This window comes from Achromobacter sp. JD-1 (assembly GCF_038594925.1).
Taxonomy (GTDB): domain Bacteria; phylum Pseudomonadota; class Gammaproteobacteria; order Burkholderiales; family Burkholderiaceae_B; genus Achromobacter; species Achromobacter spanius_C.
In genome coordinates, this window is the sequence record NZ_JBCGCS010000011.1 from 111,974 (window position 1) to 169,644 (window position 57,671).

The window sequence follows — 57,671 nt, forward strand, 5'->3', positions numbered from 1 at the left end:
CAACAGTTCCACGGCTGGCACCACGCGCGACACCAGGCCCCATTCCAGCGCGGTGGCCGCGCTGATGGCGTCACCGGTGAATGACATTTCGGCGGCGCGCGCCATGCCGATCAGGCGCGGCAGAAACCAGGCGCCGCCGTCCCCCGGAATGATGCCCAGCTTGACGAAGCTTTCGGCAAACGTGGCGGCTTCCGATGCAATACGCACGTCGCACATGCAGGCCAGGTCGCAGCCCGCGCCGATGGCCGGCCCGTTCACGGCCGCAATCGTCGGCACCTCCAGCGCATGCAGCGCCAGCGGCAGGCGTTGTATGCCGTGCCGGTATTCCTGGCGCAGTTCCACGCTGCCCACCTCGGGGCCGATCTGCCGCTGCATCTCGTTGATGTTGCCGCCCGAGGAAAACGCCTTGCCCGCCGCCGTCAGGATCAGCACGCGCACGGCCGGGTCGCGTTCGATGCGCGCGAACACGGCCAGCATCTGGTCCACGATGTCGCTACCGGTAAGTGCGTTGCGCGTGGCCGGGTCGTCCAGCGTCAGCGTGGCCACGCCGTCGGCGTCCAGCTCGAAATGCACGAGTTCCGTCATGTTGTGCTCCTGAAATGAAAGTTCATGAATCGCCTGCGCGCGCAGCGGCGAAAGCACCAGCGTAGGCCCCGCGCCTGGGCATCGTCCAATATTAGTTTTGGGCGTGGTGATACATAGCCGGTATCAAAAACCCTGAAAATAATATTGGACGCCTGTCTGCACGCTCAGTGATAGTGGTTCGATACGCCCGCCTTGGGCATGCCTACCCTTTCGGTTCACCGCCATGATTGATACGCTGGAACTGAGCACCATCCCTTGCGCCGACGAAGCCTTGCGCGCTGAGGTTCGTGGGTTTCTGGCGGACACGCTGGACGGCCTGGAGCCGGACGAACGCGCGCGTTCCTGGATGGGGTTCGACGCCGGCTTCAGCCGCCAGCTGGCCGCGCGCGGGTGGCTCGGCCTGACGTTGCCGCGCGAATACGGCGGCGCCGAGCGCGGCCACTTCGCGCGCTTCGTGCTGTCGGAAGAGCTTTTGGGCGCGGGGGCACCGGTGTCGGCGCACTGGATCGCCGACCGCCAAAGCGCACCCTTGATCCTGAAATACGGCTCGGCCGAGCAACGGGCGTTCTACCTGCCGCGCATCTGCCGCGCCGACGCCTTTTTCTGCATCGGCATGAGCGAACCCGGCGCGGGTTCCGACCTGGCGGGCATCCGCACACGGGCGGACCCTATCAACACGGGACGCGGCGGCTGGCGCTTGAACGGTGGCAAGATCTGGACCACCAACGCGCACCGCTCGCACTACATGATTGCGCTGGTTCGCACGTCGGGCACCGCCGAAGACCGGCATCAGGGCCTGTCGCAGCTGATTGTGGACCTGTCATTGCCCGGCGTGACCGTGAGCCCCATTCAAGACCTGACGGGCGACGCGCATTTTTCGGAAGTGTTCTTCGACAACGTCGAACTCCCCGCCGACGCGCTCATCGGCGCGGAAGGCGGGGGCTGGGCGCAGGTGAACGCGGAACTGGCTTTCGAGCGCAGCGGCCCCGAGCGCCTGTATTCCAGCATTGCGCTGCTGGAATGCTGGTTGACGCATTGCCGCGGCCTGTCGGACAACGCCTCCAACCGCGCCACGCTGGGCGCCATCCTGTCGCAGATGGCGGTGCTGCGCGCGATGTCGCTGGCGGTGGCGGGCAAGCTGGCGGCCGGCGAAAGCCCGGCCACCGAGGCCGCGTTGGTGAAAGACCTGGGCACGGAACTGGAACAGCAGATTCCACGGCTGATCGGCGATGCGCTGGGCCGCCAGCCTGATGTGCCGCCGCCCTTGCCGCTGCTGCGCACGCTGACCTACCTGGAACAGATTGCCCCCACCTTTTCCTTGCGCGGCGGCACGCGCGAAATTCTGCGCGGCATCATCGCGCGCGGCCTTGGCCTTCGATAAGCAACCGGACGACTCACATGGACAACCTGCTTGGCGACGCCGCCGAACGCCTGTTCGCCCAAACCTGCACGCCCGCGCTGGTGCGCGCCGCCGAACAAGGCCAGCCTGTCGACGCCGCCTGGCAGGCCTGCGAGGACGCGGGCTACGCGGACGCGCTGGTGCCGGAATCGCAAGGCGGCGCCGGGCTGACGCTGGCCGACGCCCTGCCCGTGGCGCTGGCGGCGGGCCGCCACCTGTGCCCCTACCCCATCGCGCAGACGATGCTGGCGCGCGCCTGGCTGGCGGCTATGGGGCAGACAGAGCAGGCGCGGCCGGCGGGCGCCATCGCCATCGCGCCTTTTGGCCTGACTATTGATGGCAAACGCATCACGGGCATGAACGTGCCCTGGGTACGCGTGGCCGCCCACGTGCTGGCGCAGATCAACGGGCAGGCATGGCTGCTGCCCGTGGCGGCGGGCTGCATCCACCACAACGGCGTGCATGGATCGCTGGACGGCGAGGCGTCATGGGCGCTGGCGGATGCGCGATGCCTGGGCAGCGGACTCGCGTTGGACGCCCTGGCAGCCGTGGCCTATGCCGGTTTGATGGCCGGCGCGATGGAACGGGTGCTGGACATGACGCTTGCGCACGCCAACACCCGCACGCAGTTCGGACGCGCCATCGGCCGCTTTCAAGCCGTGCAACAGCAAATCAGCGTGATGGCTGAACAGGTGTGGGCGGCTCGCATGGCCGCCCAGTTGGCATTCCAAGGCCGCGACGGGCTGCCGCAATCCATGCTGGCGGCCGTGGGCAAGGCGCGAGCCAGCCAGGCGGCGCCGCTGGTGGCCGACATCGCGCATGCCGTGCATGGCGCCATGGGGATCACGGCGGAATTCGACTTGCAGTTGGCCACGCGCCGCCTGCGCGACTGGCGTCTGGCGGCGGGATCGGAATCCTTCTGGCACGAGCGCATCGGCGCGCATGCGCTGGCAGGCAACGCCAGCGCGCTGGACACGGTGCGCACCACGCTGCAAGGCATGACCTAGGTACCGTTGATACCGAAAGGCTTGTACGGATGACGACGACGATAGCGTCCACGTATCATCGAAGGCCACCGCCGCCTTGGACCGTCCTCATGGATTTCCGTCACCTGCAGCAATTTCTCGTGCTTGCCGACACGCTGAATTTTCACCGCGCGGCGGAAAAGCTGCATATGTCGCAGCCGCCGCTGTCGGTGTCGATCCGCAAGCTGGAAGAGAGCGTGGGCGTGCCGCTGTTCGTGCGCGGCCGCCAAGGCGTGCAACTGACCGAGGCCGGCCTGGCGGCGCTGGACGAAGCGCGCCGCGCCTTGTTCCATGCCGAGCAATTCCGGCTGGCTGCGCGGGCTGGCGCGGCGGGCGAAGGCGGCACGGTGCGCGTGGGCTTCGTGGGGTCCGCCACGCACGCCATCCTGCCGCGCGTGCTGCCGTTATTCCGCCAACGCTATCCGGGTGTGACGGTGGTGCTGCGCGAAGCCACGTCCATCCGCATCATGCAGGACCTGGCTGACGACGCACTGGAAGTCGGCATCGTGCGCGTGCCGGTGGCCATGGGCTCGAACGTGCGGCTTTCGCCCCTGACCACCGAACACTTTGTGCTGGCCGTGCCCAGGGGTCATGCCTTGGCGCGCCGAGGCCGCCTGCGGCTGGCTGACCTGGCCGACGAGGCCTTCATCATGTACACCGCAACCGAAGCCGCGGGCTTGCGCATGGCGGCCATCAATGCTTGCCAGTTGCGCGGCTTCACCCCTCGCATCACGCAAGAGGCGGTGCAGGTGCAAACCCTGTTGAGCCTGGTGGAAAGCGGCTTGGGAGTCGCCTTGGTTCCGGCCGGCGCCCGCCGCCATCCCAGCCCGAATGTGGTCACCAAGACACTGTCCGATTTTCCGGCCGATGCCTCGATCGGCATTTCCCTGGCCTGGAACCCAGCCACCGAGCGCAGCGCCGCGCGCAACCTGCGCGAATTGGCCGGCCACGCCTTCCGCCCCCGGCCAGTCAAATAAGCGCGCCGCGCTTGCGGCAAGGTGGCCGGCAGGCTTAGGATGGAGCATGACCGCGCCGCGGCGCCCTGACCGTTATCCCAGGGCGCAACGCGCGGTTCGCGGTTGAACCTTGTCAGCGATCCGGGAGCACATCGTGAAAACAGTGGCTGAGATTCTCAGGGAAAAGTCAGACCCTTCAGTGGTGACGGTTTCACCGGATTCCTCGGTGTTCGACGCCATCAAGACCATGGCCGAACGCGGCATCGGCGCCGTGGTGGTCGTGGAAGGGGAAACGGTGTTGGGCATGCTCTCCGAGCGCGACTATGCCCGCAAAGTCGTTCTACAGGATCGTTCATCGCGCAGCACCAAAGTGCGCGACATCATGACCGACTCGGTCTATTACGTGGGCCCCGCCGACACGCGGGAACACTGTATGGCCATGATGACCGAACGGCATTTTCGCCATCTGCCTGTCATCGAAAATCAAAAGCTCATCGGCCTGCTGTCCATCGGCGACTTGGTCAAGGACATCATGAGCGAGCAAAAATTCATCATCCACGAGCTGGAACGCTACATCAGCGGCGGCCACGCGTAGGGCAGGCGCTTGGCCGACACGACGCTGGCGGCTAGCCCGCCGCCAGTATCCGCGCCGCCGGCACGATCAGGCCCATGCCGGCCGCCAGCAACAGCACGAACACCATGCGCTTGACGGTCTTCATTGAACCGGCCGTGCTGAAGCGCCGTGCCGCCCAGGTCACGGCGATCACGACGGGCAAGGCATACACGCTGAGCCAGAATGACGAGGCCTCGAATTCGCCCTGCCCCGTCACCAGCGTCAGGCGCACCACGGCATTCAGCGAAAACAGCACCAGCAGGCTGTTGCGGATGGACGCCAAGGGCAGGGGCTGGCGGTACAGGTGATACACCATCGGCGGCCCGGCGCTTGAGAACAAGCCGCCCAACACCCCGGATATGCCACCAAAGAACCAGAAGGACGCTTTGGACGACAGGCGTTCCAACGGCTTGGCGCGCGCCACCAGCAGCACCGCGCAGGCCAGGATCGTGACGCCCAGCAGCAACTGCAACACTACCGTCATTGACCCGCTGATCCAGGTCAACGCGGCAACACCCACGCCCACGCCAACGAAGCTGGCGATCATGGCGGGCCGCATCAGCGCCCAGTTCACTTGCGGCTTGACGCGCGCCAGCGTGACGGCGGCATTCACCAGCGACAACACGCTGACCACATTGGCCACTTCGGCCACCGAAGCCAATTGGAATACGCCGGACAGGCCCAAGAGCACGAGTCCGAAGGCAAAGCCGGTCATGGTCTGGGCATAAGTGGCAAGCGCCACGCAGGCCAGGAACAGCAAGTGATGGGAAATGCTCATGCAAAGGGGCTGGGGTTAGTCGCGGCGATGATATCACCCGGGAATCAGTCTCTTGGGGTGAGGGCCGCGGGCCAAAGGGGCTGCGCCACGGGGCGTGATCGTCAACGGCGGGCACATATTGTCACAACCGGAAGCGCACCCGCACCCCGCGAGCGATGCCCTGCCGCTATCCTTCCCGCCCTGTCCCCCTGTCCGCCTTGCCCCGGCCAACCCCGCACAGAATGACGCCCCACCACACCACGATCAACACGGTCACGCTGACCTGCTCGACTTGCGGCAGCGCGCAATTCACCAAGCTTGCCCCCAACGAATATCGCTGCAACCACTGCCACGCGCTGACGCTGGTGGCGGACGATGTCGCCCAGCGGCTGGAGAAAATCCTGGCGGGCATGCAGCGGCCGGCCCACACAGCCGCGATCAAGCCCCGCGCGTTGGCGGCCATCGCGCTGGTGGTGGCGGCGGCGGTGGCCATCCCGCTGGTGGCGTCGCTGCTGACCTCAAACCGCCCATCGGCGCCCTACCGCGCGCAACCCGCCACGCCACCCATCGACGCCACCAAGGTCAAGCTGACGGACGTGCGCGAAGTGCAGACGCGCGGGCGCAAGCAGTTGGTGATGGTCATGCGCAACGAAACCGGCCGGAAGATCGACCCGCCCCGCGTCACGGCGACCTTCTACCAGGGCGAGCTGACGCTGTCGTCCGCGTCGGCCTCGCCGTCGGCGCGCTCGTTGCAGCCAGGCGAATACGTGCCCGTGCTGATCTCGGTGCCAGACAAGGCCTACACGCGTTACACGCTTGAGGTCGCCACGCCATCGGCCGCGCGCGGCAAGAACAACAAGGTGGCGCCCAGCAAGGTGCAACTGGTGAAAAACGACGGCGCCTACCGTCTGGTGGGCCTGGTGAAAAACGAGGGCGACGCGCAGGCCGGCAGCACGCAGATCACCGTCATGCTTTACGGCGAAGACGGCACGATGATCGGCACCGGCAACGGCTACGCCACGGCCAACCCGCTGGCGCCCGGCGCGCTGACGGCGTTCGACGTGCGCTGTGAAATGCTTGCCGACGGCAAGGTCGCGTCCTACGACTACATGGTGCAAAGTGAAAGCTGATCGTTGCGGCGGGTTGCCGCTGTTGTCCTGGCCGGCCAAGGCCGTATGGGTGCTGATGATGGGGACGGCCGCCCAGGCTTGCGCCAACGCGGAGCCCCCCGATGAGGCCGCTTCCGCCTCCCGCATCGTGCGGGTCAGTCCGGCCGATGTGCGGGTGATCGACCATCTGCGCCTGACCACCGAAGAACTGTTGGACCCCGGCTTTGCGCTGTTCGATAACAACGCGCTGACCCTGTCCACGCCACGCCGCCTGCTCGATGAAATCGACCGCCCGCTGCTGTATGCGGAAGTCGTCAACACCAGCCCGGACTACGTGGCCCTGTCGCCCAAGGCGCAGATCACCGTGTTCGATGGCTCGACTCCGCTGAAGGTACGGCAGGACTGGACGCTGCCCGCCTATCTGTATCCCGGAGAGCGCGTGCCGGTGGCGCTGGTGGGCGGCAACTACGAACGCTATACCGAGGTCAAGACCGACTGGCTACCCGCCAAGCGCGCCGCCCTGCCCGGCCCCCGGCCCAAGCTGGACATCAGCGTGGACAACACCGAGGCTGGCGTCGGCACCGGCACGCTGAATTTCAGCTACCGCTACCGTTACAAGTACGTCACCGTGACGGGCCGCGTGCGCAATGAAGACCAGGCGGAAGTAAACAACGTGCGGGTCTGGGTCAGCCTGTATGACGCCCAGGACAGGCTCAGCGGCGCCACCTTCAAGGAACTGCGCCTGCCCAAGCTGCAACCGGGCGAGAGCGCCCCGTTCGAGGTCGTCGTCAAGCAGCACGGCGGGAATTTTGCACGGGTGGGCGTGGTGTACGACGTCGCGACGCGCTAGCCGGCGTCTGTGCCGGCCTCTGTGCCGGACCTGCCCGGGCCCAGCGTGGCCCCACCCCCGCGTCTGCGCGACGCAACAGCTATCGGCTCAGGTCTTATATAAGATATAAGACATTTGCTAGCGCCTGCTGTTGCCTCTACAATTCCGCCCGACAACCCTTCTTCCAACCCGACTTTTGAGCAGGCCTCACATGCTGGATAACTACCGCCAACACGTTGCCGAACGCGCGGCTCTGGGGATTCCCCCGCTGCCCCTGACGGCTAAACAAACCGCCGAACTGATCGAACTGCTGAAGAACCCGCCTGCTGGCGAAGAGCAGAACCTGGTCGAACTGTTGACTCACCGTGTGCCCGCTGGCGTGGACGATGCCGCCAAGGTCAAGGCGTCCTACCTGGCCGCCGTGGCGCTGGGCAAGGAAGCTTGTGCGCTGATCAGCCGTGCCAAGGCGACGGAACTGCTGGGCACGATGCTCGGCGGCTACAACATTGGCCCGCTGGTCGAACTGCTGGACGATGCGGAAATCGGCACCATCGCCGCCGATGCGCTGAAAAAGACCCTGTTGATGTTCGACGCCTTCCATGACGTGAAGGAAAAGGCCGACAAGGGCAACGCCAACGCCAAGTCCGTGATGCAAAGCTGGGCTGATGCCGAATGGTTCACCAGCCGTCCGGAACTGCCGGAAAGCCTGACCATCACCGTCTTCAAGGTGCCTGGCGAAACCAACACCGACGACCTGTCGCCCGCGCCCGACGCCACCACCCGCCCCGACATCCCGATGCACGCCCTGGCGATGCTGAAGAACAAGCGCGACGGCGCGGCGTTCGAACCGGAAGAAGACGGCAAGCGCGGCCCGGTCAAGTTCATTGAATCGCTGAAAGAAAAGGGCCACCTGGTTGCCTACGTGGGCGACGTGGTCGGTACGGGTTCGTCGCGCAAGTCGGCCACCAACTCGGTGCTGTGGTTCACGGGCGAAGACATCCCCTTCGTGCCGAACAAGCGCTTTGGTGGCGTGTGCCTGGGCAACAAGATTGCCCCGATCTTCTACAACACGATGGAAGACGCCGGCGCGCTGCCGATCGAGCTCGACGTTTCCAAGATGGAAATGGGCGACGTCGTTGAACTGCGCCCCTACGAAGGCAAGGCCCTGAAGAACGGCGAAGTCATCGCTGAATTCGAAGTGAAGTCCGACGTGCTGTTCGACGAAGTGCGCGCCGGTGGCCGCATTCCGCTGATCATCGGCCGTGGCCTGACCAGCAAGGCGCGCGAAGCACTGGGCCTGGCCCCGTCGACGCTGTTCCGCCTGCCCAAAGACCCGGTCGACACCGGCAAGGGTTACACGCTGGCCCAGAAGATGGTTGGCCGCGCCTGCGGTCTGCCAGACGGCAAGGGCATCCGCCCGGGCACCTACTGCGAACCGAAGATGACCTCGGTCGGCAGCCAGGACACCACCGGCCCGATGACCCGCGACGAACTGAAAGACCTGGCTTGCCTGGGCTTCTCGGCTGACCTCGTGATGCAGTCGTTCTGCCACACCGCCGCCTACCCCAAGCCCGTGGACGTCAAGACGCACCACACGCTGCCGGAATTCATCAGCACCCGTGGCGGCGTGTCGCTGCGTCCGGGTGACGGCGTGATCCACTCGTGGCTGAACCGCATGCTGTTGCCCGACACCGTCGGCACCGGCGGCGATTCGCACACGCGCTTCCCCATCGGCATTTCGTTCCCCGCCGGTTCGGGCCTGGTCGCCTTTGCCGCCGCCACCGGCGTGATGCCGCTGGACATGCCGGAATCGGTGCTGGTCCGCTTCAAGGGCAAGCTGCAACCTGGCGTCACCCTGCGCGACCTGGTCAACGCCATCCCGCTGTACGCCATCAAGCAAGGTTTGCTGACGGTTGCCAAGCAAGGCAAGAAGAACATCTTCTCGGGCCGCATCCTGGAAATCGAAGGCCTGCCGGACCTGAAGGTCGAGCAAGCTTTCGAACTGTCGGACGCGTCCGCTGAACGTTCGGCCGCCGGCTGCTCGGTGTTCCTGAACAAGGAACCGATCATTGAATACATCAACAGCAACATCGTGATGTTGAAGTGGATGATCGCCAACGGCTACGAAGACGAACGCACGCTGGGCCGCCGCATCAAGGCCATGGAAGCCTGGCTGGCTGACCCCAAGCTGCTGGAGCCGGACGCCGACGCCGAATACGCCGCCGTCATCGAAATCGACCTGGCCGACGTGCACGAGCCCATCGTGGCCTGCCCGAACGACCCGGACGACGTCAAGACGCTGTCGGAAGTTGCCGGCGCCAAGATCGACGAAGTGTTCATCGGCAGCTGCATGACCAACATCGGCCACTTCCGCGCGGCGTCCAAGCTGCTGGAAGGCAAGCGCGACATCCCGGTCAAGCTGTGGGTGGCCCCGCCCACCAAGATGGACGCCACGCAACTGACCGAAGAAGGCCATTACGGCGTCTTCGGCACCGCCGGCGCCCGCACGGAAATGCCGGGCTGCTCGCTGTGCATGGGTAACCAGGCACAAGTGCGCGAAGGCGCGACCGTCATGTCGACCAGCACCCGCAACTTCCCGAATCGCCTGGGCAAGAACACGAACGTGTACCTGGGTTCGGCGGAACTTGCCGCCATCTGCTCGAAGCTGGGCCGCATCCCGACCAAGGACGAATACATGGCCGACATGGGCGTCATCAACAAGAGCGGCGACCAGATCTATCAGTACCTGAACTTCGACAAGATCGCCGACTACAAAGACGTGGCGGACGTGATCGAGGTCTAAGCCTTGCACGCTGGCCAGGTGTCTTAGCCTGCTTGCAGTAGGAACGACGGCCCCGGAGCAATCCGGGGCCGTTTGCTTTTGGGGCGGGTTTCAGCAGCCGCTCTTAACGCCTGAGCAAGCATCCGAACAGGAAACTTTTCCCACGATACGTTTTCATACAATCGCGGTACTTTGTGACCCTTGCCCCGGCGCAGCAATCCGCGCGCCATGACCCGAAAGAGGAAGCCCGCCAATGACCCGGCTTTTGCTGCCGCCGCTGCTACTGCTGGCGCTTGCCGGTTGCGCCACGGCGCCGCCATCCAACCCCGAGAATATTTGTGCGATCTTCCGTGAAAAGCCGGACTGGCACGACGCCGCCCTGAAGGTGCAGAAGAAATGGGGCGCCCCCGTGCCGGTGCCGATGGCCATGATGTATCAGGAGTCCTCCTACAAACAGGACGCCCTGCCGCCCCGCTATTACTTCCTGGGCATCATCCCCTGGGGCCGCGTCAGTTCCGCCTATGGCTACGCGCAAGCCAAGGACGAAACCTGGGCCGACTACAAGCGCGAAGCCGGAAGCTGGGGCGCCAGCCGCGACGACTTCGCCGACGCGCTGGACTTCATGGGCTGGTACATGAGCAAAAGCCAGCGCATCAACGGTGTATCCAAATGGGACGCCTACGGCCAATACCTGAACTACCACGAAGGCTGGACGGGCTACCGCAACCGCAGCTACGACCGCAAGGCGTGGCTGAAAACGGTTTCGCTGAAGGTCAAGGCACGCGCGGAGAAATTCACGTCGCAGTACAAAAGCTGCGAAGCGGATTTGACGCGCGGGGGGTGGTTTTGGTGAGCGTGTAAGGCGTTAAGCTGGCGTTGATATCTGTTAGAGGAGGCAGGCCCATGAGCAGCCAACCATTCACCAGCGCGTGGGATGCTATTGAAGACACTCCCGGTGACGCTGAGATCATGAAACTGCGCTCGGGATTGATGGTGGCGCTGAAGAACCACATCGCCCGCTCAGATCTGAGCCAACAGCAAGCGGCGCAACTGCTTGGTGTTACGCAGCCGCGCGTGTCGGATCTCATGCGCGGCAAGATCAACCTGTTTGCGTTGGACGCGCTGGTCAATATGGCAACCGCCGCGGGCCTGCATGTGCAGATGACGATTCAGGAAGCAGCGTGATCCGCTGTTGATCTTTCTATCCCAAAGCAAAAATCCCGGCACGAAGCCGGGATTTGCTTTTGGTATGCCGGCCGAAGCCGGCTGCTCGATCAGAAGTCCATGCTTGCCGACAGCAGGAAGGTGCGCGGGCCGCCGAGCACCAGGTAGCCGTTGCCGGGGTAGCCGCCCACCGAAGACCAGTAGTTGCGGTTGGCGATGTTTTCCACACGAGCACGCAGGGTGACCAGATGGCCGCCCACGTCGGTCATGTAGCGCACGCCGGCGTCAAAGCGGGTCCAGCCAGGGACTTTGAGCGTGTTGGCGTCGTCCGCGTAGGACGAACCGGTGTAGACGACGCGGCCGTCTACCGCGAGGCCCTGCACACCTGGGATATCCCATTCCACGCCCATGTTGGCCTGGAAGCGCGGCACGCCGATCACGCGGTTGCCGTCCAGCGAGGCGTTGCCGGTGGAACGTTGCTCGGCATCCAGCCAGGTCAAGCCGCCCAGCACACGCACGCTCTTGATGGGCTCGCCGTAGACGGTCAATTCCGCACCTTGGTGGCGGTCTTTGCCCGACGTGGTCAGCTCGTTGTTGGCGTTGTACAAGGCGCGCGGCTTGTCGGTGGAGAACAGGGCCAAGCCAGCGCCCAGGCCGTCGCCTTCGTACTTGACGCCGATTTCCTTTTGCTTGGACACGTACGGTTGCAGGCTTTGGCCAACGTTAGGCACCGGCTTGCCGTTGGCGTTCGCGGGCGCGGTCGGCCCCGCGACCAGGGCTTCGATGTAGTTTGCGTACAGCGAGACACTGGGCGCCACCTTGAAGACGATACCGGCGGCCGGCGAGTTGCGGCTGGCATCGTAGGCACCGCTTTCATTGCCCGTGTTGTAAGCGTAATCACGCTGCGACAAGCGTTGATGGCGGATGCCCAAGGTCAGCAGCACCTTGTCGTCCAGGAACGACATGGTGTCGCCCAGGGCATAGCTGCTCATCCGCGTGCGGCCTTGCAATGCGGGGTTATCGATATCGTTGCCTCGCAATGCTCCCGCGCTGAAGGCCGGCTTGTCGTAGGAGATCGGGTCATAGATATTCGTCGCAAAGGTGTTGCGGAAATCCATGATGTAGGCATTTTTCTTCTTCAGATCGAAGAAGGATGCCGACGCGACGATCTCGTGGCCGACCGGGCCGGTACGCACTTTGGCGCGCAAGCCGAATTCGCCCGTGTTGACGCTGTCTTCACGGGTGTTGTCGAAGCGGTAGAACGTACCATCACCCGTGCTGCCATTCGTCAACGTCACGTTGCCCAGCGAGTTCGCTTCATCGCTGCGGCGGAAGCCATACGCGGCCCAACCGGTCAGCTTGTCGCTGAAGTCATGCTCGGCGCGCACGGTGCCAAACACATCGCGTTCATTTGAATACGACCACGGTTGCGCGTAGTTGGAGCTTGCGTCCGGCGCGTCGGGCACGGTCGTCACGCCCGCACCCAGCGTCACGTTCGGACGCGCGCGCTTCAACTTGTTTTCCTGCCAACCGATATCCGCCGACAAGCGCGTATCCGCAGACCGCCAATCCAGGCCCAGCGACACCAGGCTGGTGCGCGAATGTTCGTCATCAATGCCCGTGTCGCCACTGCGTTGCGCGGCGTTCAGGCGGATGCCGGTGCTGTCGTCCGGGCCGAAGCGGCGGGCGATGTCGGTGGAAAGCTGGAACTGGCCGCCGCTGGAAACGCCGGTGGTGATGCGCGTCAGCGGCTCGTTCGGGGCGCGCTTGGGCACAAGATTGATCACGCCGCCGATGCCGCCGCCGCCGGGCGTGGCGCCTGTCAGGAAAGCGGTTGCGCCGCGCAGCACTTCCACGCGCTCGAACAGTTCAGTGGCGATGTACTGGCGCGGCAGCAGGCTGTACAGGCCGTTGTAGGCCACGTCGTCCGAACTGAGGATGAAGCCGCGAATGAAGTAAGACTCTTGGAAATTGCCGAAGCCGCGCGCCACGCGCACGCCCGCGTCGTTCTGCAAGACGTCACCCACGCTGCGCGCCTGCTTGTCCTGGATCAGTTCGTTCGTGTAGCTGGTGATGCTGAACGGCGTGCTCAGGTTGTCCAGCGTGCCCAGCACGCCCACGCGGCCGCCCGTGGCCACCTGCCCGCCCGCGAACGCCGGAGCCAGGCCGCCGGCCGATGCGTCGGCGCTGGCCTCTACCTTGATGGCTTGCATCGACACCACCGAGCTGCTGTCCGTGGCGGGTTGCGCTTGGACGGGGGTGGTGGTTTGCGCATGGACGACGCCCATGCATGGCAGCGTCGCGGCCACGCAAGCGAGAGTTCGAATTTTCATATCGGGATCAAGAGAGGAAGGTGAGGCGCGTTGCCACGCAAAAAAACACACAATCCCGATTGGGTCACGCACGGAAAACGGCTTATCAGTGGGCACTACCGCGAAAGCCTGGCATCAGGCCCTGACCGAGCCCGTTCACCAAGGGGTCTTGAGGTCTTGAGTCGCAAATGTTATCAAACCGATAATCATTCTCAATACTTCCCTGTTATTTGCTTAGCTTGACGTTGCCGTCGCGCAACAAACGCCCCTGTTGCCGAAAGGGTCAAGCGGCAAGCGATTTGGCGCCGCCACGCCGACGTGTTCGCGACACCAGCGCGCCTGCGCTGCACGCATGCCCCATCAACACGAAGTGCGCGGGCGCCCTGCCCGCCATCAAGACCAGCACGCCTTCATCTTCACCGGCCAAGGCGGATGCGATCAGGGCCGACCCCGCTTCCAGCACCGCAAAGTCCGGATCGCCGCCTGCTTGCCTGGGCAGTGGCGGCGCGCCAATCCGGCGATGCCTGGCGCGCACGCCCAGCGCGCCGGACACGGCATAGACCCAGGCATTCCAGCCCGGCGCCAGCGGCACCAACTGCGTAGCGCCCGGGCGCAGCCAAGCGTCCAGAATGGCTATGGGCGCTGGAGTAAGCAAGGGCGACTGCCGGCCAGCATGGCTGCCCGCCACCACCCGGATGCGGCCGGCATCCGTCTGTATCACCGGCATTTCCCAGGCACGCAGCAGCGACGGCGTGGCGGGCAAAGACGGTTCCGGCTGGGGATCAGAGACGGAGTCAGCGATGCGCTCAGGCGCCTGGTCAGCCAGGAAGCCGGACAGGTCTAGCACCATGCGCAGGCCATTCAGCCGGGCCCCTTCGCTGTGGCCCCCTTCGCTGTGGTCCGCCCCCTGATGCGCCGTCTCCCGCGCGGCTGGCCAGGCCCGCATGATGCCCGCATCCGCCTGCCCCCAATGCAGGTCGCCCGCGCACAATTCATGGTCATCTCCGTTGCCCCCCAGGCTTTGCATGCCGCCTCGGCTGTCCTCCAGCATCAGCGTCGCCACACACATGCCGGGACGCGGATCGGGCACCGACGGCAGCACGGCTGTCGACGCGGTCATGGCGAAATGGTCCACCCTGATCAACGGGGAAGACACCCGCGACGCGCAGCAGGAAAAATCGGCATGGAAAAACGGACGGGTCGTGCACGAATCTCCGGCTGCTTGCGGCTGGCTGGCAACGACTTGGCTGAGATGAATAGTCAAAAAAACGGCTGCCTGATTGGAATGACGCTTGCGATGCCGAAGCTTATGCGTTCCACCTGGCGGACAGTAGAGACCAATTTCAGGAATATTTGTCCTGGTGTGCAGGACAATCCGCCCCCGCCTCAACCGTTTGCGCACCACCCATGTACCCGCACCTGCATCACCTTGACGATCTGCTGCTGTTCAGCGAAGTGGTGGCAAAAGGTGGTTTCTCGGCCGCCGCGCGCGTGTTGAACATGCAGCGTTCCAAGCTCAGCCGACGCGTGGCCGAGCTGGAGGCGCGCCTGGGCGTCCGGCTGCTTCATCGCAACACCCGGCGCGTGTCGCTGACCCCGATGGGCGAACAGATTTACGTGCACGCCCAGGCCGTGGCCCGCGAAGCCCGCACCGCGTTTGACCTGGCGGCCTCGATGGGCGACACGCCCAGCGGCCTGTTGCGCATCACCGCCCCGGCGCCGCTGGCGGTCACGCTGCTGGGTGATATGGTGGCCCGGTTCTGCCTGGCCCACCCCGGCGTGCGCGTGCTGCTGGACACGCGTGACGAAATCATCGACTTGGTGGGTGAAGGGTATGACCTGGCGTTTCGCGCCATGAGTTCGCCCTTGACCGATTCGCAGTTGATCGGCCGCGAACTGGCGTTGGCGCCTTTGACGCTGGTCGGCGCGCCGGCCCTGGCCCAGGCGGCGCCGCCGCCGCGCCATCCGCGCGACCTGGCCGCGCTGCCGCTTCTGGCGCATGCCACGCAAGACAACCTGCACACCTGGCGCTTTACCGGCCCGGCGGGGGAAACGGCGTCACTTGCGTTTCAGCCGCGTTGCCTGAGCAGCAACATGGCAACGCTGCGTTCCATGGCGCGCACGGGGCTGGGCTTGGCGTTGATACCGCACTACCTGTGCGTCAACATGCTGGCCAAGGGCGAACTGGTCGAGATACTGCCGGGCTGGCGGGCCGCGCCGTCGCGCATCTACGCCCTTATGCCCGCCCGCCGAGGCGAACCCCTGGCCCTGCGCCGCTTTCTGGAAGTGGCGGCGGCCGAGCTGCCGGCCCTGCTGGCGTGACGCGGCCTGCTGGCTGGCATGACGCGGCCGCTCAGTCCAGCTTGATGTGGTTCGCCCGGATCACCTCGCCCCAGCGCTTGCGGTCTTCCTCCACATAGCGTTCGGTCTCGGCCTGATCACGCGGCGCCTGGATCACCAGCCCCAAGGCCTGAAAGCGTTCGCGGAAATCCGGCTGGCGCATCACCTTGGCCACCGCGTCGCGCAGGGCGTTGGCCTCGGCCGCCGGAGTTTCCGCCGGCACCGCAACCCCAAACCACGTGGCCGCCCGAAAACCGGGGAAGCCGCTTTCGGCCACCGTGGGCACGTCGGGCAGCACCGGCAGGCGTTCGGACGTGGTCACCGCCAGGGCCTTGATCTTGCCCTCTTTGATCAGCGGCAGCGACGTGCTGATCACATCCACCATCAACTGCGTATCGTTGGCCATCAGCGAACTGAGCGCGGGCGCGCTGCCGTTGTAGGGAATGTGCGCCACGTCCATGCCGGTGCGCGACTTCAACAGCTCTGTCGCCAGTTGCAGCGGGTTGCCGATGCCGACCGAGGCGTAGTTCAGCTTGCCAGGGCGCGCTTTGGCCACGCTGACGAATTGCGCCAGCGTGGTGGCCGGCACCTCGTTGTTGGCCACCACCACCAGCGGCAGCTCGGCCACCACGGACAGCACGCGGAAGTCGCGCGCCGCGTCGTAGGCGATCTTTTGATAGAGCATGGGGTTCAACACCATGCTGGCGTTGCTGGCCAGGAACAGCGTGTAGCCGTCGGGCTGCGCGCGCGCCACCTGCGTGGCGGCGATCATGGTGTTGGCGCCGGGCTTGTTTTCTACCACGACAGGCTGCGCCAGTTCCCGCGACAGGCGCTCGGCCAGCACGCGCGACAACTGATCGGCCGCGCCGCCCGGCGTGTAGGGCACGACCAGCTTCAACGGCCGGTCGGGAAACGCCGCCACCGCGGGCGGGGCGAAGGCGGCGCAAACCCACATCGCGGCCGCGGCGCGGCCGATCCAACGATTCATCTTCAACATGCTTGTCTCCCGAGTCTTTGGCGACTCTGATTTTTTGACGTCTATCGTGGTGTGCCCGGCATTCGGGCGGTGCTGCGTGGCGGCCAGGCGCTTACACCTTGCGCGCCTGGCCCTCCCAAAACTCGGCGCGCAAGCGGCGCTTGGCGATCTTGCCGTTGTCGTCGCGCGGCAGCGCCGGGCGCAGCAACAATTCGCGCGGCACTTTGTAGCGGGCGATGCGGGTGGACAGCCATTGCGTCAGGTCCTGCACATTGATGTCGGTGTCGGGCGCGGGCTGGATCAGCCCCAGCAAGCGTTCGCCGAATTCCGCGTCCGGCACGCCGAAGACGGCGCAGTCGGCCACGCCCGGGTACTGGGTCAGGTGGTGTTCGATTTCGGCGGGATAGATGTTCACGCCGCCCGAGATCACCAGGTCTGATTCCCGGTCGCACACGAACAGGTAGCCGTCTTCGTCCACGTAGCCCAGGTCGCCCAGGCCGATCAGCCCGTCGCGTTCCACCGCCAGGCGGGCGTCGGGATGGTTGCGGTAGGTGAAGTCGGCGTAGGCGGGCTGCCGCACGTAGATGCGACCGACTTCGCCCGGCGCACAGACGCGGCCGTCGTCGGCATAGACCCGCACTTGCGCTGGCCCGATGGGCCGCCCCGCGCTGCCGGGCTTGGCCAGCGCTTCGTGCGAGTCGATCACGGTCACCATGCCCGCTTCGCTGGACGCATAGGTTTCATGGATGACCGGCCCCAGCCAGTCGATCATCGCGCGCTTGAGTTCGGGCGCGCAGGGAGCGCCGGTCGACGCCACGAAGCGCAACGATGACAGGTCGAACGATGCGCGCGTGGGCGCATCCAGCTTCAACAGGCGCACATACATGATGGGCACGAGATACACGGTGTCGATACGGTGCTGCTGGATCAGGCGCAAGACCTCAAGCGGGTCGAAGCGCGCCGTCAGCACCAGTGTGTCGCACACACGCAAGGCCACTTGCGCGAAGACGCTGGGCGCGCTGTGGTAGATGGGTGCGGGCAGCAGGGCGCGGCAGCCCGGCCGCAGGCCGTAGGCTTGTTCCACCACGGACTCCACCGCCGCCAGATGCTCGGCCAGACGGTCCACCGGAAACGGCTGGCGCACCACACCCTTGGGCCGGCCGGTCGTGCCCGAGGTGTACGCCATGTGGCCGCGCGGGGCGACCAGGGGGCCGTCGTAGCGGGGCTGCGCGTCGCGCCAGGCGTGGTAATCGGCGCCATGGCCACCGCCATCGTCTTCGCTGAGCGGCGCGGCCCTGGCATCGCCCTTTGCCGCGACCCGCAGCGCGGGCAGGCCGGCGGGCAATGCGGCGTGCACCTGGCGCCACAAATCGTCTTCCGCGATCAACACCTTGGCGCCGCTGTCGGCCACCAGGAACGCCACCTCGTCAGCCGTGTAATGCCAGTTGATGGGGCAGTAATAACAACCCAGCCGTTTGCAGGCCTGGATGATTTCCAGATATGGCATGCCGTTGCGCAGCAGCACCGCGATGACGTCGCCTTCGCGCACGCCCATCGCCGCCAGACCCGCCGCGACCTGCTCACCCCGGGCCACCAGCGCATCGCGCGTCAGGCTCAGGTCACCGGCAATGATGCGTGCCGTCATGCCGGCTTCCCCGCGCGTTGCGCTTTGTCTTGCGCGGTGCGCGCTTCGATGGCGGCGCGGGCGGCGGCCCAGTCTTCGTCGGACCAATCGAAGTACTGCTTGAAATAGGCGCCATTGGCCAGGTAATCGCCCCCGTCCAGCGCAATCGTCTGGCCGTTGATCCAATCATTGCCGGGTCCCAACAAAAAGGCAGCCAGTTCGCCGATGTCGTGCCCCGTGCCCAGGCGCCGCATGGGGTTCTGCTGGGTCAGGGCATCCTGGCCGTCGCCATTGGGACGCAGGCGCGCCGCCGCGCCTTCGGTGGGAATAACGCCCGGCGCAATGGCGTTCAGGCGGATGCCATGCCTGCCCCACTCCACCGCCAGCGATTTCGTCATGGCGTCGATGCCCGCCTTGGACATGGCCGAGGGCACCACGAACGGCGACCCCGTCCACACCCAGGTCACCACGATGGACACCACCGCGCCGTGCGTGCCGGACGCAATCCAGCGCTTGCCTACCGCCTGCGTCATGTAGAAGGTGCCGCGAAACACGGTGTCGGCGATGGCGTTGAAACCGCGCGCCGACAATTTTTCGGTGGGGCTGATGAAGTTGCCCGCCGCGTTATTGATCAGGCCGTCCAACCCGCCGTGCGTGGCCCAGATGCCCTCAACCATGGCATCCACCGCATCGGCGTCGCGGATGTCGACGGCATGCGCGTAGGCCTGGCCGCCGTACTTGGCGCGCAGCCCGGCGGCGGCTTCTTCCACCACGGCCTGGCGGCGGCCACACAAATGCACGGTGGCGCCCAGCGAGGCCAGCTGTTCGGCCATGGCCAGGCCCAGCCCCGTGCCGCCTCCCGTAACGAGGATGCGCTGGCCGCGGAACAGGTTCGCGCGGAACATGCTTTGCACCATGATTTGTCTCCTTTGTCTGATCGCAATGCCGGTGTGGGAAGCAGATTATCAACGCACAGATATCGCGACAATCCTTCAGTCTGAGTAAACTCTGTTTCCTCAGAGTCAACAATCCAAAACAGCCATGTCCGCCCTGCCCGCGTTGGACCTGAACCTGATCCAGCTCTTCGTGACCATCGTCGAGGCCGGCACGCTAAGCGAAGCGGCCTTGCGCCAGGGGGTGACGCGGTCGCACGTCAGCCGCAACCTGCAAAAGCTGGAACGCGCGTTCGGCGCCCAGTTGATCCGGCGCACCACCCGCCGCCTGGAACTGACGCAGCAGGGCACGGTGCTGTACGAACATGGGGCGCGCATGGCGCGCGAGGTGGAATCGGCGCGCCATGCCTTGCAGAAGCTGGGCACGGAACCCACCGGGCACGTCCGCCTGTCCCTGCCCACTGGCCTGGGCGAACTGGACGCGCTGCGCCCCCTGCTGGTGCGCTTTGCGCTGGAGCACCCCAGCCTGAGCCTGCGAGTCCTGTTTTCCAACCGCGTCAGCGACCTGATTTCGTCAGAGATCGACGTGGCGCTGCGGGTGATTTCGCAGCCACCGCAAGACTACGTGGCCCGCGAGCTGGGCGACGTGAAATGGCATTTGTGCGCCGCCCCCGGCTATTTGCAGCGCGTCGGCATGCCCGCCCACCCGCGCGATCTGAGCCGGTTCGACTTACTATGCCCGCCTGGCCCCAAGGCGCAGGCAACGCTGCGTTTGACCCGCAAAGGGCAAACCTATGAAACCAAGCTGGCGCCCCGGCTGCAATCCGAGTACTTCCCGTTTCTGGCCCAGGCCGCGCGCGACGGCGCGGGCATCGCCTTGCTGCCCGCCTACATCGTGCAACCCGACCTGGAATCGCAGCGCCTGCGCGACGTGCTGCCCGCGTATCGCCCGGAAGGGCCGGGCGACAAGCTGTTCATCCTGACCTCGCCCACCCCCTATCCGTCCACCGCCCAACGCGCCCTGGTCGACTTCCTGAAACGCGAACTGGAACCGTTGCTGCGCGCCTATCTGGACTGAGCCGGCGCCCCTGTTTTTTGACCGCGCCCGTCGCCACGCCGCTGTAGGACAAGCCTGGTAAAACGACGGGGTCTTGCGGGCTTGGTCCATGTCCGCCAAAGTAGGGGTTTCGCAGTCGCTGAACGGGACCTGACTGGACTTGGGCTTGAACTTTGACGCGCGCCCCAAGTCTTATATAAGATATAAGACATGCGCCCTCGCTCGGGCTTGTGTCCCCTACAATGACAAACGCGCAAAAACGCCAGAAAATGCCGCCTGCGCCTGGGCGATCACAGCCGGGCAAAACCACGGAGTCCATCATGCCGCACAACACCCTAGACACTCTCAAGAATTTCAAGATCGGCAATAAATCCTGTCAGTACTATTCGCTGCCGGCGCTGGGCAAGTCCCTCGGCATCGATGTGCAGCGGCTCCCGGTATCGATCCGCGTCGTGCTGGAATCCGTGCTGCGCAACTGTGATGGCAAGAAGGTCACGGAAGAACACGTCAAGCAGCTCGCCAACTGGCAGGCCAATGCCCGCCGCGAAGACGAAATCCCCTTCGTCGTGGCGCGCGTGGTGCTGCAGGACTTCACCGGCGTGCCGCTGTTGGCCGACATCGCGGCCATGCGTTCGGTGGCCGACAAGATGGGCAAGAGCCCCAAGAGCATTGAACCGCTGGTGCCGGTTGACCTGGTCGTCGACCACTCGGTCATGATCGACTACTTCGGCACCAAGAATGCGCTGGACCTGAACATGAAGCTGGAATTCAAGCGCAACCAAGAGCGCTACCAGTTCATGAAGTGGGGCATGCAGGCCTTTGACACCTTCGGCGTGGTGCCCCCGGGCTTCGGCATTGTCCACCAGGTCAACCTGGAATACCTGGCGCGCGGCGTGCACCAGGACAAAAAGAACAACGTCTATTACCCCGATTCGCTGGTGGGCACCGACAGCCACACCACGATGATCAACGGTATCGGCGTGGTGGGCTGGGGCGTGGGCGGCATCGAAGCCGAAGCCGGCATGCTGGGCCAGCCCGTGTACTTCCTGACGCCCGACGTGGTGGGCGTTGAACTCAAGGGCCAGTTGCGCGGCGGCGTCACCGCCACCGACCTGGTGCTGACCATTACCGAAATGCTGCGCCGTGAAAAAGTGGTGGGCAAATTCGTTGAGTTCTGCGGCGAAGGCACCGCCAGCCTGACCGTGGCCGAACGCGCCACCATCGGCAACATGGCGCCGGAATACGGCGCCACCATGGGCTTCTTCCCGGTTGACGAACGCACCATCGATTACTTCCGTGGCACCGGTCGCACCGAAGACGAAATCGCCGCCTTCGAAGCCTATTTCAAGGCGCAGAAGATGTTCGGCATCCCCGCCGCCCAAGACATCAACTTCACCAAGCTGCTGACGCTGGACCTGTCCACCGTGGCGCCGTCGCTGGCCGGCCCCAAGCGCCCGCAAGACCGCATTGAAATCGGCAACGTCAAGAACACGTTCATCGACCTGTTCTCCAAACCGGTCGCCGAAAACGGCTTCAACCAGCCGGCCGAAAAGCTGAACCAGACCTTCACCACCAGCACCGGCACCAAGATCAAGAACGGCGACATCCTGATTGCCGCCATCACGTCCTGCACCAACACGTCCAACCCCAACGTGTTGCTGGCTGCCGGCCTGTTGGCCAAGAAAGCGGTGGAAGCCGGCTTGAAGGTGCCCAAGCACATCAAGACGTCGCTGGCCCCCGGGTCGCGCGTGGTCACCGACTACCTGACCAAGACGGGCCTCTTGCCCTACCTGGAAAAGCTGGGCTTTGACGTGGCCGCCTACGGCTGCACCACCTGCATCGGCAACGCCGGCGACCTCACGCCCGACCTGAACGAAGCCATCATCGGCAACGACCTGGTCTGCTCGGCAGTCTTGTCCGGCAACCGCAACTTTGAAGCGCGCATCCACCCGAACATCAAGGCCAACTTCCTGGCCTCGCCCCCGCTGGTGGTGGCGTACGCGCTGGCCGGCACCGTCACCCGCGACCTGATGACCGAACCGGTTGGCAAGGGCAAGAACGGCGACGTCTGGCTGGGCGACATCTGGCCCACGTCCGAAGAAGTCGAAGCGCTGATGAAGCACGCGCTGGACCCGAAGGTGTTCGAGGCCAACTACGGCCAGGTCAAGAGCAACCCCGGCAAGCTGTGGGAAAACATCAAGGGCGTGGCCGGCGACACCTACAACTGGCCCGACTCCACCTACATTGCCGAACCGCCCTTCTTCGAAGGCTTCGACATGACGCCGGCCGCGATGCCCACCGTCAAGGGCGCGCGCGCGCTGGGCGTGTTTGGTGATTCGGTCACCACCGACCACATCTCGCCCGCGGGCTCCATCAAGGAAACCTCGCCGGCCGGCAAGTGGCTGAAGGAAAACGGCGTCATGAAGGCCGATTTCAACAGCTACGGCTCGCGTCGCGGCAACCACGAAATCATGATGCGCGGCACCTTCGCCAACGTGCGCATCAAGAATCTGATGATTCCGTCGCTGCCGGACGGCAGCCGTTTTGAAGGCGGCGAGACCCTGTTCCAGCCCACCGGCGAACAGATGTCCATCTACGACGCGGCCATGAAGTACGTGGCGCAGGGCACGCCCACCGTCGTCTTCGGCGGCGAAGAATACGGCACTGGCTCGTCGCGCGACTGGGCGGCCAAGGGCACGCAACTGTTGGGCGTGAAAGCCGTGATCACCCGCAGCTTTGAACGCATCCACCGCAGCAACCTGGTGGGCATGGGCGTGTTGCCGCTGCAGTTCAAGGGCACGGACAGCGTGGAGTCGCTGGGCATCACCGGCGAAGAAACCTACGACATCTCCGGCCTGGAAAACGGCATCAAGCCGATGCAGGACGTGACGCTGACGATCACCCGCAAGGACGGTTCGAAGCAGGACGTGACGGTGCTGCTGCGCATCGATACGCCGATCGAGGTCGACTACTACCAGCACGGCGGCATCCTGCCCTTCGTGCTGCGCCAACTGCTGGCGGCCTGACCCCGCCACTCGCTTGCGCCGCCCTCGCGGTGGCGCAATGCACAAGCCCCGAAGCCTTGCGGCTTCGGGGCTTTTTACTATGCAGGCCGGCTGCGACTCAGTCGTCGAACTGATAGGCGTCCATGGCCAGCGCGCTGTACGAAATCTCGTCGTTCAATCGCGTGGCCGATGCCCCACCCGCGCCCAGCGCCACATACAGCGGCATCAGGTGATCATCATGCGGATGCGCCTGCGATGCCCCCGGCGCCTGCGCCTGCCAGTCCAACAGCGCCGGCAGGTTGTGATCGGCCAGATGGCGCGCATACCAGTCCTGAAACTCGGTCACATACGGCGCCGCCGGCGCATTTTGCGGCATGCGCACATGGCGCAGATTGTGCGTCAACGACCCAGAGCCGATGATCAGGATGCCCTCGTCGCGCAGCGGCGCCAGCGCGCGGCCCAGCGCCAGTTGGCCCGACGCGTCGCGGCCCATGTCCAGCGACAGTTGCACCACCGACACGTCGACATCGGGATACAGGTAACGCAACGGCACCCAGGCGCCATGGTCCAGCGGACGGCGCGGGTCGCGGTCGGCTGCGATGCCCGATTCGGCCAGCAGCGCCTGCACGCGCGCGGCGAGTTCGGGCGACCCGGGCGCGGCGTATTGCAGCGTATAGAGCTCAGGCGGAAAGCCGCCGAAATCGTGCCAGGCCACTTGCTGGTCGCGGGTGGACAGGGCTAGGCCCTCACCCATCCAATGCGGCGACACCACCAGGATGCCGCGGGGCTTGCGGCCCTGGGCCTGGCTCCATGCCGCCAGCACGGGGCCGGTCAGCCCGGGTTCAACGGCCAGCATGGGCGAGCCATGGGAAACGAATAACGTAGGCCAACGCATGGTGCATGCCTCCAGCAATAAAATCGATGCCCAGATTTTCGGATGATTCCGATCAGCAATAAACCCCTGCGACAGGCATGCTCTGTTGCCAATCCAGCATCAATAATGAATGCGTGTACAACTGCCACGCCCGACCGCCCCTGCCCTTGCAAACCATCCCGGCCACGCCGACGCGCGCGGCGGGCGTTAAACTACGTCGTTACACACTTACTGGACGTCCCTCGAAGTTATGGCCCGATCCCGCAGCCAATCCGCTCCCCGCATGACCCGCGACGCCACCCGCCTGGTGGCGCTGTCCCAGGCGCTTAACCGCTCGGGCAGCCGCGTTGAAGACGTGTTCTGGGAGAACCAGCTTGGCGAAGCGATTCCCAAGCTGCTCAAGGCTGGGCAGGACGCCCCGCTGGAAGCGGCCCTGGACCACCTCGCGCAAAGCGACATAGGCGCCTACGAAGTCTTGATCGAACAGGCGGAAACGCTGTCCGAATCCATGAAGATCGAGAAAGACGGCGTCGTGCACGACGTGTTGCTGATCGTCGCGCCGATTGTCGCCTGGACCCGTTACACCATCCCCACCGGCCCCGTTTCCGCCAGCGCCCAGCAGGCACTGCTGGCGCAACTGCACGGCCATGTGCTGTCCAGCCAGGCCCGCACGGCATTGATGCCCATGCTGGTTAGCGTGGACCAGATGCCGCGCACCTTCGGCGAAACCTGGCAGTGGCTGCAACGCCTGGGCTCGCAGGCCCTGGGCGGCGAAGCCACCAAGCCCACGCTGAACACCGAAGTTGAAACGGCCAACATGCTGGCTGACACGCGCTACATCATCGGCGCCGTCGCCGTGCCCGAAAATGCACCCATCTTCCGCTGGCAGGAAAGCCTGGGCGACGCCGACGCCACGCGCGACGCCTGCCAGGAACAATGGGCCGCCCAGGCGCAACCCACGCTGGCCACGCTTTTGCCGGGTTGCGGTTTCGAAGCCCTGCTGCCCGACGCCTACTACGTCAGCAACCGCGAGGCCGACCGCCGTGTGCGCCCCCTGTCGCTGCGCGCCGCCGTCAGTTGGCTGGAAGGCGCGGTCAACCTGGAAGCCTCGCAACTGCGCGCGGTGATCGCGGGCTGCGGCGAAAGCCGCATCGACGAATACCGCATCAGCTTCACGGCGCGCAACAGCAACGACGTGTACTACGGCTGCGTCTGGCCCTTGTATGGTCGCGAGGAAGAACTGCCGTCCGACGAAGGCCAGCCTGACGTGGTCGATGAAATCGCGGCCTTGCTAAAGGAATACGGCGTCACCGAAATGCGCCGCATCCCGGGCGTGCTGCCGGCGGAATATTGCGAAGACTGTGGCGCGCCTTACTTCCCCAACCCGCTGGGCGAACTGGTACACGCCGAATTGCCCGAGGACGCCGAAGCCGCGCCGGCCAAGTTCCACTAAACGCCCATGCAAGCGGATATCTTCTGCCGGGTCGTCGATAACTATGGCGACATCGGCGTGTGCTGGCGGCTGGCCCGCCGGCTATCTCAGGGCTGCGGCTGGGATATCCGCTTGTGGGTGGACGACCTGGCCAGCTTCGCCCGCATCCAACCGGGTATAGCCGAACACGCCGGGCGCCAGCGCTGCGCAGGCGTGGATATCGTGCACTGGACCGACACGCCGGACCCGGCCCTGGGCGCACGCGATGTCGTCATCGAGGCCTTTGCCTGTGATCCCCCCGACGCTTTTCTGCACAGCATGCGCCGCGTGCACCCGGTCTGGATAAATCTGGAATACCTGAGCGCCGAAGCCTGGGTGGAAAGCTGTCACGGCCTGCCCTCGCAGCGGCCTGATGGCTTGGTAAAGCACTTTTTCTTTCCCGGCTTTACCACCGCCACGGGCGGCCTGCTGCGCGAACCAGGCTTGAGTGCGGAACGCGATGCGCTGCAAGCATCGATGGATCTGCAAAACGACTTTTTGCGCGCGCTGGGAGTGGGCGACGCCGTGCTCTCGCGCCGCCGCGACGGCGCACGCACGGTCACCCTGTTCTGCTATCCCTCGGCGCCGGTGCAGGCGTTGGTCAGTGCACTGGCGGCCGATTCCCGGCCCAGCGTGTTGCTGGCGCCCGTGGGCATCGCGCCGGGGCTGGAAGCGGCTTGCGAGGCGCCCGGCGCCCCGCTGCTGGCCCGCCTGCCCTTCGTGGCCCAGCCGGATTTCGACCGCGTGCTGTGGTTGTCGGACCTGAACTTCGTGCGCGGTGAAGACTCGTTCATCCGCGCCGCCTGGGCGGCGCGCCCGCTGGTCTGGCAGATCTACCCGCAAGACCAGAACGTGCATCTGGAAAAGTTGGAGGCATGGCTGGCCCGCTATCCGGCCCCGGAATCCGCACAAGCGCTGATCCGGGCCTGGAACATGCCACAAGACGCGCAAACCCATGCGACGGTCTCCTCGGCGCTGGCGCCGGATGCCTGGCAACACTGGGCCGCCGCCGCGCGCGACTGGGACGCCAAGCAGGCGGCCCAACCCGATCTGGCCGAAAATCTGGCCGACTTTTGCGCAGACTTGGCCAAGAAACGTTAGAATAGAGAGTTTTCTGAGTCGCCCTGAATTTTGTCGGGCCTCAACCTGACGCCTCCCGGGGTGTGCAAAAAGCCGCAAGTACGCAATGCAGGTACGCAATGCAAGTACGCAAAGCAAGTACGCAAGTACAGTACGGCGGCTTTTTGCAAGCACGGCGAGTGCACCCTACCCCCCGGAGTTTTATCGATGAAAACCGCTCAGGAATTGCGAGTCGGCAACGTGGTCATGGTCGGCAAGGATCCCCTCGTGGTCCAGAAAGCCGAATACAACAAGTCTGGCCGTAACGCTGCTGTTGTGAAGCTGAAGTTCAAGAACCTGCTGACCGCCTCGGCCAGCGAATCGGTTTACAAGGCCGACGAAAAGTTCGAAGTCGTTCAACTGGATCGCAAGGAGTGCACCTACTCCTACTTCGGCGACCCGATGTACGTCTTCATGGACGAAGAGTACAACCAGTACGAAATCGAAGCGGAAAGCATGGGCGACGCCCTGAACTACCTGGAAGAAGCGATGCCCGTGGAAGTGGTCTTCTACGACGGCCGCGCCATTTCGGTGGAACTGCCCACGACGATCGTCCGCGAAATCACCTATACCGAACCCGCCGTGCGTGGCGATACGTCGGGCAAGGTGACCAAGCCGGCCAAGATCAACACCGGCTACGAACTGAACGTGCCGCTGTTCTGCGCCATCGGCGACAAGATCGAAATCGACACCCGCACGAACGAATACCGCAGCCGCGTCAACAACTGATCCGGCAGCAGGTACGAAAAAGCCAGGTCCCTGACAACAGGGCCTGGCTTTTTTTATGGTTGCGCTGTCTGGAAATGGGCGCACATGGCGTGCCACCTACCTACTGCAAGCGTTCGTCATCCAGGAAGTCAGGCACCGCCATGACTTCAATGCCGTCCTCGGCCAAGGCCTCGCGCTCTTCGGGCGTAGCGGTGCCGCGGATGGGGCGTTCGTCGGCGTCGCCGTCGTGGATGCGGCGGGCTTCTTCCGCAAAGCGGGGGCCGACGTTTTCGGTGTTGCGCAACAGCGCCCGCACCTGCTTCATGACCACGGCCTGCACGGCCGCCATTTTCTCGGCGTCGGACGCGCCTGCCGGCACGGCGGGCGGCTGAGCCGGTGCATGCAGGTGCGACACGTTCAAGCGTGGCGCCGACAGACGCTTGGTGATGCTGGCCGAGCCGCAAACGGGGCACGTGACCAAGCCACGCGCCTGTTGCGCGTCATAGTCGTCGTGCGATCCGAACCAGCCTTCAAAAATGTGGTTGTGCTCGCACTGAAGGTCAAAAACTTTGAGAGCCATGGTCGTCATATGGGGGCCAGCGGACAGAATACAAGAATCCGCTCGCGGCAAACGCTATCGTCTTGACGGCGTAGGGGCAAGGCGCCGACATCCCAAGAAAAAACGGGCCCGCAGGCCCGTCCTGGCGCGGCCCAGGCAATTACTTGCCGCGCTTGGCGCCGGGGCCGGCGTCGATCTTGGCTTGCTGGGCCTGCAGCGAATCAATCTGGCGCTGCAAGTCACGCAGTTGCTGGCGCACTTCCTTTTGCTGGTCGGCCAGCGCGGTGGTTTCCTGACGCGATTGTTCCTGGCGCGCCGCCACCTGCTGTTCCTGCTGCATGCGCAAGGCACGGTCGGCCTGCAGCGTGCTGAGCTGCGCGCTGCGGCTGGCCAGCAGCTTTTCGGCATGCGCGTATTCGGCTTGCAGCTTGATGCGCTTGATGTCGACTTCGGCCAGCTCGGCCGACTGCGCGGCAAACGCGCGGTAGGTGGATTCGGCCTGCTTTTCGGACACCGTCTTCAGCACGCGCCAAAAGTCCTTTTGCTGGAACAAGGCCACGTAATAAGTCAGGTCTTCGGGCTTGAACAGCAGGCTGGCGCCATACGTGCCGTTATAGGCCGTGCGCAGTTCCGAAACCTGGCGGCTTTGGATGAGATCTTGCAATTCGGCCACCGTGGAAGCCGGTCGCGCGGGCGCGGCCGGGGCGGCGGGCGGGGTTACCGGCTTGGCAGCGGCTTGCGGATCTTCGACCTGCTTGACCGTGGGCCTCGGCGCTTCGGGCTGAGCGCTGGCGCACGCCGCCAAGCCGGACAATGCCGTGCCTAACAGCGCCATGCGTGTGGCGGCACGGATAAATTGGACGTTCATGCCTTCCCCAAAAAAATCGTTGCGGAACTATAGCAATTTATTTCGCTCGCGGCTGATCCGCTTACATTAGCCGCCAGCGGATTGTCGCCCCCTAGGGCCTTCCCCAATTGCGGCAATCAAGATGCCTCGACGACCCCTTCCGCCGTTTCACCCTGGCCACCGCCCAAATGCAGTTTTCGCATCTTTTCCCATAGCACCTTGCGGCTGATGCCCAGCGTGTTGGCGGTGTCCTGGCGGCGCCAGCCGTTGACGTCCAAGGCCGCCAGGATGCGGGCGCGCTCGGCTCGTTCCGCGTCCGTGAACACCGGCGGTTCGCACAGCGTGCTGGGGCCTCCCAAGGCGCCCGCGGCGCGCAGCGGTTCGGCGATCTGGTCAAAAATACGTTCGATGCGGGCCTGGTCCCAGGCCTGGAATTGCCGGCGCATGATGGCCACGCGTTCAGCCACGTTGGACAGCTCGCGCACGTTGCCCGCGTATCGGGTGCGCGCCACACGGTCCAGCAGCCAATCCGGCGGCTCGCCCTCGCCGCCCATGCGTTCGAGCAGCGCGCGAAAAATAGCGATCTTTTCTTCGCCGCCGCGCTGCTCCAGGTTGGGAATGCGCAGTTCGATCACCGCCAGACGGTAATAGAGGTCCGCGCGGAATTCGTCCTGGCCCACCAGCACGCGCAGGTCTTTGTTGGTGGCCGCGACCAGGCGGAAATCCACTGGTATCTCGACCGTCGAGCCCAGCCGCGTCACCGCGCTTTGCTCCAGCACGCGCAGCAGCTTGACCTGCTGATACAGCGGCAGATCGCCGATTTCGTCCAGGAACAGCGTGCCGCCGTTGGCCTGTTCGAAGTAGCCCTTGTGCGCGCCGACCGCGCCGGTGAAGGCGCCCTTGGCGTGGCCAAAGAAATGCGCTTCAAACAGTCCTTCCGGAATGGCGCCGCAGTTGACAGCCACGAAGGGGCCATCGGACCAGGCGGCGCGGTCGTGCAGCAGCCGCGCAATGCGTTCCTTGCCCACGCCGGTTTCACCGTGAATCAACGCGTTGCTGCGGCAATCGGCAAACAGCTCGGCTTCGGCCAGCAGCGCCCGCATGGGCTCGGAAACGGCAATCAGCGGCTGTTCGCGCTTGGGCGCGGATCGGTTGAACTGGTCCAGCGTGCCCAACAGCTCATACAGCAGCTTGCGCAAATCCGCCGAGGTGAAGGACAGCGGCAGCGTATAGGAATATTCAGGCGGGTAATAACGCGGATCGCGTCCGCGCGCCTCGGCCGACACCCAGATCACCGGCATGGCTTGGGCCGACAACCAGTCGTAGCCGCTGAAGCGGTTGTCGCCCATGACCGACACCGATACCAGGGCCACCGCCGGGCGCGTCGGGTCGCGTGGCGGCGGGAAGGCCGTGCCGGCGTCCGCGCGCACCAGCGTCACGTCCATGCCTGCCAGACAGCGTTCCGCGCGGCCGGCAATGTCCGACGTGCCTTCCCAGACGTACACATCGAACTCATCGCGGGTGAATTTCTGTGTCATCGCAGACACCATGCCGGCAAGGAAGGGGCGAAGTTCAAAAGCATCCTCATCAGTACACCAAGCGGGGTTGACCGCAATCGACGGACAGCAGCGATACGTCGGTCTGGCCGACGCTGACGCCCAGCATGTCCAGCAACTGTTGCAGCAGCGCCGACAGGGGCGACAGCACCGGCTGCAACAGATTCACTACGATGGACAACACCCCGCCCACCTGCGAACTGCCGTCCAGCGCCAGCGCCGCCACCGAATTGATGCGGCACTGCCGGATCGCGCTGGGCGTGATCGCCAGCGTGCAGACCAGGTCATTCACGGGCGCCACCAGCAGCGACGTCAGGATATTGCCCACCAGTTGCAGCGTGCCGCCCAATACGCCCGTCAAGCCGCCCGTGGACAGCCGGTTGCCCAACTGATCCAACGCGGCCGAGGACCACTGCATGTCATTGAATACCTGCGTGATGGACTTGCCGGCATTGCTGCCGCCGCCGCCAACCAGGTTGGTGGCAAGCGCCGCGCGCTCCGCCGCGGTCAGCGGCGTTCCGGAACTGAAAAGGTCGCCCAGGATGCCGCCCACCACGGCATCCGCCAGGTTCGAGGCCAAGCCGCCCAGATCGATGGACGTGGCGTTCACCGTCTGCGTGGACGGCGCGCCCGGTGGTTCCGTCAGCGTGACCGACACCGGCGCCGCGGAGTTGAAAACCGGCAAGGTGACCTTGGCGGTCAGGGGCAGAATGCCCAGCACGTTCAACACCTGATGGCGCTGGATGGCGCCAAACGAACCGGGTTCGCAGCTATTGGTCAGCGACACGAAATTCGCGGCGTTCTGATCCGTGTTTGACGTCATGCCCGGAAAGCGTCCCAGGCAGATGTTGGCCGCCGACGCGGTCACCGCGATGGTGGCCTGGTGCTCCGTCAAGGGCGCCTGGCACAGGTTGGTCAGCGTGCCGGTGGATTGCGCCACATCGATGATGATGGGCAGGTCGACCCGCGTGCCCAACGTATTCGCCAGCAAGGGCCCCACCAGCGGAATGTTGCTGGTGTTCACGCGCAGGTAGACGCGTATGCCAGCGCTGGTGGCCTGGGCGCCAATACCGCCGATGGCCAGCGTGGGCGGTTCCACCACGCGCACCCGGGCATCCACGCCCAGCAGCGGCACGCTCAAGCCCAGGTTGATCAGGTTCTCCCCGTTGGCCACGACCAATGCGGTTTCCAACAGGTTCAGCGCGTTCACGTTCGCCGCCAGCGCGCCCGTGGCGTCTCCCCCCACCACCGACAGACCCAGCACACCGCCATCGCCAAACAGCTTCACGGGCAGGTTCAGCGGCATCACCGCCAGCACCGTGTTGATGGCGTCGCTGATCAGGCCGATGTCGGCGGCCGCCGTGCCGCTTTGGTTGACGACCGTCAGCGTGGCTTGCAGCAACTGGCCCAGGGTCAGGTTGTCGAGCGCCGCCAATTCCGCTGGCGTGCCCACGCCGGTAGCCACCGACAGCGGCAAGCCCAGCGCCTGCAGCAGGCCTGACGGCGTGATATTGACGCTGGCCAGGCCCGCCGCGTCCAGCACGTCCAACTGCGCGGGCGAGGCGCCCACGGTGGACAGCAATTGCGACAGCAGCCCGCCGCGTTCCAGGCGCAGCAAGCGCGAACCCACCGTGAATGCCGCCACGGGTTGCGTATTGGTGGCCACGGCGCTGACCGATACGGTCGTGCTCAGCCCCAGGGTGCCGAACAGGCTGGCGAGTTGCTTGCGAATGGTCAGGCGCACGGCGTTGAGCGTCTCCGCGCCGGCAGGGTCGAACACATGCATGCCGCTCGCGTCGGCGCGGGTGGAGTCCCACCGCTTGCACTCCACCGTGATGTCGTCAGCGGCGAAGGTATCAAAAATGTTGGGCAGGTTCGCCAAGGCGGACGTCTTGCCGGCGGCAGCGGCCCGGGTGCAATCCGCTGGCGACCCCATGCCCAGCACCTGTACCGCCGACAGTGCCGCCAGGTCCGCGGCCTTTTGCACTTCGCGTTTCATGTAGTAGCCGTAGCCCAACTGCGCCACGCCCAGCATCGCCACGCCCACCAGCACCGCGAACACGACGGCCACGGCCATGCTGCCGCGCTGGCGGAGCAAGGACACACCACGATGAGGTCTGGCAGGCATGGGTGGGCAATCCTGGATTGCAATGCAATGAAGGCGGATCGGGGTTCAGTTGGTGCTTTTGGTCTCTACGCGCTTTTGCAGATACTCCGGAATCGGGTGCGAAAAACTTTCCAGATAGCGGTTCCAGGCGGCGGTCGAGACCGGCCCCAGCACGGGCAACATGGCGCCGGCGCGGCGGCCGTCCGCCTGCGCGGCCAACAAGCCTCGCGTGACGTCACCGAACGCTTCCTCGGCCGGCGCGGCGGCCTGGGTACTGGTTGATGCGGGCTGCGCGACTTGCGTAGACGTGGCGGCGGTCGCTGCCGGCTGCGGCATTGGCGTCTGCACCTGCTGCACAACGGGCCGCGAGGGCAGTGGCGCCCGCGGCAAGGCCTGAGCTGGCGCCGCAGCGGTCGCGCCGCCAGTCATGCCGCCAGTCAGCGGCGCGTTCGACTGCGCCTGGCTGGCCAACGGCGCCAGGGCCGTCAGCGCAGCGGCCAAGGCGGCGGCCAATGCGATGGATGCGGAATAACGGGAGTCAGACATGGATCTCTTCCTGAATACGGGTTAGCGCACGATGGGCCCATTGCCCAGGCCTTCCATCAACGGACTCATCACTGGCATCACGATGCCGCCGCCACTGGACACGCGGGTTGCCGACGCATCAGCCGCCACGGGCACCGGCATCGGCGCACGCTGGGTGCGGATGTCAGACGCCATGCGCAGCACCTGGTTGCGCGCCTCGTCGCTGAGCCTGGCCTGATCCATCAGCCGTTGCGCCCGCACCGGCTCGCCTTCCACCAGCAGCAGCACGGCCAGATTGGCCAGCACCTTGCCGTTGTCGGGCGCCAGTTCGGCCGCCTGCCCCAAGGGCACGCGCGCACCGGCCGGGTCCCCCGCGCGCAGCCGCGCATAACCCAGGTCGCCCAGAATGCGCGGATCCATCGGCGACAGCTTGGCCGCGCGCGCGAAGTCATCGGCGGCCTGCTCGAACTGGCCGCGAGAGCCGGCGATCAAGCCCAGGCCATGCCAGCCGTCGGCCGCCTGATCGGTGCCCAGCAGCGCGCGATACGCCTGTTCGCTCATCGCCGTCTGGCCGGTCTGGCGCAAGGCTTCCGCACGCAACACCGCCACCCGCGCGTCGTTGCCGAACTTCTGCCGATAGGCGTCGATATACGCCAGGGACGCAAAATACCGCTCTTGGCGCTGCGCCTCGGCAATCAGCGACAACATCATCTCGGGCTCTTTGGGGCGCCCCTTGGCATCGGCCTCTTCTTCCTTCTGCCGCGCCAGCGCCTGTTCCTGCTGTTGCTGCTGGATCAACTGCCAGGCCGACTCCGCGCTATTGGTCTTGCATCCAGCAAGGCCCGCGCCGGCAGCCACCGTCGTCGCCATCAGCGTCCACCGCAACACACGCGCCTTGCTCTTGATTCCGTCAGCCATTACATCCCCCCCATGCGCGACATGCCGCGCAATACCGCGATGAACCCCGCCCCGCCCGTCACGATCAACAGCGCGGGCAGCAAGGTCACGATCATGACCCCCGTCATCTTCACGGTGGTCTTGCCGACCTTTTCCTTCAGTTCCAACCTGCGTTTGTCGCGCAAGCGCTCACCAAAGCGGTTCAAGGGCTCTTGCACGGCGCCGCCATGCTGATCCACTTGCGCAATCAGCCGGCAGATGGCCGACAGGTCGTCGTTGTCGAAGCCCGAGGCCAGCCGCGCCAGCGATTGCTCGCGGCTGCGGCCGCGCACATGCAGTTCAGACGCCAGCCGCAGTTCGTGCGACAGCACCGGCAGCACCTGCGCGAATTCCTTTATCAGCACCTGCATGCTTTGGTCGATGGACAGGCCCACTCCTTGCAGCAAGCGCAGCAGGTCGATCAGCAGCGGCAATTCGTCGCCGGCCATGCGCTTGCGGCGCGCCAGACGCCGGCTGACCACCCATTTGGGCAGCATGTAGCCGATGGCGAAGCCGAAGAACGCGGCGATCAAGCCGCCCATCGGAGAGTCGATCAACTGCTTCTGCTGGTTGAGCAGCACCGCCGCGATGGGCAGCAAGATGGCCAGGCCGAAGCGCGCCACCACAAAGCGCGACCGCGCGGTGCCGGAATTGGCATAGCCCGCCATATCGACCATCTTGCGGTCCTCGGCGGCCAGCAGCGTGTCGGCAAGACGGCCTTCGCTCAAGCGCTTGCCGAACGCATCGGCAGCACGGGTGGCCGATGAAAACCGCCCTTCTCCCGTGTCGGCGGGCATCGTGCCCGCCGCCGCGCCAGGGTTCTGGCGCGTCGCCAGCGCCTGATCGATCACCTGGCGGCTGCGGCTCTGCCCGCGCAGGCGCCGCACCATGCCGATGCCCAGCACCAGCAGCGCCGCGGCCACCAGCAACAAGCCTGCCGCCAGCACGGTTGAGGCCTTCCAGGATTGCAGCATCTCCATCGTCGCCATCCCTTAAATTGACTTGGCCATGCGATACAGCCAATAGCAGCCGCCAATCTGCAACACCACGGCGGTGAGCAGCATCTTGAAGCCCAGCGGGTCTTCCCACAGCCCCATGAAAAGCTTGTTGTTGGCCACGATGATGAAGCCGGCGATGCCCACTGGCAGCAAGGCCAGGATCCAGGCGGACAAGCGCACCTCGGCGGAACTGGCCGTCAATTCGTTGCGGGCCTGGGCCACGTCGCGCATGAACGCGGCCATGCGTTCCAGCACCTGGTCGCTACGGCCGCCGAAGCGCATGGCCAGCGACACCACGGCGGCCACCATGTACAGCTCTTTCAAGCCGTACATGCGCGACACCTGCACCAGCGCCGCGTCCAGTTCCTTGGCCGACCGGCTCAGGCTGGCCGCCGTTTCCACCACTTCCAGCAAGGGCTGGTCAGTGGAGGCCGCCGCCGTCTGGAATGCCGCGCCCATGCTGTTGCCGATGGTGATCAGGCGCACGATGTTGTCCAGGAAGGCGGGCAGTTGCGAGATCATCCGACGCCTGCGTTTGTCGGCGCGCAGCCAGAGCAGGAAGTACGTCAGCACGGCCAGCATGATGAAAGAGACCACGCCGGACAGGGGGCCCAAAAACAACCAGGCCAGCACCGCGCCCGCCGCCACCGGCATGGCGATCCGCAGATAGAAGCCCACGCTTTGACGCACGCCCGCCAGCAGCAGCAGGCGGTCCCAACTGGAAAAACCGCTGCGCAGCGCGCGCCCGCCTTCGGCGAACGGCGCGGCTTCGGTCGCTTCGCGACCCCGCTTGAGCTGGTTGTCCAGGAACGCCGAACTGGCGGCGCGCCGCGCGCCGCTATTGGCGTGGCGCCACAGCAGCACCGCGCCAGAAGCCAGCACCAATGCCAACGCAGCCAGGATCAAAGCGTCTTGCATCAGCGCCTCCGGCTCCAGAATCCACCGCCGCCCCCGTCGTTGTCTCCCGGGGGAGCGTCATGGGTGCGTGCGTCGTTGCGCAGTTTCGCCAGCTTGGGCGTGTGCGGGTGTATGCCCAGCCAGTTCCAACGGTCTTTTTCCTCGCCCTCGGGCGTGGTGAAGGTTTCGTGGCGGTACAGTTCCTGCGTCGAAATGACGTTATCGCCCATGCCGGTGACTTCGGTTACCGACAGCACGCGCCGCTTGCCGTTGGACAGGCGGCCGATCTGCACAATGAAGTCCAGCGCGCTGGCGATCTGCCGGCGCAAGCTGTCTTCGCTACCTTGAAAGCCCGCGAAGCCCGCCAGCATTTCGATGCGGTACAGGCATTCGCGCGCGGAGTTGGCGTGGATGGTGGCCATGGAGCCTTCGTGGCCGGTGTTCATGGCCTGCAGCATGTCCATGACTTCGGCGCCGCGCACTTCGCCCACCACCACCCGATCGGGCCGCATCCGCAGGCTGTTGCGGATCAGTTCGCGGATGCTGACCGCGCCGCTGCCATCAAACCCGCCCTGACGCGATTCCAGCCGCACCACGTGCGGATGGTTCAACGACAGTTCGGCGGTGTCTTCCACCGTCACCACGCGCTCCGTTTCCGGAATGAAAAACGCCAGCGCGTTCAAGAGCGAGGTCTTGCCCGAGCTGGTGCCGCCCGACACCAGCACGTTGCAGCGGTTCTTCACCGCTTCGTGCAGCAGCCGGTAAATATCTTCGTCGAAGGTGCCCAGCGTCAGCAGGTCGGCGGGCTTGAGCGGATCTTGGCGAAACTTGCGGATGGACACCATCGGGCCGTCCACGGCCAGCGGTTCAATCACCACATTCAAGCGGCCGCCGTCGGGCAGGCGCGCGTCCACCATGGGGCTGGACTCGTCCAGCCGCCGGCCGATGGGCGCCAGGATGCGGCGCACGATGCGCAGCACATGCTGGTTGTCGGTGAAGCGCAGCGTCTCGCGCGCCAGCACCCCGCGCCGCGACACGAACACGTTGTCGTAGCCGTTGATCAGAATATCTTCAACGGCCGGGTCGGCCAGCAGGTCTTCCAGGGGCCCAAGGCCCGCCAATTCCTTGGTGAGCGCCTCGGCAATCTGGCGCATCTCGCCTTCGTTGATCGGCACGCGGCGCAAGCGCACGAAGCTGGCGACTTCGATGTCGACGAATTCCTGGATCGCCGAACGGGCCCAACGGCCGAACTCGGCGCCCAGTTCCTCGATACGGGACAGCAGGTGTTCGTATGCCGCCGTCTTGACTTCCTGAAAGCGGTTCGACGAAGCAAAGCCCTTGTCGCCGTCACCGCCGAATTCTATGGTCGCTGTCATGATCATGTCGGATTCCGCCGCCGCCCCGTGAATCTTGCCGTTAACCGACGATCATGCGGCGGTGCACGCCCGGTAGCCAGGTGGCCAACCAGCTTGCCCGCCCGCCGGGAGAGTTCTCTTCCGCGCAGAGTTTTTCCGCCAGGGTCTGCACCGCGCGCACATACACGTCGCGCTCGGCTTCTTCGTGCAGCAGGTGGCCTTGATTCGTGCAGACCATCAGGGCCAGCGTGCGGTCGGGCAAGGTGCCCACCAGTTCCAACTGAAAGCGGTCGGCGATCTGCTGCGCGGTCATGCCATAGCGTTCGTCGTAACGGTTGACGATCAGGCCCAGGCTGCGGCGGTCCACATGCAGTTGCTCAAGCTCTTGCAGCAGGCCGGCCAGCGACACCAGCGCCCCGACGCTTTGGTCGGTCACTATCCAGTTCTGTTGAGACGAACGCGCCAGCCCCGCCACGAACTCCGGGTTCGTGAAGCCGCCCGCATCCGCAACGACCACGCCGAAGTGCTGGCGCATGCGCTCAAACACCAACAGGGAGTCGGACTGCGACACGTCGCGCATCTGGGCAAGGTCGCGCGGCAACGCCAGCACGCTCAGGCCGTTGGCGGTGTGCGCCATCGCCGAACCCAGCAAGGTGGAGTCCAGGCGGCGCAGGTTGCGCGCGGCTTCGGCAAAATCAAAGTCACTGCCGATATTCAGGTAGAGCTGGCAATCGCCCACGGGCCAGCCCAGGTCCATCAAGGCCACGCGGCTGGCCAGCGGCAGCATGGCGCCGCTTTGCTCGGCCGGCTTTGCGGGCTTGGCGCCGTTGGCCGCGCTGCGCGCGGCATGCATCTGCTTCAAGCGGTCTTGCACCATGCCGGCCAGATGCACGGCCAGCGTGCTGGTGCCCACGCCGGGACGCGCGCCCAACAGCAGCACGCTGCGCCGCGACCCATCCATGCGGCCGCCGCCCGACGGCACATCCAACAGACGCAACACCACGTCTTTCACTTCCTCGGGGGCAACGGTGGGGTCGACAAAATCGCTGACGCCGGCCCGCAACGCGGCGATGGCGCCTTCGGGCTGGCTCAGCAAACCCACCGCCACGCGCGGCACGGTGGGCGCAATGCGCGCCAACACGCGCGCCAGCTCCGCCGACTTGAACAACTTGCCCGGTTCGTCTTCGCTTAGCGTGAAGTCCAGAAACACCACCTGCGGTGCAATCTCGGCCAAGCGCCGCGCCAGCTCTTCGATGCCCGGGGTTTCCTGGGTCAACATGCCCATATCCCCCAGCGCCTGTCCAAGCTGCGCGGCTACACCATCACCTTTGGAGCAAAACAGGAACCGCTTGCCGTTTTGCAGGCCAACCCACTCGCTGGCATGTGTCTTCATATTACTCACCGTGAAAAGCCCGGCATTTGCTGCCCGCTTGCCGGGCCCATCAGGTAATAGCCCCAGGCATTGAAAGTTGAATCCGCCGCCTCTTGCCGCCCGCCCGGCAGCGGCAGCGTCACGCCGCGCGCAATCGGGCGCACCAGGCGCGGGGTTACGATGATCACCAGTTCGGTGTCTTCTTGCGAGTAGTCGACGCTGCGGAAGAACGCACCGATGATCGGCAGGTCGCCCAGCATCGGCACTTTGTTGACCATGGCCTTGGTCTGCCGCGACACCAGCCCGCTGATCACGAAGCTTTCGCCGTCGCCCAGTTCAACGGTGGTGTCCGCGCGGCGTGTGCGCAGTGCCGGAATGATCGTGCTGCTGTCCGAACTGGTGTTGATGGCGATGCCGTTGCTGTAGTCCAGTTCACTGGCCTCGGGCGCGACCTTCAACGAAATGCGATCGCGCGACAGCACGGTGGGCGTCACGGTCAGGCCGATACCAAATGGCTTGAAGGTGACCGTGGTGGTGCCCAGGCCGCCCGCTTCCGGAATTGGCAATTCGCCGCCCGCCAGGAAGCTGGCGCTTTGGCCCGTCAGCGCCACCAGCGTGGGCTCGGCCAGCACGCGCGCCATGCCGTTGCTTTGCAACAGGCGCAGGCGCGCCGCAAAGTTGTTCGAGTCGTAGAACAGCGAAAATCCAGAGGCGATGGCGCCGCCGGGTGTAAAGCCCAGAGGGGAACCCAGACCGGCCGGCGACTGGGCGCTGGTGCCTGCCCACGGGCCATTGCTGGCGGCGAAGTTGATGCCGGCCTGCTTCATCACCGACCGCGATACTTCCACCACCTTGACCTCGACCTGGACCACGCCCCCCGTGCCGGCAGTGGACACGTCCACCACGTTCTTGTCGCCCACGGCCGCGGCCGCGGCTTTCGCGGCGGCGATCTGTGCCAGGGGCGTTTCGGCGTAGCCGGAAACCACCGCCCGGTCACCGGCGATGTCGACGTTGACGCCGCCGTCGATGCCCCGGCTGGCCAGCGCGGCCTGCACCGACGAGGCCACGCGCACATTCCAGATCTGCGGCGCGGCGTTGTTGCCGGTCCATATCTGAAGCTGCGTGGTGCCTGCCTTCTTGCCGTACAGCAGCAGCGAGCCCGCGCGCTTGCCCGAGGCCGGCAGGATTTTCACGTCGGCCACCTCGGGGTCCCCGATGGCGATGCGGCGCGGCGTGGCGCCGTCAAGCATGAGCGATTGCTGGCCCTTGACGGCCACCGCGATATCACGGACAGGCGCATTCGCGCCTGTCGCGGGCGCGCCGGTTTGCGCCAGGCCGACGACACCGTATGTCATCGCCGCCGCGGCCGACAGGACGCAAGTCATGGTGGTGCGCTGATATCTCTTCATTGTGCCGGATCTAGTTATTTTGAAAGGTCCAGCCGCGGGCGGCACCTGGCCACGCGCAGCGATGGTCAATAGCGAACGCGCTCGGATTTATCTCCCCGCACGATTTCGATGGTTCTGCCGCCGCCTTTGCCGCCTGTCGCCGCCACGCGGTTGACGGGGGCTCGGGCCGCGGGCGTGGTGCCTTCAAGCTGCAGCAGGCTGTCGCCCGCGTACGCACGATTGGGGCCGTCCTGCAAGGCCTCGCGCTGCGCCGGGGTCAGGTCGGCGCGGGTCGCCAACACCGTGCCGCGCTTGGCGAACAGCGTCTCGTCGGGCACCGCGTCGTCGCCCACCGGGCGCAAGGCCAATTGCAGGCGGCCGGCGCGGCTGGCCAGGATCAGCTCGTTGATGTGTTCGACGGGCACCGCCAGCACCGCGGTGCGCGCCGGCTGGCTGGGGCCTTGTTGCAGCACCGACTTTTCTTCCGGGCCATCCACCGAGGCCTTGCCGTAGGCCAGCACGCGCAATTGCGCCTGAAGCAGCCGGGCCTGGCCTCCCGAAATTTCCTGGTTCTTTTCCACCATGAAGAACACGTCCACCATGTCGCCGGGCGCGATGCGGTTGCCGCCACCGATTACTTCGTCAACCGCGATCGCCACGGCGCGCTCGCCGGGCTTGAGCTGCCTGGCCAGGCCTTGCGCCAAAAGGCTGGGCACGATGGGGTCACCCGGCGCAACGTCCACGCGCGTCACCGAGCCTTCCAAGGGCGCCAGGGTGTCGAAGCTGTTGGACAACGCCACCTGCCATTGCGCCAACGTCAGCATTTTTTCGGCGTCTATGCGGGTGCCGGCGGGAATGGCCTCTTTGGCCACCACCACGGGATAAAACTTGACGGGCGGCGCGGCCGGCGCGGGCGCCGTGGCCACCGGAACCGGGCTGGCTGGCGGTGCGCTGGGTTGGGACGCCAGGCGCCAAGCCAGGAAGGCCAGCACCAGACCCGCCATCAACAACACGCCCGCGATGATCTTGCTAAGACTGCTCATGGTGTCCCTTGCGATATCTGTACGATGGCTTTCGACGACAACCTGCTTGGAACCCAGTCCTTGTTGGTGCCGGGCAACAGGACGATGAACGACTGCAAGGTGGCCAGCAAGGGCCAGGATTGCGTGTTGTAGGTCATGGCGACGGTGGCGCAGTTGGCGACTTGGCCACCGGATCCGGTCCATGTGCACGGGGCGCTGGTGGTCGCGCAGGCCACGGCCGAACCCGAGGAAAAGACGCTCATGGCAGCGGTGCAGGCATCGCCCTGCACGTTCGGGCTGCCCGTGATCTGGGCGTGTACGGCGGCGCGCGCGCCTTCGCCGGCGGCGGCCGCCAGTTGTTGCTGCATCCAGAACAGCACACCGTAGCCGACCACCGCGCAGATGAAGATCAGCAGCATGGTCAAGGTCAACGACAGCTCAAGCGCGGCAATGCCGCGTTGACGGATCAATGGCGCGCAAAAGCGTCGTGGATGGAGAGGAGCACGGCGGGCGGGCTTGGGCAGGCTCATGTCAGCCCCCTACGCCCAGTGTGTTGCCCAGGTGGACCGTGGCGCGCGCGCTCAACACGCTGGAAGCCGGCATCATGGCCAACTGCAACAGCGGGAACGACGGAATCAAGGGGTTCGCGCCATAGGCGTAGGACACCGTCACTTCAATCTGGTCGGGCGCCAGGGGCTGGCCGCTGCAGGTGCCGCCAGCGCTGCTGCTCAAGGCGCCCCCGCTGCCGCACACCGCCACCTTGATGGGCGCGGACGACATAGACGACATCCATTGCGCGATATCCAGCGCCGTGTCGCGTCCGGCGTTGGCCCGCGCCGCCAGCGAAGCCGTGCCGGCTTGCCATTGCAGAACCTTGCGCGCGCCATCCTGCGCCGCCAACGTCACTGAATTCTGAGCAAGAAACACCAGCCCGTAGGTCAGGATGCCGTAGAACACCAGGAAGAACACCACGAATACCAGGGCGAACTCAAGGGCATAAGCACCACGCTGAGCGCGGCGATGCCCAGATACATTGCATAGGGAACCTGGCGCCAACGTTGCGACAGCGCCCAATAACGCGACACGACCAAGACCCCGAGGCTGTGCAGGCCCGCCAGCAGGTTCGACAACAACAGCACCAGCACCAACGGCGCCAGGCCCAGCCACAGCCCCAGAACGGCGACGGCCTTGATGTCGCCCGCGCTCATCAGGCGCCGGCCCCACAGCGGCAGCAACAGAAAGGCGGCTAGAAACCCCGCCACGGTCATCAGCCAACCCGTCCAACGCGGGGGAAACATCCATCCGGGCACGAACGCGGCGGCGGCCAGCCATAGCAGCTGAGCCGCGAAGCCCGCCACGATCAACGTGTTGGGTACGCGGCGATAGCGCAGATCGTTGTAGATCAGCACCCCATTCCAGCATGCGAACACCAGCAGCCACAGCACTTCCCCTGGATACAAGGCGGGACCTTCTTATCAATCAGATTCAACGGCAGGCGCGTTCGTCCAGACGGACATGCCCGGTCAAGCCACTGATACAGACCGCGTACCGCGATGGCTCGCCACATTGAGCCGGCACGGTACGCGTGGCACACCAAGGCGCGATTAACCGCCGGCAGTGCCGCCAGCCGTATCGAGCTTGCCGCCGAGCCCCGTGAACATATCGCCGAGGGCATCAGTGAAAGTGCCCACGGCAGCGATCAGGGCCACTGCCACCAGACCCGCGATCAGCCCGTATTCCAGAGCGGTGATGCCGTCTTCGTCGTTCCAGAACTGCGCAAGTTTCGCTTTCATTTCGAACTCCTGACACTCGCTTGATAATTGAGCCGATCCGCGATGCGGCGACGACCCCCTATTCCCGGTATTTCTGCTTTGCGAATGCCCTGCATTCGTTCGCAGACCGGGCCCTGCTAACCCGGCCCCAGTGTGGAGCCGGGCGCCTTGCCTGGTTCAGCCACAGGCGCCGATTCAATGAAAGAGTCGATCCGCTGCGCCATGCGCGCACGGAAACGGTTTGATGCCCGCTGCAATTGCCAACGCATGATCAGCAACATGAGCGCGGACAGCACGAAAGCGATATACGGCAACATGACCCCACCGATTTGCAGGCTGGAACTGTCGCGAGGGGCTGTGCAGATAACGGTGCCGGCCGCCGCGCCGGTGTAATGCATGCCGCACACGGCCACCGCCATCAAAATGGCCGCGCCGCCGCGCTGAAACTCGTTCTGAGTATTGAATGCCAGCCACAGTGCGGCTGACGCGGCAATTACGGCGATAAGCACCGATAAAACGACAATCGGCAAATTCCACAGCAACACGGCCGGCATGCGCATGGCGCCCATGCCCAGATAATGCATGGCGGCCACCCCTAAGCCAGCGGCCAAACCGCCCATCACGCAACGGCCGAACGTGAAGTTGGCGCGGCCGACATACCAGAACGCCCAACCGGAAAAACCGGCGGCCACGACGAAGCTCAGTGTGGTCAGGCCAAGCTGATAACCCACGTCGAATGGCAGGTTTTGAGCCTGCATGCCAATGAAGTGCATGCTCCAGATTCCGACGCCGCCCATCGCCACGGCGCCGATGATGATGTAACCGATACGGATGTCACCGTCCTGAGTTTCAGTGCGTATGCCCGCCGCCGCCAGCAAGGCGACGTATGAACCCAGCACCGCCGTGAGAAAAGACAAGGCAACCAGACCACCATTGAATGAAAGCGGAACGATATCGCCCGGGTTCATGAACGGCTCCGATGAAAACGCCGGCATCCAAGGAGCGGGATCGGTTGATCGCGCCGTGCATTACTGGGGTGATGCGCGCCCATTTTGGGAACTCCCGGTGGCTCATAACCGATATGTTTTTGATACGTTTATATAGTCTTATCTATTAACATTTAATACACATCAGGGTTATTACCTATATTCACGATAATGCGGGCACAGACATGTAACAGATATACCAAAATTCGAACTTATTTGATGAAAATGCCCTAGTTAACCCTTATAAATCGTGAACATTTTCGTTCCTGAGAATTTCCATATGTTGTAATGCTGCCGTGCCCGTCCGGTCACAATGAAATAAATTGTTATTATTACTCGCCGCTGACTGCATACTATCCGCGGCGCACTGAAAGCCCCTTACCCATGTTATGTCCCTTTAATTATTCAATATATTGGCAATATCGAATATTCATCGGGACGGCGGCGGCGCAAACCGAGACATATAGGCAATGAGACGTACGTACCCGGCAAGTTCGCTTACCCTCGCCCTTGTTTGTATCTTTGCCCTTGGCGCACAGGCGCGGGCGGATGGCCCGCTCCGAGGCAACCCTGTTGACGCCCTGCCGCAGCTTGAAAGACCGCCCGGCGCCACGCAACCGCCTCCCGTCGTGCAAACCACCACGCCCGAGCAGTTGGCGTTGCAGGCCAGGCTGGCGCAACGCATCGTCCCCTTGAACTTCGACGTCAGCGGCGTTCACGCCATTCCCTTCGACGAGGTTTCCGCGATACTCAGCCCGCTGTCGGGCAAGGAAATCAGCTTGGGCGAGCTGGTTCAGCAAGTCGACAAGATCACACAGCTATACCGCGACAAGGGTTATCCGCTGTCTTTCGCGCTGGTACAGAATCAGACGTTTGCCAATGGCCTGGTCGTGGTGACCGTGGTCGAAGGCTTTATTGCCAACGTGCGGATTGAAGGCGATATCGGCAACGCGCAGGGGCGTTTGGACACCCTGGCCGGCCCGCTAACGCAAGAGCGTCCGCTCAAACAGGCCACGCTTGAGCGCCAGTTGAATTTGATGCGCACGGTGCCCGGCGTGAAATTCACCCCCAGCCTGGATTTGCCGCGCCGCGCGGACGGCGCCACTGAACTGGTATTGACCGCCACCCGGCACCCGTTCAGTTTGACGGGCGGGATAGCCGACCTGGGTACCGGCATGCAACCCTTGGTCAATATGGGCGCCAACAGCCTCACGCCGCTGGGCGAACAGGTCAAACTCACCGCTGCGGTGCCGTTCAATACCGACGACGTGAAATACGTCATGGGCGAAATCAGCGTGCCCATCGGCCCCGACGGTTTGGCGGTCAAGGTGGATGGCTATCACTACGACGCCAAACCCAAGGATGACGCAATCGAATATCTGGGTTTTGAACGGCGCGTCAAGAACGACCGTATCGGCATCGGCGTCAGCTATCCGATTTTGCTGAACAACACGCGTTCGCTCACCGGCACGGTGGGGATGTACGCGGCCAATTCCAAAGACCGCTATGAAGCGCGTAATTCCGACCGCTGGCTGCAGCAAGACGCGCGTGTGCGCGCCGCTAATGTCGAACTACGATATATTCAGATTTCCGAAAGCCGCACCACCGACGTCAGCGGCGGCATATCCAAGGGGTTTGACACTGCCGGCGCCAAAAAAGACATATCGACCAATTATGGTTATTCGGCGACCCCTATTCTGGATCTGGATTTCACCCGCTATAACCTGAACGCCAAACAAACGTTTGCACTACCCGCCCAGTTTGGCCTGATACTCTCGGGCGCGGCTCAATATTCGAGCAATATACTGCCGTCCTCGGAGCAGGTCTCGTTCGGTAGTTGGCGCTATGCGATGGGATACCCCCAGGGCGAGCAAAGCGGCGACAAAGGCGTGGGTGTGTCGGCTGAAGTCAACCGCCGCTTCGGAACCGGCTGGGAATACCTGTCCAGTGTGCAGCCGTATGCGCTGATCGACTATGCGCGCACCTGGTACAACAACAAAGACCTGCAGGCGTTGAACCAGCGCCATCTGTCATCGGTGGCCTTGGGTTTGCGCTTCACGGACGATAAATACTATCTGTTTGACTTCAACGTGGCCAAGCCCATCGGGTCCGCCACGATCAACAACGACCACGACGTGCGCTTCAACGCGAACTACTCCTTGTTTTACGACGCGTTCTGACGGCCGCCACGCCCACCCCCCGCTTGTTTCCTGAAGCGCCTGTTACGACAGGCGCTTTTTCATGGCCGCACTGCCCGCGCCGACAACGCTTATACAGGCGACGTTTCATACACGACGTTACGTAACGTCGCCCGTAACGTAACGGCGGATAACCGACCATTCGTAACATTCGCAGGCTTCTCGTCGTCGCAACATTGCGATTTTCAAGAATTAGTAAAAACCCTTTATAGGCCACTCAAGGCATTGATAAACAAAGGATTTTTTTGTTTGAAAATTCCACCCCAATGCATTTTCACAGGCATTGAAAAATATTGGCACGGTTTATGCATGTAGTGGCGTATCGGGCAGTTTCTTTGCCTTGACCATCCAACCCGAGGAGCTCGTCATGCAATCGAAGATTGAAGCAAACCGCATTCAACGTATTCTGACCGCCACCGTCATGGCAGCTGCCTTGGCTGGCGCATTGTCTGCTTGCGGCGGTGGTGGTGGCAGCAACCGGTCCGCCGGCCTGCCTGGCACGGATGTTCCGACCAACCCCGGCGGCACGGACCCCACCAACCCCGGCGGTACCGATCCCAACAACCCGGTCAATCCCGTCACCGCCGGCTTGCTGCAAACCACCCTGGGCAACACCGGCAACGCCGTCGACAATACCCTGCCCCTGAATTTGGGCGAGACGCTGGGCGGCGTGGGCAAGGCGCTGGATCCCACCATAGCGCCCGTGGCCGATACCGTGGTCGGCCTGACGCAGCAAATCGGCGCCACGACCGGCCTGGGCGCCCCCGTGGATGGCATCACAACGCAAGCAGGCGGCTTGGTCAGCGACCTGGGCACGACCCTGAAGAGCGCCGGTCTGCCGGGTGGCCTGGGCACAGGCGCAGGCGGCTTGGTGGACGGCCTGGGCAAGACCGTGTCCAGCGCGGGAGATCTGCTGAATGCGGATCCCGCCAACCCCATGCCTTTGACGACCGTGCTGGGCAACGCCACTAACGCCGTGGGCGCGCTGACCGCTGGCCTGTCGGACCAGGGCGGCTTGCTGAACCCCGTCACCCAAGCACTGGGCGGCGTCACGGGCGGCGTGTTGGATGGCACGGGCAGCCCCCTACTGCAACCCGCGTTGTCCAATACCGGCAATGCCGTGGACAACGTGCTGCCGCTGGGCCTGCAACCGGCCTTGGGCGGCGTCGGCGCGGCGCTGGACGTCAACGTGGCGCCGGTCGCCGGCGTGGTCACGAACCTGACGCAACAAGTGGGCGCAACCACCAATCTGGGCGCACCGGTGGCCGGGCTGCTCTCCAGCCTGGGCGGCACGGTGGCCGGCGCCGGCGGCACGCTGCCTGGCAACACGGCAGGCATGAACGGAGTTCTGCAAGGCCTGGGCGGCGCGGTCGCAAGCGCTGGCGGCCTGCTGAACGCCACGCCGGGCAATACGAATCCGCTGGGTGCCACGCTGACCAACGCCACCGGCGCGGTCGCCTCGTTGACCAGCGGCCTGGGCCTGGGTGGCGCCACGGGTGGTCTGACCGGCGGCGGCACGGGCGGCTTGCTCAGCCCCATCACCGGCATCCTGGGTGGCGTCGGCGGCATCGGAGGCACCCCGGCCGCGGGCGGTGTGGGTGGCCTGCTGGCGCCGGTGACCGGCCTGCTTGGCGGCGTGACGGGCGCAGTGGGTGGCGCAACGGGTGGCGCAGCCGGTGGCGCCAATAGCGGCCTGCTGGGCGGTCTGCTGAGCGGCGTGACAGGCGGCATCGGCGGAAGCACCGCGGGTGGCGCGGGTGGTGTCGGTGGCGGTTTGCTGGGCGGCGTGCTGGGTGGCGTGGTTGGCGGTGTGACCACAGGCGCCACGACCGGCACGGGCGCCAATGCGGGCGCCGGTGGCGCGGGCACGGCTGCCAATGGCGGCTTGCTGGGAGGGTTGCTGGGCGGGGTCACAAGCGGCTTGACGGGCGGTACGACGGCGGGCGGCACCACTAACGGCGGCTTGCTGGGCGGCCTGCTCGGCGGCTTGTCGGCGCAGAAGTAAACGATCTATCCGCTACGGAGCGACATCATGCTGCAACAACAAACGATCCTTCACCATGAGCATGTGACCGTGATGCCTGAATCCCGCACGAGTGACCTGCGACCAGGCATGCTTGACGATATCGCCCTGATGCTGGGCCGGCAGATTTCGGTGTACAACGCCGCGTGCCAGTCGGCCCTGGCGGAAAAGCTGGGTATTGCCCTGGCTGATCTGAAAGCGCTGGAACTGGTGATGGAATTCGACGCCTTGCCCACCGGGCAGCTTGCCCAACTGATGGGCATCAGCTCGGGCGGCGCCACCGCCTTGATCAACCGGCTGGAGGCGGCGGGCTACGTGCAGCGCGGCCGCCATCCGCTGGACCGCAGGATGATCGTGATCCGGCCGGTAGAGGAACAGTGCCAGCAGTTGGCGCAGGAGCGCCAATGGGTGGCGGACGCGGTGACGCTGATGGCGCGGCGCTACGACACGGCCGAGCTGGAAAGCGTGCATGCCTTCCTGGCGCAATGCGTGCGCGCCTTGCGGCACGACACGCTGGTGTGGCTGGAAACGCCCAGCGCGCATCGCGACGAGCAGTAAGCCGGCTGGCGTCAGCCGCGACGCCAGTTCGCCACGCGCCCTGATTTCAAGGAATCAGGGCGCATTCTTTTCATGGAAGCACAAGCTGCCTGATCCGCACGCCGTTGAGCCGCGGTTCAGTCCACGCTTGACGTACCGAACTCCAGGCGCGGCACCGCCGCCAGTAGCCGGCGCGTCAATTCCTGGCGCGGCGCGTGCAGAACGGTATCGGCATCGCCCAGTTCAACGATGCGCCCGCCATCCATGACGGCGATGCGATCCGCCAGGTATTCCACCACACCGAAGTTGTGCGTGATGAACAGATACGCAATGCCCAGTTCGCTCTGAAGCTCGCGCAGCAGATCCAGGATCTGCGCCTGCACCGACACGTCCAGGGCGGACGTGGGTTCGTCGCAGATCAGGACCTTGGGTTCAACGGCCAACGCGCGCGCAATGGCGATGCGCTGGCGCTGGCCCCCCGAGAATTCATGGGGATAGCGCGTCAGCGTGTTGGCCGGCAAGCCCACGCGCTCAATCAGTTGCGCGGCGTGCGCGGCGCGTGCTTGCTGGCTCATGCCCCGCCGCAACGACGCCAGGCCTTCATCCAGGATGTCGCCCACGCGCATGCGCGGGTCGAGCGAGGCATAGGGGTCTTGAAACACAATCTGGATGTCTTGCCGCAGATCGCGCAGCGTGCGGCGGTCGGCCGCCAGCAAGTCCTTGCCTTGCAGCATGGCGCGGCCCGAGATGCGGGCACCGTCGATCAGCCGCAGCAGCGCCTTGCCCGTAGTGGTCTTGCCGCAGCCGGACTCGCCCAGCAGGGCCAGCGTTTCGCCCGCGCGCAGGGTAAACGTCACGCCGTCCACGGCTTTGACCCAGGACACGGTGCGCCGCAAGGGCCCTTTGCGCACCGGGTAATGCACCTTCAGGTCCTGCACATCCAGCACCAGGCCGCCCGCGTCAAGCGCGGCGCGCGGCGTAGCGCGCTTGCCGCCGTCTTGCGCGATGGCCTCGCGCGCCTGCGCCGTCAGCGGCGCTCCACGCTTGCCAAAGGTGGGAATGGCTTCGAACAATTGCCGCGCATAGGGATGCTTGGGCGCGCGGAAAAATTCATCGGCGCTGGCGCTTTCAACGATCTCGCCGCCGCGCATCAGCGCCACGTGATGCGCCACGTTCTTCACCACCGCCAGATCATGGGTGATCAGCAGCACCGCCATGCCCATTTCACGCTGGATGTCGGCCAGCAGGTCCAGCACCTGCGCTTGCACCGTGACGTCCAGCGCCGTGGTCGGTTCGTCGGCGATCAGCAGCAGCGGTTCCGCCGCCAGCGCAATGGCGATCATGACACGCTGCTTCTGTCCGCCCGAAAACTGGAATGGGTAGTCGTCCACGCGCCGCTCGGGCTCGGGAATGCCCACTCGGCGCAGCCAATCAATGGCCCGCGCGCGCGCCGCCGCGCCGCGCAAGGGCGTATGCGCCGTCAGGGTTTCGATGATCTGGTCACCCACACGCATGACGGGGTTCAAGCTGGTGGACGGTTCCTGGAAGATGATGCCGATACGGCCGCCGCGCACACCGCGCATGGCGCTTTCGGGCAGCTTGTTCAGGTCTTGTCCGTCCAGGTCGATCTGCCCGCCCACGATACGGCCCGCGTCTGGCAGCAAGCGCAACAAGGCCAGCGCCGTAATGCTTTTTCCGCAGCCCGATTCGCCGACCAGCGCAAAAGTCTCGCGCCGCGAAATGGCCAACTCCAGCCGCTTGACGGCATGCGTCATGCCGGCCTCGCCCGCAATGTCCACTTCCAGGCCGCGCACCGCCAGCAAGGGCGGGTTTTGGCTCGGGCTTTTGCTCATCCCAGTATTCATGGCGTCTCTCCCGATTTGCTGGGACGCGCTTCGGCGGCCAAGCCTTGGCCGCGGCCGAACACGCTGCCCAGACGCGCCATGCGGCTGGGCTTGTAGCGGCGGGTGCGCGGATCGAAGGCATCGCGCACGGCGTCGGCAAACAGGTTGGCCGCCAGCACCAGCGCCAGCATGAAGAGAAACGCGGTCATCAGGCTCCACCAGATCATGGGATCGCGAGACATTTCCAGGCGCGCCCCGTCGATCATCGAGCCAAAGGAATTCATGCTGGGGTCCACCCCGATGCCCAGGTAGGACAGCACGGCCTCATAGAGCACCAGACCCGAGAATTCCAGCACCACCGTGATCAGCACCAGGTGCGCCACATTGGGCAACAGGTGCCGCGCCATGATGCGCCAGTGCGACACGCCGAACGCGCGCGCCGCCTGCACGTATTCAAGTTCGCGCAGTTTCAAGGTTTCGGCGCGCAGCAGGCGGCACAGGCCCGCCCAGCCGGTCAGCCCAAGAATCATGCAGAGCAGGAACAGCCGCAGGTCCGCGCGCGCAACCGAGGTGTCGAACAGGTCGGCATGGTTGTCGATGTACACCTGCATCATCAGCGCGCAGGCCGCCACCAGCAGCACACCAGGAATCGACGTGATGGTGGTGTAAAGGTATTGGATGGCGTCGTCGACCTTGCCTTTGAAGTAGCCGGCGGCAATGCCAAAAATAATGGCCGGCGGCAACATGGCGATGGTGGTCAGGCTGCCGATGACAAGCGCCGTGCGGATGCTTTTCAGCGCTTGCCACAAGACGTCGTTGCCGATGCGGTCGGTGCCCAGCGCGTGGTAGCCGGTGGACAGGCCCGCCAGCGCGCCGACTGTCATGCACAACAGGGCGAAAGTGATGGCCATGGCCCGCCAGGGCACATCCGATTCGCCGCGCAGCAATACCTGCCCCGCATGCGACGCCGACCCCAGGCGGCGCGCCAGGCAGGCGTAGAACACGGCCGCCGCCAACAGCGCCACGCCCAGGCCACCCGCCACGCCCCAGCCCAGGCGTTTCAAGACATCGCCCACGTGTTGCGTATCGGGATCCGTCAGATGCGTGGCGGCGCCGCGCAGGCGCGGAAAATCGCGCACCGGCTTGTCATCCACCAACATGGTTTCCTTCAGGAACAGCTTCGTGGCCAAGGGCTGCGAATAGTTTCTTTCCGGTTGCGTCAGCACCGTGCCGGCCAACAGGCCGTCCAGCACGGACTTCACGACTGGCGCATAAATAGGCGCGGCATTGGCGGCGGCCCCTGGCGCGGGCGGCAATTGCGGTCGGTAATGCACCGAGTCCAGCAAGCCCACCACGGTAAACGCGGCCAGGATGACGGCCGAGCACATGGCGGGCGTGTCGCGCGCCACGCGCCCCCAGGTCGCGCGCAGGTTCGGGCTACGGCGCACATGCCACAGGTAGGCCAGCGCGCTCAGCACCATCAGCCACAGCGCAATGTCGGTCCACAGGAAGACGATCTTGGGCATGGCGGCTACTCGAATCGAACGCGGGGGTCAGCCAGCGTGTAGGAAATGTCGGCCAGGATCAGCCCCACGATGTACAGCGCCGCGCCCAGGAACACCATGGCGCGCACCACGGAAAAGTCTTGCGCGTTGATGGCGTCGATGGTGTAACTGCCCAGCCCGGGAATGCCGAAGAACGATTCGGCGATCAGGCTGCCCATGAAGAGCAAGGGCAAGGCGGCGACGGTGCTGGTCAGGATGGGCAGCATGGCGTTGCGCAGCACATGGCGAAACAGCACCACGCGCTCGGCCAGGCCCTTGGCGCGCGCGGTGCGCACGTAGTCCTTGCCGATTTCTTCCAGGAACAGCGTGCGGTAGAAACGCGCTTCGGGACCCAGGCGGGAAATGATGGCGATCAGCACCGGCAGCGCCAGGAACTTGACCACGTCCAGCCCGCCCGAAAACCCCGAAAACGGCACCAGCCGCAACAGCTTGGCGAACACCCACTGGCCCGCGATGATGTAGAACAGGCTGGAAATCGACAGCAGCAGCACGCACACCACCACGCCCCAGAAGTCCAACCGCGTGGCGCGGAAATACACCAGCGTCAGCGAAAACACAATGCTGACGAACAGCCCCAGCACGAAGGTGGGCACGGCCAGCGCCAGGCTGGGGCCCATCCGCGTCTGAATCTCGCGGCCGATGTCGCGCCCGCTATCCGACGCGCCAAAATCCATGACCAACAGTGGCACCGAGCGCTGATAGAAGATGGTGTCGGTCAGTTGCGCCACGCCTTGCGCCTGCGCATTGAAGAACAAGGGCTTGTCGTAGCCGCGCTCGACCTTCCATTTTTCCACCGCGTCCTGGCTGGCGCGCTGCCCGCCGATGGCCAGGCGCGCCATGTCGTCGGGCGTGTTGACCGCGAAGAACAGGATGAACGTTAACAGGTTCACGCCGATCAGGATCAGCACGCCATACAGCAGCCGGCGGATGACGTAGCCGATCATGATTGATGCTCCTTCTTCACGGCCGGGCCGAAAGCGGTCTGGCGCTCACGGCGCTTGAGCGCGACGTAGGACGGCCAGATTGCCAGCGCCAGCAGCAGCACGAACAGACCGATCGGCCACCACCTTGGGACGTTCCATTCGTTGATCTTCTGCTGCCGGAGTTGCGGATCGATCTTCATGTACTGAAGCGTGTTGCGCACCATCTGCGTAGGCTTGGCGTTGCCGACCCACTGCTGGTAGGCGCCGCCCGACATCGGAAAATAGCCGAACATCCAGGGCGCGTCGCGCTGCACCACCGCCACCATCTTGGCGATCAGTTGTTCTTTCTCCGGGCCATCGTCCAGGAATTTCATCTGTTCGAAAAGCTTGTTGAATTCGGGGCTGTCGTAGTTGGCCGCGTTCTCGCCGCCCCCGCGGGCCTTGGCGTTGGGGCCGTAAAGCAGGAACAGGAAGTTTTCGGCATCGGGATAATCGGCGTTCCAGCCCCACAGGAAAATCTGCGCCGCGCCGCGCTTCATCTTGTCCTGGAAGCGGTTGTAGTCGGTGGATCGCACGTCCAGTTGCACGCCGATCTTGGCCATTTGCCGGCGCATCCAGTCAAAGCGCGGGTTCGAGCCGCCGCCTTGCATGGCGTCGTAATACAGCACCAGCGGCGCGCCGGTCTCGGCGCTGCGTCCGTTCGGGTAGCCCGCTTCGGCCAGCAGGCGCTTGGCCACGTCCACGGATTTGCGCACCGGCTTGCCGTCCACCAGGTTGTAGACGACGGGGTTCACGCCTTCGGGCGGTTCGCGGTAGCCCAGCACGCCAGGCGGCACCGGCCCTTGCGCCACCGAGGCCTGGTCGTTTTCGAACACGGTGACGAATTCTTCCCAGTCGAACACGATGCTGATGGCCTGGCGCAGCTTGCGGTTCTTTTCCGCCTGCTCGGGCGTGTCGCCCTTGCCCACCACCGGGTCCAGCCAGTTGAAGCCCATGTACCAGTTGGCGGTTTCCACCGTGGTCGGCAGGCGGATGCCGTGCTCGCGGTACTGCTTGGCCTTGTCCTGGCTGTCGCCCGCGGCCACCAGCATGGCCACGCCGTATTCGCCGCGTTCGATCTGCGGCACGTCGTAGTAGCCCTGCATGAATTTTCCGATCAGCGGGATGGCCTCTTTTTCCAGGCTGAACACCGCGCGGTCGATGAAGGGCGTGGGCTTGCCGCAGTCGGCCAACAGGCCGGCTTCCTTGTCGCCGGGCTCGCCCTCGCAGGGGTAGGCTTCGCCGTGGTAGTTGGGGTTGCGCACCAGCACGTGGCGGCGGTTCTGCAATGATTCCGCCATCATGTAAGGGCCCGTGCCGACCGGCCAGGTGTTCAAGGACAGGTCGTGCTCGGCCATGCCGGGCTGGTTGTAGAAGCGGTCGGCCTCCCAGGGAATGGGCGCCGTGAACGTCATGGCCAGCCAGTATTTGAACTGCGGATACTTGCCTTTGACGCGGATGCGCAGCGTGTGCGGATCCAGCGCCTGCACGCCGGTAAAGCCGTCGGCCTCGCGCAGGTCCAGCCACGTGGCGGCGCCCCCGCCGGGAAGATCGCGGCGCGCGGCCTGGTCGCGTTGGCGCAGCCGGTCGCCATATTCCTGCATGCCCACCACGTGGTCGGCCATTACCGAATAGATGGGCGACACGACGCGCGGGCTGGCCAGGCGGCGAAAGGCATAGACGTAGTCGTCCGCCGTCAGCTCGCGCGTGCCGGTGCGCGGAAAGTCGGGAATGTAGTACTTGTCCTTGAGTTCGCCGTCGGCAAGCGGGTAGTAGTCGTAGCTGCCATCCGCCTTGCGGGCAAAGGCGGGATGCGGCTGGTAGCGCACGCCCGGCCGGATCTTGATGTCGTAAACGCTTTCGGCGATGGCCTCACCCGGCGCATCGGCCGGCAGCGGCTGGCCCTGGGCGTCCAGATACTGCGGCGGATCGATGGACTGCGCGGCGCGCGGCACCAGTTCGTAGGGCCGCTTCAGATAGTGATAGCCGTACAAGGGCTCGTAGATGTTGTACGTATAGGGCGTTTCGTCGCCGGAATAAGAGCTTGCCGGGTCCAGGTACTTGGGCGAACGCTGAACGAACGCAGAGTAGAACGTGTTCTGACTTTCGGCGCCGGACGGATACGGGCTGTTGATGGGCCCTTCTTTCGAGCAGCCCGCCAGCGCCAGCAACATCAGCATGGCTGTTGCCCCGAGCCGCTTCATAGCAAGCATGGAAACCTTCCCTTCAAATCGTTGCGACAGAGAATAGCAAACGCGGGACGGGGCCAGTACCCTGGCATCCCCCTAGCGAGTAGCGGGGCGCCGTCGAGGGCCCCGGACGCCCGCTGGCCCGCATCATCCGCACTGGCGCTGACGCCAGCAGTCATAGCGCCACTTCCAGGGCTGCATGGCGGCGGGCTGCGCCCACAGGCCGCGCTTGGCGTCCTTGGCCTGGCGTTGCAGGCCAGGCAGGGCCTTGTCGCGCAGGTATGCGCCCTTTCTGGCGGTGTAGGCCCAGGCGTAGCCCGCTTCCACCTGCAAGCGGTTGGCAGAGCGCCCGTCTTCCAGGATCAGCGCGCATACGTCGCGGCCATATTGGTCTTGTTCGTAGCACTGGGCGGTCAGGGTCTTGCCCGCCACCAGGTCGGCCAGATGCTTGCGCGAGGCTTCGGCATAGGGTTGGCCGGGCTGGTCGGCGCCGTGGCCCTCTTCGGGCGCATCGATGCTGTCCATGCGGATGCGGCGCTGGCCACCGCTGGCGCGCAGCGTGACGGTGTCGCCGTCAGCCACGTTGACGATCGCGCCGGTCAGCGTGTAGCTGCCCGCGGGTATGCCGCTCGACAGCGCGGGGCCAGGCCGCGAGGAAGGCGCGGACGGCTGCGCGGGTGTGCTTTGGGATTGGGGTTGCCGCGAGGCTGGGGAGGAATCGCCGCGCCCCGAGGGCTGCAGCCAATTGACGATGGCGCCCGCCGCCGCAAGGATCAGGGCGACGATCAGGGCGGTCAGCTTGCCGCCGCCGCGAAATGGGGGTTTGCCACGCACCGACCGGGCTCCAGATGAGAAACGCGGCAAGTGTGCCACAGGCCGGGCGCGTATTTGCAAAAAACCGTGGGCGAAAAAGCACGCCGGCACCAGCCCGCTATTGCAAGCCCGCTATTGCAAGCCCGCTACGCCCATCCGCGTTGGCCTGCCCTTTATTGCAAGCCGGCCATGGCCTGCCGCCCTACAGCCAGCCCGATTTCCGGAAGCGCCAGTAAAGAAGCGAGCAGATCGACGCAATGACGCCCAGCGTCACGGGATAGCCCCAGGGTGATTTCAGCTCGGGCATGAATTCGAAGTTCATGCCGTAAATACCTGCGATAGCGGTGGGCACCGCCAGGATGGCGGCCCAGGACGCCAGCTTGCGCGTGGTGTCGTTCTGCGCGGCCTGGCCGATCATCAGGCTGGCTTCGAACGCGAAGGCCAGCGATTCGCGCAGCGCATTGAAAAGTTCATCCACCCGCAACACCCGGTCGGCAACCTCGCCGAAGTACGGTCGGGCGTGTTCATCCACGGCGGACATTTCCACCCGCGCCAGGCGGCGGCAGATCTCGGCCATGGGCGACACCACGGTGTGGATGCGCAGCAGGTCGCGGCGCTGGCGGTACAGGCGGCGAATGTCGGAATCCTTGGCGCCACGGATCAGCAGCTTTTGCTCGGCGCCTTCCACCACGCTTTCGATCTTGCCGGCCGCCGCCACGTAGCGGTCAACCAGCCAGTCCAGCACTTCGGAAGCCACGTAGTCGCTGCCGCGCTTGAGCAGGTCGGGCGAGGCTTCCAGCCGTTCGCGCAGCGGGCTGTGTGCCGCCGTGGCACCGCGCCGCACCGTGACCAGGAAGCCGTCGCCGATCAGTAATTGGGTTTCGCCGAAGACCGGGCGTTCGGCTTCGACCTCGACCGTGATGGTCACGATAAGCACCATGTTGCCGTAGTCGATGATCTTGGGCCGCCGATGCGGTTCCAGCATCTCTTCCTGGTTCTTGTCGCAGGCGCCCAGTTCTCCGGCGACGCGGGCCAGCAGTTCGGGCGTAGGGTTGCGCAGGCCGATCCACAGCATGCCGGGCAGTTGAGCCGGCGTTTTGCTGTCGCTTTGCTGGCCGCTTTGGCTACTGAATTGGGCGATGTACTGGCCCACCTCGTCGATGGGCACTTCGCGGTCGCGGCGGCCGTTCACATAGGCAATCGACGCAACCACCTCGCCCTTGTGGAGGTCGGCAAAATTCTCTTCAGCGGACATGGACACCCTCTGGCAATGCGATCCGTGCCGAACAACTCATGGCATCGGGCGATGATAGCCCAGGCTATGAGAACAGGCTGCGCACCCGCTTGGTCACGTCAATGGTGGGGGCCTGCGGTTCCTTGGCCGCGCCGCCGCCAGGCAGGTCGGCCAGCGCGGGCGGCTTGGGCAGGTGGTCGAACAGCGGCAGCATGGCATTGGTGATGTAGCGGGTGCGCGAACCGTAAACGTGGCGGTCGCCCATGCCGGTTTGCTGATGCACATAGAAGCGCTGCGGCACGATCAATTGCAGACGTTCCTTGGCGCGCGTCATGGCCACATACAGCAGGCGGCGTTCTTCCTCGATTTCTTCGGCGGTGCCGGTGCT

Annotated in this window: 50 protein-coding genes (2 of these 50 running past the window's edge); 18 read left to right on the top strand and 32 right to left on the bottom strand. The window is 64.9% G+C overall.

Features of this window, described 5'->3' with window-relative positions:
• Positions 1–585 carry the 5' portion of a crotonase/enoyl-CoA hydratase family protein gene (locus WBR68_RS18260; RefSeq protein WP_050448506.1) on the bottom strand. Its footprint begins 201 nt before the window's first position, so 585 of the gene's 786 nt are visible here — the first part of the coding sequence; its start codon is at positions 583–585; its stop codon lies beyond the left edge, outside the window.
• A gap of 223 nt (positions 586–808) precedes the next feature.
• Between WBR68_RS18260 and WBR68_RS18265 the strand changes: the two genes are divergently transcribed.
• The 4 genes from WBR68_RS18265 (at position 809) to WBR68_RS18280 (ending at position 4,560) form a co-directional block, all read left to right on the top strand.
• Positions 809–1,966, top strand: coding sequence for an acyl-CoA dehydrogenase family protein (locus WBR68_RS18265; RefSeq protein WP_230694919.1), 1,158 nt, complete (start codon positions 809–811; stop codon positions 1,964–1,966).
• 17 nt (positions 1,967–1,983) lie between these two features.
• The gene (locus tag WBR68_RS18270) at positions 1,984–2,991 is read left to right on the top strand and encodes an acyl-CoA dehydrogenase family protein (RefSeq protein ID WP_230694920.1); all 1,008 of its coding nucleotides are present in this window, start codon (positions 1,984–1,986) and stop codon (positions 2,989–2,991) included.
• Between the two features lie 89 nt (positions 2,992–3,080).
• Positions 3,081–3,986 (top strand): LysR family transcriptional regulator, encoded by a 906-nt coding sequence (locus tag WBR68_RS18275; RefSeq protein WP_050448483.1) that lies wholly within the window; start codon positions 3,081–3,083, stop codon positions 3,984–3,986.
• Positions 3,987–4,119: 133 nt separating this feature from the next.
• Entirely contained in the window at positions 4,120–4,560 is a 441-nt protein-coding gene (locus tag WBR68_RS18280) for a CBS domain-containing protein (protein WP_050448484.1), read from the top strand.
• 31 nt (positions 4,561–4,591) lie between these two features.
• On the opposite strand, the gene WBR68_RS18285 is transcribed toward WBR68_RS18280, so the two are convergent.
• Positions 4,592–5,356: a sulfite exporter TauE/SafE family protein gene (locus WBR68_RS18285; protein ID WP_050448485.1), complete on the bottom strand. Its 765-nt coding sequence runs from the start codon at positions 5,354–5,356 to the stop codon at positions 4,592–4,594.
• Positions 5,357–5,577: 221 nt separating this feature from the next.
• Here WBR68_RS18285 and WBR68_RS18290 point away from each other — a divergent pair, with 221 nt between their 5' ends.
• From WBR68_RS18290 to WBR68_RS18310, 5 genes are all read left to right on the top strand, one after another.
• Positions 5,578–6,465 (top strand): FxLYD domain-containing protein, encoded by an 888-nt coding sequence (locus WBR68_RS18290; RefSeq protein ID WP_230694921.1) that lies wholly within the window; start codon positions 5,578–5,580, stop codon positions 6,463–6,465.
• On the top strand, positions 6,455–7,294 hold the full coding sequence (locus WBR68_RS18295; protein ID WP_230694922.1) for an FxLYD domain-containing protein: 840 nt from the start codon (positions 6,455–6,457) through the stop codon (positions 7,292–7,294). The genes WBR68_RS18290 and WBR68_RS18295 overlap by 11 nt, the downstream gene beginning before the upstream one ends.
• A gap of 190 nt (positions 7,295–7,484) precedes the next feature.
• Positions 7,485–10,076, top strand: coding sequence for a bifunctional aconitate hydratase 2/2-methylisocitrate dehydratase (gene acnB, locus WBR68_RS18300; protein ID WP_230694923.1), 2,592 nt, complete (start codon positions 7,485–7,487; stop codon positions 10,074–10,076).
• Between the two features lie 232 nt (positions 10,077–10,308).
• Positions 10,309–10,908 (top strand): transglycosylase SLT domain-containing protein, encoded by a 600-nt coding sequence (locus WBR68_RS18305; RefSeq protein ID WP_050448489.1) that lies wholly within the window; start codon positions 10,309–10,311, stop codon positions 10,906–10,908.
• Between the two features lie 50 nt (positions 10,909–10,958).
• Positions 10,959–11,240, top strand: coding sequence for a helix-turn-helix domain-containing protein (locus tag WBR68_RS18310; protein WP_230694924.1), 282 nt, complete (start codon positions 10,959–10,961; stop codon positions 11,238–11,240).
• Positions 11,241–11,329: 89 nt separating this feature from the next.
• Here WBR68_RS18310 and WBR68_RS18315 read toward each other — a convergent pair whose 3' ends face one another.
• Together WBR68_RS18315 and WBR68_RS18320 are read right to left on the bottom strand one after the other, a co-directional pair.
• Positions 11,330–13,552: a TonB-dependent receptor gene (locus WBR68_RS18315; protein ID WP_050448491.1), complete on the bottom strand. Its 2,223-nt coding sequence runs from the start codon at positions 13,550–13,552 to the stop codon at positions 11,330–11,332.
• A 262-nt stretch (positions 13,553–13,814) separates the two neighbouring features.
• On the bottom strand, positions 13,815–14,651 hold the full coding sequence (locus WBR68_RS18320) for a pirin family protein (protein ID WP_230694925.1): 837 nt from the start codon (positions 14,649–14,651) through the stop codon (positions 13,815–13,817).
• Positions 14,652–14,938: 287 nt separating this feature from the next.
• Between WBR68_RS18320 and WBR68_RS18325 the strand changes: the two genes are divergently transcribed.
• Positions 14,939–15,853, top strand: coding sequence for a LysR substrate-binding domain-containing protein (locus tag WBR68_RS18325; RefSeq protein WP_050448493.1), 915 nt, complete (start codon positions 14,939–14,941; stop codon positions 15,851–15,853).
• Between the two features lie 31 nt (positions 15,854–15,884).
• On the opposite strand, the gene WBR68_RS18330 is transcribed toward WBR68_RS18325, so the two are convergent.
• From WBR68_RS18330 to WBR68_RS18340, 3 genes are all read right to left on the bottom strand, one after another.
• Positions 15,885–16,868, bottom strand: coding sequence for a Bug family tripartite tricarboxylate transporter substrate binding protein (locus WBR68_RS18330; RefSeq protein WP_370641247.1), 984 nt, complete (start codon positions 16,866–16,868; stop codon positions 15,885–15,887).
• A gap of 91 nt (positions 16,869–16,959) precedes the next feature.
• Positions 16,960–18,492 (bottom strand): AMP-binding protein, encoded by a 1,533-nt coding sequence (locus WBR68_RS18335; RefSeq protein ID WP_230694926.1) that lies wholly within the window; start codon positions 18,490–18,492, stop codon positions 16,960–16,962.
• The gene (locus WBR68_RS18340) at positions 18,489–19,376 is read right to left on the bottom strand and encodes an SDR family oxidoreductase (protein ID WP_230694958.1); all 888 of its coding nucleotides are present in this window, start codon (positions 19,374–19,376) and stop codon (positions 18,489–18,491) included. Before WBR68_RS18340 ends, WBR68_RS18335 begins: the two co-directional genes overlap by 4 nt.
• A 136-nt stretch (positions 19,377–19,512) precedes the next feature.
• Here WBR68_RS18340 and WBR68_RS18345 point away from each other — a divergent pair, with 136 nt between their 5' ends.
• Positions 19,513–20,442 (top strand): LysR family transcriptional regulator, encoded by a 930-nt coding sequence (locus WBR68_RS18345; protein WP_230694927.1) that lies wholly within the window; start codon positions 19,513–19,515, stop codon positions 20,440–20,442.
• Between the two features lie 299 nt (positions 20,443–20,741).
• On the top strand, positions 20,742–23,447 hold the full coding sequence (acnA, locus tag WBR68_RS18350; RefSeq protein WP_050448496.1) for an aconitate hydratase AcnA: 2,706 nt from the start codon (positions 20,742–20,744) through the stop codon (positions 23,445–23,447).
• Positions 23,448–23,544: 97 nt separating this feature from the next.
• On the opposite strand, the gene WBR68_RS18355 is transcribed toward acnA, so the two are convergent.
• Positions 23,545–24,321 carry a DODA-type extradiol aromatic ring-opening family dioxygenase gene (locus tag WBR68_RS18355; RefSeq protein ID WP_230694928.1) on the bottom strand — a complete coding sequence of 259 codons (777 nt, stop codon included), beginning with the start codon at positions 24,319–24,321 and terminating at the stop codon, positions 23,545–23,547.
• 229 nt (positions 24,322–24,550) lie between these two features.
• Here WBR68_RS18355 and WBR68_RS18360 point away from each other — a divergent pair, with 229 nt between their 5' ends.
• The 3 genes from WBR68_RS18360 to efp all read left to right on the top strand — a co-directional run bounded on the left by WBR68_RS18360 (position 24,551) and on the right by efp (position 27,619).
• Entirely contained in the window at positions 24,551–25,753 is a 1,203-nt protein-coding gene (locus WBR68_RS18360) for a DUF2863 family protein (RefSeq protein ID WP_230694929.1), read from the top strand.
• A 6-nt stretch (positions 25,754–25,759) separates the two neighbouring features.
• The gene (gene earP, locus WBR68_RS18365) at positions 25,760–26,872 is read left to right on the top strand and encodes an elongation factor P maturation arginine rhamnosyltransferase EarP (RefSeq protein WP_230694930.1); all 1,113 of its coding nucleotides are present in this window, start codon (positions 25,760–25,762) and stop codon (positions 26,870–26,872) included.
• Positions 26,873–27,058: 186 nt separating this feature from the next.
• Complete coding sequence (efp, locus tag WBR68_RS18370; protein WP_006220534.1) at positions 27,059–27,619, top strand: elongation factor P; 561 nt, start codon at positions 27,059–27,061, stop codon at positions 27,617–27,619.
• Between the two features lie 100 nt (positions 27,620–27,719).
• Here efp and WBR68_RS18375 read toward each other — a convergent pair whose 3' ends face one another.
• The 17 genes from WBR68_RS18375 to WBR68_RS18455 all read right to left on the bottom strand — a co-directional run bounded on the left by WBR68_RS18375 (position 27,720) and on the right by WBR68_RS18455 (position 43,900).
• Positions 27,720–28,178 (bottom strand): DUF1178 family protein, encoded by a 459-nt coding sequence (locus tag WBR68_RS18375; RefSeq protein WP_050448509.1) that lies wholly within the window; start codon positions 28,176–28,178, stop codon positions 27,720–27,722.
• Positions 28,179–28,317: 139 nt separating this feature from the next.
• Entirely contained in the window at positions 28,318–29,025 is a 708-nt protein-coding gene (locus WBR68_RS18380; protein WP_230694931.1) for a DUF2968 domain-containing protein, read from the bottom strand.
• A 116-nt stretch (positions 29,026–29,141) separates the two neighbouring features.
• On the bottom strand, positions 29,142–30,542 hold the full coding sequence (locus tag WBR68_RS18385) for a sigma 54-interacting transcriptional regulator (protein ID WP_127185141.1): 1,401 nt from the start codon (positions 30,540–30,542) through the stop codon (positions 29,142–29,144).
• Positions 30,543–30,591: 49 nt separating this feature from the next.
• Complete coding sequence (locus WBR68_RS18390) at positions 30,592–32,688, bottom strand: TadG family pilus assembly protein (protein WP_050448501.1); 2,097 nt, start codon at positions 32,686–32,688, stop codon at positions 30,592–30,594.
• 45 nt (positions 32,689–32,733) lie between these two features.
• Positions 32,734–33,213: a DUF3613 domain-containing protein gene (locus WBR68_RS18395; RefSeq protein ID WP_127185143.1), complete on the bottom strand. Its 480-nt coding sequence runs from the start codon at positions 33,211–33,213 to the stop codon at positions 32,734–32,736.
• Positions 33,214–33,234: 21 nt separating this feature from the next.
• Entirely contained in the window at positions 33,235–34,110 is an 876-nt protein-coding gene (locus WBR68_RS18400) for a tetratricopeptide repeat protein (RefSeq protein ID WP_083447592.1), read from the bottom strand.
• A complete protein-coding gene (locus WBR68_RS18405; protein WP_127185144.1) occupies positions 34,110–35,108 on the bottom strand; it encodes a type II secretion system F family protein in 999 nt (332 codons plus the stop codon). The genes WBR68_RS18400 and WBR68_RS18405 overlap by 1 nt, the downstream gene beginning before the upstream one ends.
• A 12-nt stretch (positions 35,109–35,120) precedes the next feature.
• Positions 35,121–36,044, bottom strand: a complete 924-nt coding sequence (locus WBR68_RS18410; protein ID WP_230694932.1) for a type II secretion system F family protein — start codon at positions 36,042–36,044, stop codon at positions 35,121–35,123.
• Positions 36,044–37,405, bottom strand: coding sequence for a CpaF family protein (locus tag WBR68_RS18415; RefSeq protein ID WP_230694933.1), 1,362 nt, complete (start codon positions 37,403–37,405; stop codon positions 36,044–36,046). Before WBR68_RS18415 ends, WBR68_RS18410 begins: the two co-directional genes overlap by 1 nt.
• Positions 37,406–37,439: 34 nt before the next feature.
• Positions 37,440–38,780 (bottom strand): MinD/ParA family protein, encoded by a 1,341-nt coding sequence (locus WBR68_RS18420; RefSeq protein WP_050450331.1) that lies wholly within the window; start codon positions 38,778–38,780, stop codon positions 37,440–37,442.
• Entirely contained in the window at positions 38,777–40,159 is a 1,383-nt protein-coding gene (locus WBR68_RS18425; RefSeq protein ID WP_127185148.1) for a type II and III secretion system protein family protein, read from the bottom strand. Before WBR68_RS18425 ends, WBR68_RS18420 begins: the two co-directional genes overlap by 4 nt.
• A 65-nt stretch (positions 40,160–40,224) precedes the next feature.
• Positions 40,225–41,181: a Flp pilus assembly protein CpaB gene (gene cpaB, locus WBR68_RS18430; RefSeq protein ID WP_230694934.1), complete on the bottom strand. Its 957-nt coding sequence runs from the start codon at positions 41,179–41,181 to the stop codon at positions 40,225–40,227.
• Entirely contained in the window at positions 41,178–41,690 is a 513-nt protein-coding gene (locus WBR68_RS18435; RefSeq protein ID WP_230694935.1) for a TadE family protein, read from the bottom strand. The genes cpaB and WBR68_RS18435 overlap by 4 nt, the downstream gene beginning before the upstream one ends.
• 1 nt (position 41,691) lies before the next feature.
• The gene (locus WBR68_RS18440; protein WP_370641248.1) at positions 41,692–42,129 is read right to left on the bottom strand and encodes a TadE/TadG family type IV pilus assembly protein; all 438 of its coding nucleotides are present in this window, start codon (positions 42,127–42,129) and stop codon (positions 41,692–41,694) included.
• Positions 42,099–42,620, bottom strand: coding sequence for a prepilin peptidase (locus WBR68_RS18445; protein WP_230694937.1), 522 nt, complete (start codon positions 42,618–42,620; stop codon positions 42,099–42,101). Before WBR68_RS18445 ends, WBR68_RS18440 begins: the two co-directional genes overlap by 31 nt.
• Before the next feature lie 144 nt (positions 42,621–42,764).
• A complete protein-coding gene (locus WBR68_RS18450; RefSeq protein WP_050450325.1) occupies positions 42,765–42,953 on the bottom strand; it encodes a Flp family type IVb pilin in 189 nt (62 codons plus the stop codon).
• A gap of 116 nt (positions 42,954–43,069) precedes the next feature.
• Positions 43,070–43,900: an MHYT domain-containing protein gene (locus WBR68_RS18455; RefSeq protein ID WP_050450324.1), complete on the bottom strand. Its 831-nt coding sequence runs from the start codon at positions 43,898–43,900 to the stop codon at positions 43,070–43,072.
• Positions 43,901–44,388: 488 nt separating this feature from the next.
• On the opposite strand from WBR68_RS18455, the gene WBR68_RS18460 reads away from it, so the two are divergent.
• From WBR68_RS18460 to WBR68_RS18470, 3 genes are all read left to right on the top strand, one after another.
• Positions 44,389–46,098, top strand: coding sequence for a ShlB/FhaC/HecB family hemolysin secretion/activation protein (locus tag WBR68_RS18460; protein ID WP_050450323.1), 1,710 nt, complete (start codon positions 44,389–44,391; stop codon positions 46,096–46,098).
• A 385-nt stretch (positions 46,099–46,483) separates the two neighbouring features.
• Entirely contained in the window at positions 46,484–48,121 is a 1,638-nt protein-coding gene (locus WBR68_RS18465) for a collagen-like triple helix repeat-containing protein (protein ID WP_230694938.1), read from the top strand.
• A 27-nt stretch (positions 48,122–48,148) separates the two neighbouring features.
• Positions 48,149–48,697, top strand: a complete 549-nt coding sequence (locus WBR68_RS18470) for a MarR family winged helix-turn-helix transcriptional regulator (protein ID WP_050449982.1) — start codon at positions 48,149–48,151, stop codon at positions 48,695–48,697.
• A gap of 116 nt (positions 48,698–48,813) precedes the next feature.
• Here the strand turns inward: WBR68_RS18470 and WBR68_RS18475 are convergent, their stop codons facing one another.
• From WBR68_RS18475 to WBR68_RS18505, 7 genes are all read right to left on the bottom strand, one after another.
• Complete coding sequence (locus tag WBR68_RS18475; RefSeq protein ID WP_230694939.1) at positions 48,814–50,529, bottom strand: ABC transporter ATP-binding protein; 1,716 nt, start codon at positions 50,527–50,529, stop codon at positions 48,814–48,816.
• A gap of 8 nt (positions 50,530–50,537) precedes the next feature.
• Complete coding sequence (locus WBR68_RS18480; protein WP_127185154.1) at positions 50,538–52,046, bottom strand: ABC transporter permease; 1,509 nt, start codon at positions 52,044–52,046, stop codon at positions 50,538–50,540.
• Between the two features lie 5 nt (positions 52,047–52,051).
• Positions 52,052–53,029, bottom strand: coding sequence for an ABC transporter permease (locus tag WBR68_RS18485; RefSeq protein WP_050449985.1), 978 nt, complete (start codon positions 53,027–53,029; stop codon positions 52,052–52,054).
• Positions 53,026–55,260 carry an ABC transporter substrate-binding protein gene (locus WBR68_RS18490; RefSeq protein WP_230694940.1) on the bottom strand — a complete coding sequence of 745 codons (2,235 nt, stop codon included), beginning with the start codon at positions 55,258–55,260 and terminating at the stop codon, positions 53,026–53,028. Before WBR68_RS18490 ends, WBR68_RS18485 begins: the two co-directional genes overlap by 4 nt.
• A 123-nt stretch (positions 55,261–55,383) precedes the next feature.
• Positions 55,384–56,070, bottom strand: a complete 687-nt coding sequence (locus tag WBR68_RS18495) for a thermonuclease family protein (RefSeq protein WP_050449987.1) — start codon at positions 56,068–56,070, stop codon at positions 55,384–55,386.
• A 181-nt stretch (positions 56,071–56,251) separates the two neighbouring features.
• Positions 56,252–57,304, bottom strand: coding sequence for a magnesium and cobalt transport protein CorA (locus WBR68_RS18500; protein ID WP_230694941.1), 1,053 nt, complete (start codon positions 57,302–57,304; stop codon positions 56,252–56,254).
• A 64-nt stretch (positions 57,305–57,368) separates the two neighbouring features.
• On the bottom strand, positions 57,369–57,671 hold the final stretch of the coding sequence (locus WBR68_RS18505; protein ID WP_050450002.1) for an ATP-dependent helicase. It continues 1,815 nt past the right edge of the window; the window shows 303 of its 2,118 coding nt (coding positions 1,816–2,118); the start codon falls outside the window, past its right edge; it ends in the stop codon at positions 57,369–57,371.

Coding starts and splice junctions, on each gene's coding strand:
- WBR68_RS18455 (WP_050450324.1), bottom strand. CDS start 43,900: ATGAACCCGGGCGATATCGTTCCGCTTTCATTCAATGGTGGTCTGGTT.
- earP (WP_230694930.1), top strand. CDS start 25,760: ATGCAAGCGGATATCTTCTGCCGGGTCGTCGATAACTATGGCGACATC.
- WBR68_RS18470 (WP_050449982.1), top strand. CDS start 48,149: ATGCTGCAACAACAAACGATCCTTCACCATGAGCATGTGACCGTGATG.
- WBR68_RS18320 (WP_230694925.1), bottom strand. CDS start 14,651: ATGACCGCGTCGACAGCCGTGCTGCCGTCGGTGCCCGATCCGCGTCCC.
- WBR68_RS18460 (WP_050450323.1), top strand. CDS start 44,389: ATGAGACGTACGTACCCGGCAAGTTCGCTTACCCTCGCCCTTGTTTGT.
- cpaB (WP_230694934.1), bottom strand. CDS start 41,181: ATGAGCAGTCTTAGCAAGATCATCGCGGGCGTGTTGTTGATGGCGGGT.
- WBR68_RS18335 (WP_230694926.1), bottom strand. CDS start 18,492: ATGACGGCACGCATCATTGCCGGTGACCTGAGCCTGACGCGCGATGCG.
- WBR68_RS18435 (WP_230694935.1), bottom strand. CDS start 41,690: ATGAGCCTGCCCAAGCCCGCCCGCCGTGCTCCTCTCCATCCACGACGC.
- WBR68_RS18325 (WP_050448493.1), top strand. CDS start 14,939: ATGTACCCGCACCTGCATCACCTTGACGATCTGCTGCTGTTCAGCGAA.
- WBR68_RS18485 (WP_050449985.1), bottom strand. CDS start 53,029: ATGATCGGCTACGTCATCCGCCGGCTGCTGTATGGCGTGCTGATCCTG.
- efp (WP_006220534.1), top strand. CDS start 27,059: ATGAAAACCGCTCAGGAATTGCGAGTCGGCAACGTGGTCATGGTCGGC.
- WBR68_RS18360 (WP_230694929.1), top strand. CDS start 24,551: ATGGCCCGATCCCGCAGCCAATCCGCTCCCCGCATGACCCGCGACGCC.
- WBR68_RS18405 (WP_127185144.1), bottom strand. CDS start 35,108: ATGGAGATGCTGCAATCCTGGAAGGCCTCAACCGTGCTGGCGGCAGGC.
- WBR68_RS18500 (WP_230694941.1), bottom strand. CDS start 57,304: ATGTCCGCTGAAGAGAATTTTGCCGACCTCCACAAGGGCGAGGTGGTT.
- WBR68_RS18410 (WP_230694932.1), bottom strand. CDS start 36,044: ATGCAAGACGCTTTGATCCTGGCTGCGTTGGCATTGGTGCTGGCTTCT.
- WBR68_RS18380 (WP_230694931.1), bottom strand. CDS start 29,025: ATGAACGTCCAATTTATCCGTGCCGCCACACGCATGGCGCTGTTAGGC.
- WBR68_RS18270 (WP_230694920.1), top strand. CDS start 1,984: ATGGACAACCTGCTTGGCGACGCCGCCGAACGCCTGTTCGCCCAAACC.
- WBR68_RS18330 (WP_370641247.1), bottom strand. CDS start 16,868: ATGTTGAAGATGAATCGTTGGATCGGCCGCGCCGCGGCCGCGATGTGG.
- WBR68_RS18310 (WP_230694924.1), top strand. CDS start 10,959: ATGAGCAGCCAACCATTCACCAGCGCGTGGGATGCTATTGAAGACACT.
- WBR68_RS18390 (WP_050448501.1), bottom strand. CDS start 32,688: ATGCCTGCCAGACCTCATCGTGGTGTGTCCTTGCTCCGCCAGCGCGGC.
- WBR68_RS18415 (WP_230694933.1), bottom strand. CDS start 37,405: ATGATCATGACAGCGACCATAGAATTCGGCGGTGACGGCGACAAGGGC.
- WBR68_RS18450 (WP_050450325.1), bottom strand. CDS start 42,953: ATGAAAGCGAAACTTGCGCAGTTCTGGAACGACGAAGACGGCATCACC.
- WBR68_RS18375 (WP_050448509.1), bottom strand. CDS start 28,178: ATGGCTCTCAAAGTTTTTGACCTTCAGTGCGAGCACAACCACATTTTT.
- WBR68_RS18315 (WP_050448491.1), bottom strand. CDS start 13,552: ATGAAAATTCGAACTCTCGCTTGCGTGGCCGCGACGCTGCCATGCATG.
- WBR68_RS18285 (WP_050448485.1), bottom strand. CDS start 5,356: ATGAGCATTTCCCATCACTTGCTGTTCCTGGCCTGCGTGGCGCTTGCC.
- WBR68_RS18345 (WP_230694927.1), top strand. CDS start 19,513: ATGTCCGCCCTGCCCGCGTTGGACCTGAACCTGATCCAGCTCTTCGTG.
- WBR68_RS18480 (WP_127185154.1), bottom strand. CDS start 52,046: ATGCCCAAGATCGTCTTCCTGTGGACCGACATTGCGCTGTGGCTGATG.
- WBR68_RS18400 (WP_083447592.1), bottom strand. CDS start 34,110: ATGGCTGACGGAATCAAGAGCAAGGCGCGTGTGTTGCGGTGGACGCTG.
- acnA (WP_050448496.1), top strand. CDS start 20,742: ATGCCGCACAACACCCTAGACACTCTCAAGAATTTCAAGATCGGCAAT.
- WBR68_RS18305 (WP_050448489.1), top strand. CDS start 10,309: ATGACCCGGCTTTTGCTGCCGCCGCTGCTACTGCTGGCGCTTGCCGGT.
- WBR68_RS18265 (WP_230694919.1), top strand. CDS start 809: ATGATTGATACGCTGGAACTGAGCACCATCCCTTGCGCCGACGAAGCC.
- WBR68_RS18340 (WP_230694958.1), bottom strand. CDS start 19,376: ATGTTCCGCGCGAACCTGTTCCGCGGCCAGCGCATCCTCGTTACGGGA.
- WBR68_RS18425 (WP_127185148.1), bottom strand. CDS start 40,159: ATGAAGAGATATCAGCGCACCACCATGACTTGCGTCCTGTCGGCCGCG.
- WBR68_RS18290 (WP_230694921.1), top strand. CDS start 5,578: ATGACGCCCCACCACACCACGATCAACACGGTCACGCTGACCTGCTCG.
- WBR68_RS18475 (WP_230694939.1), bottom strand. CDS start 50,529: ATGAGCAAAAGCCCGAGCCAAAACCCGCCCTTGCTGGCGGTGCGCGGC.
- WBR68_RS18385 (WP_127185141.1), bottom strand. CDS start 30,542: ATGACACAGAAATTCACCCGCGATGAGTTCGATGTGTACGTCTGGGAA.
- WBR68_RS18395 (WP_127185143.1), bottom strand. CDS start 33,213: ATGTCTGACTCCCGTTATTCCGCATCCATCGCATTGGCCGCCGCCTTG.
- WBR68_RS18275 (WP_050448483.1), top strand. CDS start 3,081: ATGGATTTCCGTCACCTGCAGCAATTTCTCGTGCTTGCCGACACGCTG.
- WBR68_RS18465 (WP_230694938.1), top strand. CDS start 46,484: ATGCAATCGAAGATTGAAGCAAACCGCATTCAACGTATTCTGACCGCC.
- WBR68_RS18490 (WP_230694940.1), bottom strand. CDS start 55,260: ATGCTTGCTATGAAGCGGCTCGGGGCAACAGCCATGCTGATGTTGCTG.
- WBR68_RS18355 (WP_230694928.1), bottom strand. CDS start 24,321: ATGCGTTGGCCTACGTTATTCGTTTCCCATGGCTCGCCCATGCTGGCC.
- acnB (WP_230694923.1), top strand. CDS start 7,485: ATGCTGGATAACTACCGCCAACACGTTGCCGAACGCGCGGCTCTGGGG.